The sequence below is a fragment of the Variovorax endophyticus genome (assembly GCF_025376855.1).
Lineage (GTDB): Bacteria > Pseudomonadota > Gammaproteobacteria > Burkholderiales > Burkholderiaceae_C > Variovorax.
In genome coordinates this window covers 1-55,195 of record NZ_JAHUTH010000002.1, presented here as the reverse complement: position 1 = coordinate 55,195, position 55,195 = coordinate 1, and the positions used below count along the sequence as shown (strand labels likewise).

The following is a 55,195-nucleotide window of genomic DNA, read 5'->3' as shown; positions in this document are numbered from 1 at the left end:
GCACGGCTACACGCGACGCGTGATGTGCGTGAGCGGCGGCCGCTTCGAAGGCGAGCGGCTGCGCGGCCGGGTGCTGCCCGGCGGCGCCGACGTGGTGCTCGAGCGGCCCGATGGCGGCCTGCACCTCGACGTGCGGCTGGTGCTCGAGGCCGAGGGCGGCGGGCTTGTCTACATGACCTACAGCGGACGCCGCAACGGGGCCGCGCCCGAGGTCATGCGCAAGATCGTGAATCGCGAGCCGATCGCGCGCGGCGAGGACTACTTCCGCGTCGCGGTGCAGTTCGAGACCGCGGCACCGGGCCTCGAATGGCTCAACGACCGCATCGCGGTCGGCACCGGCACGCGCGAGAGCGACGGGCCCGTGTACGACGTGTGGGAAGTCGCATGAAACGCTTCGAGGCCAGGGCCGCCATCGTGACCGCCGCGGCCTCGGGCATCGGCCGCGCCATCGCGCTGCGGCTGCATGCCGAGGGCGCGCGCGTGCTCGCGGTCGACATCAACGCCCAGGGGCTCGCGCAACTGCCGCGCGACGAGCACCTGCAGGTCTTCGCCGCCGACGTCACGGCCGACGGCGCGCCGCAGGCCATCGTCGACGAATGCATGGAGCGCTTCGGCGAGCTGCGCGTGCTGGTCAACAACGCGGGACTGGGCAACTGCCCGCCGTTCCACGAGACCACCGACGACGACTACCGCAAGTTCGCCGACATCAACCAGAAGGCCACCTTCATGGTCACGCGCGCGGCCTTTCCGGCGCTGATCGCGGCGCGCGGCGTGGTGCTCAACATCGCGTCCACGCTGGGGCTGGTGGGCTACCGTCGGCAGGCCGTGTACTCGATGGCCAAGGCCGGCGTGATCGGCCTCACGCGCAATCTCGCGGCCGACTATGCCGACCAGGGCATCCGCGTCAACGCGATCGCACCGGGCATCATCGCCACGCCGCAGACCGCGGGGCGGCTGAACACCGCGCGCTTCCAGGCCACCATCGTCGGCACCACGCCGATGGGCCGGCCCGGCCTGCCCGAGGAAGTGGCCGGCGCGGCCGCCTTCCTGTGCAGCGACGACGCGGGCTACGTCACGGGCCAGGTGCTGGCCGTCGACGGGGGCCAGACCACGAGCGCCTACATCAGCGAACCGCTGGTGCAGTGCTGGGCCGAGGCCCATCTGGACCGCTGAATTCCAGGAGTCTTTTCATGCGCATCGCACTCATCACCGGCGCCGCTGGCGGGCTGGGGCTGGCCAGCGCCCGGCGGTTGGCCGAGGACGGCCTGACCGTCGCCGTGGCCGACCTGCATGCGGGGGCCGCCGAGCGTGCCGCCGCCGCCTTGCCGGGCAAGGGCCATATCGGCCTGGGCTGCAACGTGGCCGACGAGGACAGCGTGCGCGCCGCCTTCGACACGGTGCAGGAGAAGCTCGGCAGCGTGGCCGTGCTGGCCTGCTTCGCGGGCATCCTCAGCGCGCAGCCCGCGCCGGGGCGCTTGCCCACGGTCGACATCACGCTGCATGAGTGGGACACCGTGCTGCGCGTGAATGCGCTCGGCACCTTCCTCTGCGTGCGCGAGATGCTGCGCCGCTGCGGCGGCCAGGCCGTCGAGCATGGCCGCATCGTCACCGTCGCCTCGCTCGCGGGGCAGATGGGCGGCATGCAGAGCGGCGCGGCCTACAGCGCCTCGAAGGGCGCGGTGCTCGCGCTGTCGAAGGTGGTGGCGCGCGAGGCCGCCGCGCTGGGCATCACCGTGAACACCGTGGCGCCGGGACCGATCGACACGCCGATGCTGCACCAGACCGTGCCCGAGGCGCAGCGAGGCCAGAAGTACCTCGGCACCGCGGCGGTGCCGCTGGGCCGCATCGGCACGCCCGAGGAGATCGCGGCCGCGGTGTCCTACCTCGTGTCGCCCGGTGCCGGCTTCGTGACGGGCGCCACGATCGACGTCAACGGCGGCATGTTGATGCGCTGACCGCTTCCGCTTCCAAGAACAAACACCCACGCCAGGAGACTTCCCGATGAATGCCATTGCCGGTTGCCCCTTTCATGCGGGGACTTCGTCGTCCGCCGACTTCAAGCCCTATTTCAGCCCCGAGCTGCATGCGGCCTTCGAGACCCAGCGGCGCGACGAGCCCGTGTTCTGGTGCGAGGAGATCGGCTACTGGGTGCTCACCAAACACGCCGACGTCTACAGCGTGCTGCACGACGGCGCGCGCTTCTCGTCGCAGAACACCACGCGGCCCGTGACGCCGATGCATCCGGATGCGCAGGCGATCCTCAAGGAGGGCGGCTATGCGCAGACCGGCAGCCATTCGAGCCTCGACGGCGCGGTGCACAAGCGCATCCGCGGCGTGACCGGCCAGGTGCTGAACCTGCGCGAGTTCGTCAAGCTCGACGGCCATATCCGCCGGCTCGTGAACGAGGCCATCGACCGCGTCGAGGGCAGGGATGCCGTCGACCTGCTGCGCGAGGTCAACTACGAGCTGCCGGCGCAGGTGGTGTTCAAGGTGCTGGGCATTCCCGACTCGGACATTCCGAACGTCAAGCATTGGGCCGGCGCGCGCAGCGTGATCGACTTCAGCCCCGCCACCCATGCCGAGCAGCTCGAGGGCGCGCGCAACATGGTGGCGTTCTGGCAGTACTGCACCGAGATGGTCCGCGAGCGCGAGAAGCATCCGCAGGACGACTTCACCAGCCGCATGCTCGAGATCCGCAATGGCGACGACGCCGTGATGACCATTCCCGAGATCATCACCCACACCTTCGGCGTTGCCTTCGCCGGCCACGAGACCACCACCAACCAGCTCACCAACACCTTCCGCAGCCTGCTCGAGAACCGCGAGCAGTGGGAAGCGCTGTGCGCCGATCCCTCGCTCGCGGCGAACACGGTGGAGGAGGGCATGCGCTATGCCGGCGCCGTGATCGGCTGGCGCCGCATCGCGCTCGAGGACGTGGAGTTTCGCGGCGTGACGATCCCCAAGGGCGCGCCCATCGTGCTGTCCTTCGCCTCGGCCAACCGCGACGAGGAGGTGTTCGAGAACCCGCAGCGCTTCGACATCCGCCGCGCCAATGCGCGCAAGCAGCTCACCTTCGGCAACGGCGTGCACTTCTGCCTGGGCGCGCCGCTCGCGCGGCTCGAGATGAAGATCGTGTTCGAGGAGTTCGCCAAGCGCTTCCCGCGCATGCGGCTGGTCGAGCCCGACCGCGCAACGCATCTGCATACCTTCGTGTTTCGCGCGCCGAGCGCGCTGGAGGTCACGCTGCGATGAGCGCGCCCGTGTTCGAAGGCCGGGTGGCGGTCGTCACCGGCGGTGCCAGCGGCGTGGGGTTGGCGCTCGCGCGGCAGCTGCTCGAGGCCGGCGCGCGCGTCGCCATCGTGGACCGCGACGAGGCCGCGCTGGACCGCGCGCTCGAGGGGCTCGATGCGCGCGATGCGATCGGTGTCGCGGCCGATGTCGCGCAGGAGGCCGACGTGCGGCGCTATGTCGATGCCGCACTGAGCAAGTTCGGCCGCATCGACCTGTTCCACAACAACGCCGCCATCGTCGGCCCGCAATCCTCGCTGCTCGAGTTCCGCATGCAGGACTTCGAGCGCATCTTCGCGGTCAACGTGCGCGGCGTGCTGCTCGGCATGCAGGCCGTGGCGCGCGCGATGCGCGACCAGGGCGGCGGCACCATGGTCAACACTGCCTCGGTGTCGGGCCAGCGCAGCAGCCGCGCCGAGGCCGGGCTCGGCGTCTACGGCGCTTCCAAGGCCGCGGTGATCCGCATGACGCAGCAGGCGGCGCTCGAGTTCGCGCCGCTCGGCATCCGCATCAACGCCATCTGCCCGGGACCGATCGACACGCCGCTGTTGCGCAGCACCTTCCTCGTCGACGGCCGCACCGAGGCGCAGGCCGAGGCCGCGCTGAAGCAGCACTTCCTAAACCAGCCGCTCAAGCGCGCGGCGAGCGCGCAGGAGGTGGCGAACCTGGTGTTCTGGCTGCTGGGGCCGCAGGCGAGCTTCGTGACGGGTGGGGTTTACAACGTGGATGGGGGGATGACGGCTTGAGCAGGGGGTGAACCTCTACGCAACGGCGAAGCGAACGGATACATTCGGCGCCTCGGCCCCGGCACCCGCCGCGAGACCGCGCGGAGGATCGCCATGCTTCCCATCGTCGTTGCGCTCGCTGCCACCGTCGTCCTGCTGGTCTGGATGGGCTTCTTCATGATGGGCTCGCTGCCTTTGCTCGTGCTCAAGCACGACACGCCGCTGGACGGACGCTTCATCCGGGGCCTGTTCAACGTCTATTACGTGGCGGTGATCCTGACGGCGAGCGCCGCGGCGCTCAGCTATGTCTGGTCGGGCAAGCTCGTCTTCGCGCTCGGTGCCGCGGTCATCGGAGGGCTCGCCTTCGCCTTGCGGGGCTGGATCATCATCCCGCGCATGGATGAGCTGCGCGGCACGATCCCGGGCGTCGACGCCTCGATCGTCGCGTTCCGCAAGCTGCACATCGCGGGGATGCTGGTGAACGTCGCACAGCTGGCGATGGTGGCCTGGGCACTGACGCAATTGAAGATGTGACGGAGCCCTGACTCGGCGCCGTGAGTTGCACGATTTCAACAAGTCTTGCACAATGGACGTTGTTTGACTGCAAGGAGGCGCCATGCAGAGCATGACCCTGGAGCAACTCCGCACGGCCTCCGAAGCCGGCGGTGTTTCGAGCGTGACGCTCAAAGGGCAGGGGGGCACGTTTCTCGTTCAGATCGCGACGCGCAACGGTGCCGGCGCCGTTTTGGCGAAGGCCCGCAGCACCGAGCCGCGTCGTTTCGGAAATCCGGCCACTGCACTGAGCGTGCTGCGCGACCTGGGCATCACCGTCGGGCAGTTCGATGCCAGCGAGTGGAATCCGGCCGAGCGGGAGCCCGTGGAGCGTTCCACCGACAACCGTGCGCAGGCCCTGCGCAAGGCGCACGAAGCCGCTGCCTACAACGAGTGGCTGGCTGCGGAAATCCAGGAGGCGGTCGACGACCCCCGGCCGAATCTTTCGCACGATGAAGTGCTGGCCCTCATGGAGGCCGACATCGCGGCCCCGACGGCCGGACGAAAGCCCGCCGCGAAGAAACGCGTATGACGCCCTGCCGCATCGAGTGGCGGCCGAAGGCGGTCGACGATCTGCGTGCCATCGTTCGCTACATCGGCAAGGACAACCCTGCGCGGGCGCGCAGCTTCGGCCAGGAGTTGCGCGACAAGACCCTGCCCCTTGCGCAGCACCCTGAACTCGGCCGCAGCGGAAGACCCGGTCTGCCGAGCCACGTGCGCGAGCTGGTCGTGCATCGCAACTACATCGTGTTCTATCGCGTGCTGCACGAAGCGCGCATCGTCGAGATCCTGCGCGTCAAGCACGCGGCGCAGCAGACCCCCTGACTGCCGCTTCGAGTCGAATGTCCTTCGGATCGTGACGAGATCGGGGCCGCCCGAACGCGCTTGATAGAATGAGAACGACTATCAATTGCCTCGGACGGCCGCGCATGCGGGCCCACTGAAACGAGGCTGGCATCGGCAAGGCGTCACGCCTGCCGCCGTCGTCCACCCCGTCGAAGAAACCATGGCCCAGAACGCTGTCCCCGCCCTGCAGATCGTCTCCCGCATCGGCGCCGCCGTGCTCGGCGGCTATGCGTTCTCCTGGGGTTTCGTCGCGCTCGGCATCGGGTTGCTGTTCGCCGCGGGCATGCCGTTCCACGACGCCGAGTCGCTCGCCAGCATGCTGGCCTTCCTGGTGTTCCTGGTCGCGTTCCTCTGGGCGTTCTCGGCCGCCAGCATCAAGCGCGTGTGGCTGGTGCTGGCCGGCGGCGGCCTGTCGATGACGGCGGCGGCATCGCTCGTGCAGCGCGCGCTGCTCTGACCCGAATCGAACCATTCCCGCGAGGAGAGACTTCCGTGTTCCAGAACTTCCGCCTCTCGATGGCCTGGCTTCACACCTGGTTCGGGCTGGTGCTCGGCTTCGTGCTGATGGTCGTGTTCTTCTTCGGCTCGCTGTCGGTGTTCGACCGCGAGATCGACCGCTGGGCGATCCCCGAGACGCGCTTCGAGCCGCAGCGCATGCCCTCGTTCGACCAGGTGCTGCTGCCGCTGTTCAAGGAGGCGAAGCCCACCCCTGCCAACGTCGAGGAAGCGCGCTCGCGCGTGAACGGCCCGATGGCGACGAGCTTCGAGCCCAAGCAGTGGCTGGCCTACACCACGCACCGCGACCCGGTGCTGAGCATCTATTCGGGCTTCATCCTGCCCAACGCCAAGGACCCTGAAGACGGGGTCTGGGGCAACGCCACCATCGACCCGCGCACCGGCAAGACGTTATCGGAAGACCGCCTGAAGATCGGCAGCGACTTCTTCTACCCGCTGCACTACAGCCTGCACCTCAACTGGCTGAACCTCGGCACCTGGATCGTCGGCTTCGCGGCGCTGGTGATGCTGATCGCGCTGGTGAGCGGCGTGGTGATGCACCGCAAGATCTTCCGCGAGCTGTTCACCTTCCGTCCGGCCAAGCACGTGCAGCGCAGCGCGCTCGACCTGCACAACCTCACGGGCGTGGTCGCGCTGCCCTTCCATTTCATCTTCGCGCTGTCGGGGCTGGTGGTGTTCGCGGGCGTCTATTTCCCCGTGAGCCACACCCAGCTCGAGCCGCTGCATGAGTTGCACGAGAAGCTCGAGGCCCAGGAGACCGGCCTGCCGCACGACCGCGCGGGCACGCCGGGCACGCTGGCTTCGGTCGACGCGATGGTGGCCGAGGCCCAGCGCCGCTGGGCCAGCCGCGGCATGGCGGGCGAAGTGGGCATGCTCAACGTGCAGCACGTGAACGATGCCAATGCCTACGTCAGCGTCTACCGCGCGGGCACCGACCGGGTCACGCTCACGGGCGAGGGCATCCACTTCAACGGCGCCACCGGCGAGGTGATCCGCGAAGACCCGGCGCCCACGGTGGTCGCGGGCATCAAGGACTTCCTCACCGGCCTGCACCTGCAGCACTTCAGGCACTGGCTGCTGCGCTGGCTCTACGTGCTGGGCGGGCTGGCCGGCTGCGCCTGCATCGCCACCGGCTTCATCTTCTTCGTCGAGAAGCGCAAGCGCCAGCATGCGAAGCAGGGCCTGCAGGGCGCGCGCTGGGTCGATGCCTTCGCGGTCGCGACGGTGCCGGGCCTGCTGGTCGCGACCTTCTCCATGCTGATCGCCAACCGCCTGCTGCCGGCCGAGCTGCCGCTGCGCGGCAACTGGGAGATCGGCGTCTTCGCAGGCGCCTGGCTGCTCTCGCTGCTCCATGGCCTGTGGCGCACCGCGCCCACGGCGCAGGGCCGTCTCGCACCGGCCTGGGCCGAACAGTGCTGGGCCGTGGCGCTGCTGGGCGTGGCCGCCGTGCTGCTGAACTGGATCACCACCGGCGACCATCTGCTGCGCACCATCGGCAGCGGCTACTGGCCCGTGGCGGGCGTCGACCTGTCGGTGCTCGCGGCGGTCTCGCTGGCCGTGATCGCGGCGCGCATGCTGCGGCGCCGAGCCGCTGAGACGGCCGCGGCCGCCGTCTCCACCGTGTCGGCGTCGAACGGATCGGCGGTGGCCCGTGTCTGAGGCCCTGATGCTCGCGGCCGCGCTGACCGCCAACCTCGTGGGCGCGGGCCTGTTCGCGCTGTCGATGGACGTGCACTGGGAGCAGGCGCGCCCCGGCACAGCCTACCCGGTGCGCATGGCGCGCGTGCTGCGCGTGCTGGGCGCGGCCTGCCTGCTCGTGTCGCTGGGGCTGTGCCTGCGCGTCGACCATGTCTCGATGGCCTCGCTGGTCTGGTTCATGGCGCTCGCGGGGGCCGCGCTCGCCGTGACCTTCACGCTGAGCTGGCGACCGCGCTGGCTGGCGCCGTTGGTGGCGTGGATTCCCGCGCGGCCGGCGACGACGTCTCGCTGAGCGGCCCGGCGCCGTCCTCGAAGTACACCACCATGCGCAGGTGGCGGTACTCGTCCACCGTCAGCGCCTCGTGCTCGAAGGCCACGCGCCGGCCCTCGTCCAGCAGGGCCGAGATGCCGCGCGAGGGCTGCGGATCGCGCGGCGTGTCCCACCAGCGCCGGAAGTCGGGCGACAGCCGCCGCAGCTGATCGACCAGCTCCAGCATCGCGGGATCGTCGGGCGCGACCGCGAGCTCGCGGCGAAACGCGGCCAGCAGGCGCGGCGCATCCTCCTTCCAGTCCGGCAAGCGCCGACGCAGCTCGGGATCGGCGAAGGCCAGGCGCAGGAAGTTGCGCTGCGCGGGCTCGCGGCCCGAGAAGCCGAACAACCGGTCGGCGGCGGCATTCCACGCGACCACGTCCCAGCGCAGGTTGGTGACGTAGGCCGGGCGCGCGACCAGCTCGTCCATCATGCGCTGCACCAGCGGCGGGATGCTCGGCCAGTGATAGGCCTCGGCCGAGGGCGGCCGCTGCTGCGCGAGCAGGAACAGGTGGCAGCACTCGGCATCGTCGAGCCGCAGGATCTTGCCGATGCGCAGCAGGAAGGCTTCCGAGACACCGATCTCGCGGCCCTGCTCGAACCACGTGTACCAGGTGATGCCCACGCCCGCGAGCGCGGCCACCTCTTCGCGGCGCAGACCCGGCGTGCGGCGCCGCCCGCCGCTGGGCAGGCCCACGTCCGCGGGCGCGAGCCGCTCGCGATGGGCGCGCAGGAAGGCCGAGAGTTCGGTGCGCGTGCGGTCGAGCGATCTAGACGCCATGGCACGCCGCCCTTCGTATTGCTGCCAGTAATAGCATGAGAGGAAATATTGTCCTGTTGCCGATCCGTTCCCAGAATGATCGCTCCTTCATCATTCAGGAGTGGTTCGCATGGCTTTAGCTCTCAAACAGCACAACGGCAACAGCGTTGCGACAACGCCGCCGGCACGCGCGGGCTTCGCCCAATGGGCCGGCCTCGCCATGCTCGCGCTGCCCACGATGCTGCTGGGGCTCGACGTGACGCTGCTCTACCTCGCGCTGCCGAAGCTGGCCGAGGACCTGCAGCCCAGCGCCACGCAGGCGCTGTGGATCATGGACGCCTACGGCTTCATGATCGCGGGCTTCCTGGTCACGATGGGCGCGCTGGGCGATGCGATCGGGCGCCGCCGCCTGCTGCTGATCGGCGCCGCGGCCTTCGCCGTGACCTCGGTGCTGGCCGCCTTCGCGCCCAGCGCCAACCTGCTGATCGCCGCGCGGGCCCTGCTCGGCATCGCGGGCGCGGCGCTGATGCCCTCCACGCTGGCGCTGATCCGCAACATGTTCCTCGATGCACGCCAGCGCGCGCTGGCGATCGGCGTCTGGGCCACCATGTTCGCCTTCGGCATGGCCGCGGGGCCGCTGGTCGGCGGCCTGCTGCTCGCGCACTTCTGGTGGGGCTCGGCCTTCCTGGTGGCGATCCCGGTGGTGCTGCTGCTGTGGATAGGCGCGCCGCTGCTGCTGCCCGAATACCGTGCGCCGGAACGCGCGCGCCTCGACCTCGCGAGCGTCGCGCTGTCGCTGGCGGCGATCCTGCCGCTGGTCTACGTGGTCAAGCAGAGCGCGAAGAGCGGCTGGGGCATTGCCACCACGCTGGCGCTGGTGCTCGGCATCGCCTGCGCGATCGCGTTCGTGCGGCGCCAGCGCGCGCTCGCGAATCCGCTGCTCGACATCGGGCTGTTCGCCGACCGCAGCTTCAGCGTCGCGCTCGGCGTGCTGCTGGTCGGGCTGACCGGCGTGGGCGGTGCGCTGCTGCTGGTGACGCAGTACCTGCAGCTCGTGATCGGCCTGCCGCCGGTGACGGCCGGCCTGTGGATGGCGCCGCCCGCGCTCGCGATGCTGGTGGCCGGCATCGGCGCGCCGCTGGTCGCGCGGCGCGTGCGCCCGGGTTTCGTGATGGCCGCGTCGCTCGCGCTGTCGGCGCTGGGCCACGGCCTGCTCGCGCTGCTGCCCGTGCTGCCCGTGCTGCCCGTGCTGCCCGCGACGCAGGGCCTGGGCTGGGCGGTGGCCGGCTATGCGCTGATCTACCTGGGACTGGGAACGCTGGCCGCGTTGGGCACCGACCTCGTGATCGGCGCGGCGCCGGCCGCCCATGCGGGCTCGGCCTCGGCGCTGTCGGAAACGGTGCAGGAACTCGGGGTCGCGCTCGGCGTGGCGATCTTCGGCAGCCTGACGACCGTGGTTTACCGCGCGGGCATCGCCGAGCATCTGCCGCGCGGGCTGCCCGAACAGGCGGCCCGCGCGGTGGAAGAGGGCCTCTGGAGCGCGACCTCGCTTGCGCAAAGCCTGCCCGCGGGCCTGCTCGACGAGGCCCGGCACGCCTTCGTGGCCGGGCTCGGCGTGTCGTCCGCCGTGGCGGCCACGGGGATCGCGGCGCTGGCCGTGGTGTCGGCCGTGGCGCTGCGGCGCATCGCGATCCCCGCGCCGCGCGCGCTCAAGCCTTCGCGGAAGGCAGCGCCAGCGGCTTCGGCAGCCGGATGCGGATGAACTCGTTGCCGTCCACCTTGTTCGGCAGGCGCGAGGGCGAGCCGCCGGGGTAGTTGTTGTCGTTCACCAGCATCAGCGTCTGCGCGTCGGCGATCGTGACCACCTCCACGCACTCCATCGGGAAGGCGAAGATGCCGTCGATGGTGGCATCGCCGCCCAGGCCCTTCGGGTCCTTCAGCGCCATCAGGTCGACGATCTCTTCCTTCTTGAGGTAGCCGCTGCTGTCGACCTGCGCGAGGTCGATCCTGTAGACGCGCTTGAAGCGCGCCGCGTTGCGCCAGGTGCCCGAGGCCGGGAACTTGCCGCTGCGCACGTCGCCCGCGCCGCTGTCCTTCTCGACCACGAGGAACTCGGTGTCGTTGATCGCGACCATGTCGTTGACGCTGTAGACCTCGGTCTCGAGGTTGCCGTCGCCGTTGATGCGCTGGCCGGTGCTGACCTTGTAGGCGTAGACGCGCGGCTCGAAGTTCTGCGAGGCCAGGTCGAACACGCTGATGATGCGGCGCTGCGCGTTGTCGCCGTTCATCTCCTTCTCGTACATCGCATAGAGCTTGGTGCGGCTGGCGTTGATCGCCATGCTTTCCAGGCCGCCCGAACCGCCGAGGTTGGCCACCGAGGTGTTCGACTGGATGTACGGGTTGTTCGGCGTCTGCACCAGTGGATTGCCGCCGATCTTCGCGAGGTTGGGCATCTGCACCTCGCGCGCGACGAGGCGGCCCTGGCGGTCGAACTTCAGCAGGAAGGGACCGAACTCGTCGCCGATCCAGAAGTTGCCCTGCGCATCGATCTGCAGCGACTCGGGGTCGATGTCGTAGCCGGTCAGCAGGCGGCCCGAGACGATCGCCGGGTCAACGGCCAGCGTCTGGCCGGCCGGCGACACCGAGCTGCCCGGGTAGTTGACCATGTCGGCCACGGCCGGATAGCCGAGGTTGCGGTAGGGATCGCTCAGGCGGATATAGCTCTGCGCACTGAAGGACGAAAGCGTCTCGCCGGTCTGGAAGTTGGCCGGGATCACCTGGCCCTTGGCCCAGTCGAACTTCACCGCGTAGATGTGCAGCAGGGCATCGGGCGAGGCGGCGCGGCCGCCGAAGCCGTTGTCCTGCATCGCGTAGAAGACGCCCGGCATGCCGCTGGGCACCATCGCCGAGAAGCCCTGCATCGGCTGCTTGCCCTGGAAGGGCAGGGTGTAGCCATAGGTGTCCTTGGCGCGCGTGTAGTCGCCGCCCGAGATGAACTGGCCCGAGGTCGGGCCGGCCACGTAGCTGTCGGCCGGCAGCACGGCGCGGCCGGTCAGCATGGGGGCCGTGACCTCGGGTTCGGCCACCGGCGCGGGCGCCGGTGCGGGAGCAGGGGCCGGCGCGGGTGCCGGCACGAAGGGGAAGCCGCCGCTGCTTCCGCCGCCACCGCAACCGGCCAGCAGCGCGCCGCCCGCGCCGAGCAGCAGGCCGCGGCGCTGGATGTTGTTCTTCGATGTCATGTCTGGGTCTTCGCTGCGATTCAGAAGGGCGCCGGTGCCGACGTCATGTCGGTCAGCTTGTTGGTCTGCAGGTCGATCGTGAAGTGCTGCGTGGGCGCGCCCTTGGCGAGCTTCAGCAGGATCTGCATCAGCGGCTTGAAGCGCGCCTGGAACACGGCATGGGCCGGGTTGTCGTTCATCACCTGCTGGCTGCCGTTGAGCGCCAGCGTGGCGCTGGTGCCTTCGAGGGCCTGGGCGATCAGCTTGTACTGGCGCGCGCGGTCGGCCGGGATGTCGGCGAACGCGAGGTCGCCGGCATTGGCCAGGCGCACGAAGTCGCCCGCGAGGTCGATCGCCTTCCACTGGTTGAAGTCCTCCAGCCGCATGCCGCTGGCGCCCGCGAGCGCGCGCGCTTTGGCTTCGGCATCGGCGTAGTCCTTGGCATAGGCCGCCTGCTGCGCGCTGCCGTCGCCGCCGGCGTCGCCCAGGCACGAGAAGAAGGCGCTGCTCAGCAGGCCGCGGTTGCCGGTGTTGCCCAGCTGCTTGAGCGTGACCTTGGTCTGCAGCTGCGACAGCACCAGCAGGTCGGAACCGTAGATCGGGCTCTTCACCAGCTCGCGCATCTCGCAGCGCCAGTCGTCGTTGAGCAGCCGCAGGCGCACCAGCTCCGACATGTAGCGCGTGTTGAACTCGCCGTAGTTCTTCGCGTCGAGCACCGTCTTGTCCCACAGCACGCCGTTGCTGCCGCCCGGCAGTCGGCCCGGGAAGTCGGTGAAGAAGCGGTGTTCCTCGCGGTAGAGGTCGAACAGCTCGTCGAAGCGCGCCACGTTGTCCAGGCGCACGGTCTGCACGTCGATGTGCGTCGCGTCCTTGAAGGTCAGGAGCTTGTAGGCCGGCACGTAGGCCGCCATCGACGGTGCCTGGATGTTCACCAGGCCATGGCCGTCCTCGTAGTTGCGCACGGCCGTGTCGTTGAAGTGCATGTGGCCGCCCACGTGCACCTGCAGGCCGGTGTCGGCCAGCGCCTTGGTCACGTCCTCGGTGGGGCGGCGCACCATCTGCATCTTGCCCGCGCCGAGCAGCGCGATGATGTCGTCGGAGGCGCCGTTGAAGAACTCGCTCATCGGGAAATGGCTGAAGGCCACGACCTGCTTGCCCTGCTTCTTGCCGCGTGCCACCACGTCCTTGAGCCACGCGATCACGTGCGGCTTGTGCGTCAGCATCTTGTTGTAGCCGGCGTCGCCTGAGCCGTTGAAGTCGTTGAGGCCGGTGCCGGTGGGCACGTAGACGTTGGCGTCGATGCCCACGAGCCACAGGCCTTCGACCGGCTCGACCAGGTAGCTGGTGTCGGGCACGTCATGGCAGAAGGTGTAGCCGTCCTTCTTGTAGGTGCCGCCCGCGCCCTGCGCGCAGATCTCGAAGCTGCGCCTGCTCCAGGCCGCCTGTTCCTTCGCCTTCGCGAAGTCGTAGTTCTGGTAGCTGTAGCTGCTGTAGGGCGTCTCGAAATAGCGGTAGCCGGCCTTGGGCATCAGGCCGTGCTGGTCGAGCGCCTCGGTGATGCCCGCGTAGCCCTGCTCCTTGACTTCCTCGGTGCAGTAGCTGCTGTTGACCTTGGCCCATTCGCCGCTGTAGTTGGACGCCGCGCAATCGCCGTTGCCGCCGCGGCTGTAGATCGGCTGGGGCGCGCCGACACGGTTGGTCGTGGGGTCGATGCCCAGGTAGTCGGCCTTGCCGCCCGCGCGCTCGAGCGGCTTGTTCGGGTCGTGGTTGCCGGGGGCCGCGAAGAACTGGATGCCGTGCTTGTTCGCATAGTCGTCCAGCACCTTCTTCAGGCCGCGCATGTGCACCGGTTGTCCGTCGTCCGAGAAGTCGCCGGGCAGCGCGATCAGCTTCACGCCGCGCGCCACCGCGTCGTCGAGCGCGGTGATGAAGGCGAAGTAGTTCTCGTTGAACAGGCGCGTTGAGGTCATCTGCGCGTGCATCAGGCGGATCGTCGCGTTGCGGCCCGACTTCGGATTGAACACGCCGGGGAACGAACCGTCCTTGAAGTTGGCATAGACGTCGTGGAAGTGGATGTCGGGCATGAACGCGACCTGCACCGGCGGCGCGGACTCGGCCGGCGGCGGCGTGGTCTGGCCGGGGTTGGAGCCAGAGGGCGGCAGCGGGAGGAAGCCGGCGTTCTGGTTGTCGCTGCCGCCGCAGGCGGACAGCAGCAGCACGGCCGCGGCGACGGCGAGCGTCGAGGTCGCGCGCGCGGTGCGAGGGAAGGAAAAAATCATGAAAAAAGATCCGCGAAAGAAGTGACGAAACGCCCGCCGCCCCAGTGAAGGGGCCGGCGGGCGCGGGGCGGATCATGCGGGGGTCGTATGACCTCCCGGTGGCAGATGCATGACATAGGACGACTGACCGCACACTGACGCCGAAGTGAAAAGTTCGCATCGAACACGCGGCGTCGAAGACGCTCGCGCGCACCGTGCGAGGGCGGGATCGCTCGTGCCGCGCCATGGCACCATCGCCCCCATGCACGAGCCCTCCCGCCGCATCCCCTACCGCACCTGGCCGGGCGCCCTCGCGGTCTTCCTCGCCATCGCCGCCTATGTCGGCGGCCTGATCTTCTGGGACCGCCATACGCCGGGCGCGCGTCCGCTGCCGGCCGGCGAGACCGTGTCGGTCGGCCACGCGCGCTTCGAGCCCGCGCGCGGCTGGCAGATGGACGTGGCGCGCTCGAAGGCCGGCCGTTCGCTGATGCTGTTCAAGGGCAACCACAAGTTCCTCGTGACCACGCTGCCCTGGGCCGGCGGGCCCGACGGTCCGCTGGTGCGGCAGCAGCGGCTGATGGAGCGCGGCCAGGGCCTGAGCATCGAGGGCGACGTGTCCGACTTCGTCACCATGTGGGGCCTGCAGGGCAAGACCTTCGCCTACTACGGCAGCAAGATCGCCGGCCGCTTCTGGCAGGTGGTGGACCAGCGCCGCAAGTCGCTGGTGCAGATCGACGTCTACGGCGGCAGCGACGGCCTCGACGAAGCCATGGCCGATGCGCGCAGCATGCTCGAGTCGATGGACCTGGAGGCGCCGCTGTGAGCCACGACACCACCATCACCACCACCGCCTTCGACAGCGACGAGTCGCCGTGGCCGGTCGGCACCGACTCCTTCTTCCAGCCGCGCCGCGCCGCCTTCTGGCTGCTGAGCGCGCTGATAGTCAACGGCCTGTTCTACACCGCGCAGATGTTCTCGATGGGCTTTCGCGTGGTGCCCATCACGGCCTTCCTCGGGCTCGTGGTGTGGGGTCTCTACACGCTGGCCTTCCTGCTGGTGTTCCGCACGCTCGACCTGCTCGAGCAGCATCCGCCCGAGGCCTTCGTGCTGGCCTTCGCCTGGGGCGGCATGGGCGCCGTGTACTTCGCCGCGCCGGCCAACATCGCGATCCAGAGCCTGTGCGCCAAGCTGATCTCGCCCGAATTCGTGGCGGCCTGGGGGCCCGCGGTCGCGGGACCGATCACCGAGGAATTCCTCAAGCTAGCGGGCGTGGTGCTGCTGGTGCTGGTGGCGCGCAACCAGTTCCAGACCTACCTGTCGGTGCTCATCGTCGGCGCCATGGCGGGGCTCGGTTTCCAGGTGGTCGAGAACCTGACCTACACCGTCAACGCCTCGATGCGCTTCCCGCTCGAGAACCAGGTCTACCCGGTGCTGCTGAACCTGCTCACGCGCGGACTCATGAGCGGGCTGTGGAGCCACGCGGCCTACACCGCCATCGCGTCCTTCGGCGTCGCGTGGTTCCTGCTGCATCCCGAGCGGCGGCTGGTCACGCGCATCGGCGCCGCCGTGCTGTGCTTCGTGCTGGCCTGGGCCATGCACTTCGTCTGGAACTCGCCGCTGCTCGAGGACTACTTCGACGGCGGCTATGGCGAGATGGCGTTGCTGCTGCTGGTCAAGGGCATTCCGGTGCTGATCGCGGCCTGGCTGTTCTGGCGCGAGGCCGCGCGCGAGAACGGCGCCTACCTGCACGCGCTCGCGGCCTACTTCGTGCCCGAGCGCGAACTGATCCGCGACGACGAATGGGTGCGCCTGGGCCAGCCGCTGGCACGCTGGCGCGTGCGCCGCGAGATGGGCCGGGCCTTCGGCGCCAGGGCGCGGCGGCTCAAGACGCGGCTGCAGCGCGAGCAGCTGCGGCTGATCCGGCTCGCGGGCACCTACGGGCGCGGGCCGCAGACGCTGGCGAGCGAACTGGCGGTGCGGCGGATCCGGGCGGCGCTCGATCCGTTGATACAGGCGCCGCGCTGAGACCGGGGCTCGCCCCGGAACCGCTCAAAGCCCCATCAACGCCTGCAACAGCATCCGGCTCGCCGGCGCCGGCTCGGCCAGCGCGGGCACCGCCAGGTAGCTGACCCGGTGCGCCCAGGGCTCGTCGAGCGGCACGAAGGCCAGGTTCGGAAACTTCGCCTGCTGCTCGAGGCTGGCCTGGGGCAGCAGCCCGATGCCGAGGCCGCACTGCACCATGCGGCTGGCCGAATCCATGCCCTTGACCTGGATGCGCGTGCGCAGCCGCACGCCGTGCGCGAGCGCCTCCCTGGCCACGCGGCTCGCGAGCGCGGTGCCGGGGGGCAGCTCCACCCACTCCTCCTTCAGCAGTTGCTCGAAGCGCAGGCGCTTGCGCTTCGCGAGCCGGTGGTGCACGGGCAGGATCACGACCAGCCGCTCGGTGCGGTAGGGCTGCAGCTTGAGGCCCGGGATGTCGCCCTCGGCGACGAACACGCCGACGTCGGCCTTGCGCTGCAGCAGCAGTTCGACGATCTCCGCGCTCGTGTGTTCGGCCAGCTCGATCTTGATGCCCGGGTGCTGCTGCAGGAACAGCGCGAGGTCCTGCGGCAGGTGCTGCACGATGGCCGAGATCGAGGCGACGAGCTGGATGCGGCCCGACACGCCGGCCTGCAGGTTCTGCAACTCGGCATCGAGGGTGTCGACGTCCTCCATCATCGCGCGCGCATAGCGTGCGATCGACAGGCCCGCCGCGGTCAGGCCGGCGCCGCGCGCCGTGCGAAGCAGCAACTCGACGCCCATCGCGTTCTCGAGTTGCGTGATGCGGCGGCTCGCGGCCGAGGGCACGATGTGCAGGGTGGCGGCCGCGCGCGACAGGCTGCCTTCGTGCTCGATCGCCGCAACGAGCTTCAGGGTGGCGAGGTTCAGGTGGTCGAGCAGGGGGCGTCGGGGTTTCATGGTGCGCGGGGCAGCGTTGCCGCAATGGCAACGCTGCCGTGAATTAATGTCGCTGGGCTTGTGGCGGGGACTGCGTCAGCATGCGGGCCATTCCAACAAGGAGACGCATCCTTCCATGCAGCAGATTCTGAACCTGCGCGATCTCACGATGATCGAGCGCACCCATGCCCGCGGCGGCAAGTTCCGCTACCACCCGCTGCTGTCCGGCCGCGATGGCAGCGTGGGCAACTTCTTCCTCCAGCTCTCGAACACCTTCAACGACTTCGACTCGCCGCGCCACCGCCACAACTTCGACCAGGTGCGCGTGCAGCTCGAGGGCGACGCCGACTTCGCGCGCGATGGCGTCATGAAGCCCGGCATGATCGGCTACTTTCCCGAGGGCGTGTTCTACGGCCCGCAGAGCATCGCGGGCGAATCGCTCACGCTGGTGCTGCAGTTCGGTGGCGCGAGCCGCAGCGGCTACCTGTCGGAGGCGGCGTTCCAGCGCGGCATCGTCGAACTCAAGAAGAACGGGCGCTTCGAGGCCGGCGTCTACAAGGTCGACAAGCCCGAGGGCGGCACGCGCAACCAGGATGCCTACGAAGCCGTCTGGGAGCACATGAACGGCCGCGAGCTGCGCTACCCCGAGAGTCGCTACGACAAGCCGATCTTCATCCGCCCCTCTGCCGCGCAATGGCTGGGCGATGCGCAGCGGCCCGGCGTGGCGCGCAAGCACCTGGGCAGCTTCTCCGAGGCGCGGACCGTGCTGTCGCTGATCGCGCTCGAGGCGGGCCGGAGCATCGAGGTGCCGCCGAACAGCATCGTGTTCGTGCTGGCCGGCAAGGGCCACGCGGGTGACGGCCGGCGCGATTGGGAAGCGCGGTCTTCGCTCTACAGCGGGGAGACAGCCAGCGCGATGACAGCCGATGCCGCGAGCGAGCTGCTGCAGATCGAGCTGCCGAGGCTGTGACCATGCGCGACCCTCAGTCCGACGGCCGGCGCCGTCGCATCGTGCTGGGACTCGGCGCCGCCCTGGCGGCCTCGCCGCTGCCACGCGCCTGGGCCGCGGAGGAATTTCCCTCGCGCCCGATCTCGATGGTGGTCCCGTTTCCGCCGGGCGGCGGTTTCGACACCATCGCGCGGCCGTTTGCGGAGCGGCTCGGCCAGCTGCTCGGACGCGCGGTCGTCGTGGACAACCGCCCGGGCAGCGGCGGCAACATGGGCACCGACTTCGTCGCGCGCGCGCCGGCCGACGGCCATACGCTGCTGTTCGCCAACGACTACCTCGCGACCAATCCGAGCGTGAACCGCAACACGCGCTTCGACCCGCTCAAGGACTTCGCGCCCGTGAGCATGGTCGGCAGCACGCAGGTGGTGATGGCCGTGCGTCCCGACTTCCCCGCGCGCAATTTCGAGGAGCTGGTCGCGCTGTCGAAAAAGCGCTCGCTGAGCTACGGCACGCCGGGCGCGGGCACCTCGCCGCACCTGGTGGGCGAGTACCTCTCGACCATCTCGCCGCTGCAATCGCTGCACGTGCCCTACAAGGGCACGGCGCCGGCGGTCAACGATGCGATGGGCGGGCAGATCGACATGGTCTACGCCACCTCGCCCTCGGTCGCGAGCCAGATCGCGGCCGGGCGGCTGCGCGGCATCGCGGTGTTCGGCGCGCAGCGCAGCACGCAGCTGCCCGAGGTGCCCACGCTCAAGGAGATCGGCGGGCCCTCGGTCGACTACGAGGTCTGGTACTGCCTGTTGGCGCCGGCCGGCGTGCCGCCCTCCGTGCTCGCGACGATCCGCGCCGCCACGCGCAAGGCCCTCGATGCCGACCTCGCCGCGAGGCTGGCGCGCCTGGGCTATGCGGTGAGATCGAGCGAGCCCGAGGCGGTCACGCAGGCGATCCGGCAGGGGCTGGAGCGCTGGAAGGACGTGGTGGCGCGCGCCAAGATCGCGATCGACTAGCCGCGACCTTCTCTCGACGCCCGCGGGCGGATCAGGACACGGACGACTTGTCGCCCTCGTACTCGGCGGCGACGGCCTCGAAGGCCTGCGTCATGGTCCGTGCCAGGGCTTCCACCGACACTTCGACGACCCGGATCCCGGGCTGCTGCGGCGTCTCCGGCGAGGGCGTTTCGCAGCTCAGGTACACGCCGTGCGCGGTGGGGATCAGGAAGCTCAGAACGCGCAACGTGACGTCTCCGAACTGGAGGAAGGCCCAGAGGTCCGGCAAGTCGCCGGGATCGGGCGATGGATCCGGCGCGTCGGCGAGTATCCGGTGGATGTCCACGGGTCCGCGGTCGCCGAAGATGTCCGCCCTGGGCTGGAAGCGGGCCGGGTTGCGGAAGCTCTTCAGGGTCCTGTGCAGCGTGAAGAGGAAGCTGGGCACGTAGACGCCGTTATCGGTCGCGGTCACGTGCGTGCCGGCCGCGTGGATGTCCACCTGCCGCATCGCGAAGCTCTCGGGGTCCTTGGGCGCGATGTCGAACTGCAGGGTCTCCCGGGTGCCGAAGATATGTGCGGGCATGATGGGGCGATTGTCCTTGAAGCCGTCGGTTCGAGGCGCGCCGCTAGGCGCGGCACGCGGGCACGGTCGACGCGAAGCGGCGCCGCGCGGCATTGATGCGCAGGTGGTCGACCGTGCCGCGCAGCGAGACGCCGTTGTCCGAACCGGCCCAGTGGAAGATCCGCGCGCCCGAGTCCTGGAACTGGTGCACGTTGCCGTGGCTGTCGCGGGCATAGCGCACGCTTCGATCGCCGGGGTAGGAGCGGCTGCTCTCGAACAACTCGCGATGGTTCTCGGGCAGCACGCTCTTGCCGGTGTTGTAGGGATCGGTCCCGCGGCCGGGGGAGCGCATGTTGGGATCGTGATGGCCGGGGTTCTCGTAGTGGTCGAACTTGCCGTCGTCGCCGGTGACGCGCGCGAGGATGGGGCGCCCGTGCTGGCCCGTTTCGCCGATCTCCCAATAGGGGATTCTTTCGCCGGCCACCAGCCCCAGCGGATCGATGCCCAGCAGCGGGTTCTCGGCATAGCGCACGAGGTTCTCGCCCGCGCCCAGGCGCAGCGGATCGAGCGAGACGAACTGGCCGCTGCGGGGATCGAAGTAGCGGTGGCGGTTGTAGTGAAGCCCGGTCTCCTCGTCGAAGTACTGGCCCTGGAAGCGCAGCGGATTGCCGACCTCCTCGCACTGCAGCGCGCGGATCGCGCCCCAGGCCGCATGGCTCGCCGACCAGACCGTGCGGCCTTGCCCGTCCGTGAGGCGGGTCGGGCAGCCGTTCGGATCGACGTGGTAGTGGAGGACCGCGCTCCGGTCGCCATCGCGCTCGACGAGCGCGAGCGGCACGAAGGTGGACGGATAGTGCACGTACTCGCGCGCCTTCAGGTAGCGCGCGTCGTTCGTTCCGGGGGCGGCCGAGGAACGGCGCGCGCCCGCCAGTTGCAACACGGGGTTCGACGGCAGGGCCGGCGGCGGCCGCGGCACGTCGTTGTCCTCGGTCAGTTCGCCCAGCAGGGTGTTCCCGTCCCAGAAGAACCACGTGGTGCGCTGCGGACCGCGCTTGAAGACGCGCCGGCCGACCGGGTCGTAGCCATAGCGGGTGACGGCCGTTCCCCTGCGGCTCTCGACCAGCCGGTGGTTGGCATCCCAGACGAGCTGCAGCGCGTCCCCGGCCGGCATGGCATCGTGCATCTGCACGAGGTCGCCCGCGCGGTCGAACACGTAGTGGGTGCCGTCGAGGCTGCCCTCGCGCGTCCAGTGCACGGCCTCGGCATCGTTCTCGCCGCCGGCCACGCGGGCCCGCGGCGTCTGCCGCACGCGTGTGTGCAGCCGGTCGCCGGCCGGATCGTGCAGGAAGCGCTGAATCCGGCCCTGCGGGTCCGCATGCTCGAGCAGCTGGCCGAGCGCGTCGTAGCGGTAGAGATCGATCCCCTGCCGGCTGTCGGCGCGGCACTCGAGGTTGCCGGCGCCGTCGTAGTCGTAGCGCGTCTCGAACACCGGGCCCGCATCCTCGAGCAGGCGCTGCGCGGTCAGCAGGTCGCGCTCGTCGTAGGCGAAGCGGCGCTCCAGCCCCGTTCCCAGCCGCTCGCTCAGCGTGCGGCCCAGCGCGTCGCGCGTCATGGCGATCAGCGGGTCGTCGTCGATCGCCATGCCCTGCAACTGGTTGCCCAGGTCGAACGCGTAGCGCAGGCGATGGCCCGCGCTCGTCTCGCGCAGGATCCGATGGCCGACCTCGTCGTAGCGGTAGTTCGCGCGGAAGCCGCCCTGGCGCTCCTCGAGCAGGTTGCCAACGGCATCGAAGCGCCGCCGCACGTGCATCGCGTCGTTGCGCATCTCCACCAGCTGGCCGAGGCGGTCGTAGACGAAGTGCTCGTGGCGCTGGCGCCCCGCCTGCAGCGGATCGTCGAAGGTCTTGCGCGTGATGCGGCCCATCGCGTCGCACGCGAAGGCCACGCGCTGTCCCAGCGCGTCGACGGTGGCGCTCAGGCGGCCCGCACCGTCGTAGATATAGCGGCGCGACTGGTTCCAGTAGTCCACCTCCTCGACGATCCGGCCGAGCGCGTCGCGCCGCAGCGCATAGCGCTCGCCGCGCTGGTTGGTCAGCCCGACCAGCCGTTCCTCGGTGTCGTAGTGGTAGCGCACCGCCTGGCCGTCGGGCTGCACGCGAGCGGCGAAGCTGCCGGTCCCGAAGTACTGCATCCGCGTGCGCGCGCCTGCTTCGTCGACGTAGAGCAGCAACTGATCCTCGGCGTCGTAGGCGCAGGCGGCATGGCCGCCCCCGGGGCGCTCGATGCGCAGCGTGCGCCCCTTGGCATCGTGGTGGTAGCGCGTCGTTCGCCCGAGCGCGTCCTGCCGCGCCTTCAGCCGGCCCAGCACGTCGTGCTCGAAGCGGGTGCGCGCGCCCAGTGGATGGGTCAGCACGAGAAGCCGTCCATGCCGGTCGTACTGGAGCTGCGTGACGGCGCCGCGCGCATCGACATGGCGCACGAGCTGTCCGTGCGCGTCGTGCTCGAAGCGCGTGACCGCGCCGCGGGGATCGCGCTGGTTCGCCAGCAGGCCGCGTTCGTCGTAGCCCTGCGACCAGCGCTGCCCGTTCGGGTCGACGACCGCGAGCACGCGGTCCTCGTCGTCGAATTCGTTGCGGATCGTGCTGCCGTCGGGCCAGCGCGTGCTTTGCAGGTTGCCGTGCGCGTCGTAGACGAACGCGGTGCGCAGCCCCTCGGGCCGTGTCACCGCCACGGTGCGGCCCGCGTCGTCGTATTCGAAGGTGGTCACGCCGTCGAGCGGGTCGATCTCCGCGAGCGGCAACCCGGATTCGTCGAACTTGACCACCGTGAGATGACCGAGCGAGTCGGTCGCCTGCGTCTGCCGCAATGCCTCGTCGTAGGCGAAGCGGCAGTCCTGCAGGCCGCCGTCGCCCCAGGCATGCGCCACCCGCCACCGGTCGTCGTAGGCGTAGTGAAAGCTCAGGCCCAGGCGATCCGTGTGGCGGACCATGCGGTGCTGCAGGTAGGCGAACTCCCGTGCCGCGCCGAGTGCATCGACGGCCGCCACGAGATCGCCGCCGGCATGGCGATAGCTCACCAGCGGATGTTCCAGGCCGGTGAGCGGGTCGCGCAGCGCCATCGCCTCGATGCGGCCGCCGCTGGAGCGCACTTCGATGCTGCGTCCCGGCTGCCCGTGCGCGCCGCTCTCGACGATGCGTACCAGCGCGCCGTCCTCGTCGCGCACGAAGCGCCAGCCGTTGCCGCAGGCATCCTCGATGCATGCGATCGGTAGCGCCGCCGCCCGCAGTTCGCCCGCCGGCGAGAGGGCATCGTCGAAGTGAAGGCGCAGTCCGTCCTTGAACCGCACCGTCAGGCGCACGCCCCGCCGCTCGAGGCGTGCGCCGTCCACCAGGTCGCGCACCGGTTCGCGCTCGGACCGGGGCAGGGCGGGGAAGAGCGCGCAGCTGTCCGGCCCGTGCAGGCTCAGCAGGCCGTCGGGTTCGGCCACGAGGCGCAGGTCGGCCGGCGTCTGCCAGCCCTGGCCGCAGTGGCCCGCGAAGTCGTGGTCGCGCGATGCGTAGGCGCGGCTCCAGGTCAGCGGCAGGCGCCCGGGAACGTGGAAGTCCTCGTGCGTCACCGAGACGCTGCCGTCGCGGATGTCCACGGGCTCGGCGCGCAGCACCCGGCACTTGAGGAAGCCCGGCGGCATGTTCTTGAACACGCGCCGCGCGATGCGCGTGTAGGCGCGGCCCAGCGCCTTGAACAGGCCGCGCTGGATCATCGCGCCCCAGGAGATGGTGGGCGGCCCGCCGACGAACACCTGCGGCGGGATCGCCACGTTGAAGGTGGTCGGCAGCATCAGGCTCAGGCGCACGGGCTTGACCAGCTTGCGCGGGCGAAACGGCGGCACCAGGCCGACGATGTTGCAGCCGAGCACCGGCATCGTGATGCGCGAGAACGGATCGCCGTCGGCCAGCACGGTGCGGCTGCCCATGAACAGCTCGTCGTCGAACTGCGGGCCGCCCGGTCCCTTGACGATCGGCATCGGCGCGCCGACCAGGATGTGAAAGTCCACGCCGCCGGTGCCGGCATTGGCGCGCCGCACGCCGGCCACCTCGACCGTGGCGCCAAGCGGCAGCGGGATGCTCTCGGGCATCGCACCATCGTCCGGCGGCGCGCCGGGCGGCGCCGGTATCCGAGGCGACGCCGTGCCTTCGCCGATGGCGTTCTTGGCGGCCTCGGTCGCGGTGCCGAGCGCGCCCAGTCCCTTGACGATCGGGTTGTCGGGCGAGACCTCGATGGTCGGCAGGTAGTCGAACGGGTCCATCACGATGCCGATGTGCACCGTGGGCCACACGCCGGGCGGCGCCAGGTAGGTGTGGGCGTCGATGCCCAGCTGCGGATCGAAATGCTTGGCCGCGAAGAACAAGTGCTTTCCTTGGGGCGTGAAGGAGCCGGCGCGCCTCAGGCGGCCTCGACGAAGGGTTGCGGATCGGGCAGGCGCGCGAACGCTGGCGGCTCGCGCCATTCGCCGGGCGAAAGGTCCAGCGGATGCTTCACGTGCGGCAGTCCGCTCCAGGCCGGGTCGAGCCACTCGCGGCCCATGGCGACGACGGTGCGAAACACCTCCTCGCCACCCTGCACCAGTTGCTCGCGCTCGCGCAGCTGGCCCTGGAACAGCAGCTCGTAGCGCTGCACCAGTTGCGCTTCGATCGCCGCGATCGCGGCCGGCGGCGGGTGAGGGCCGAGCCGGTGGCCCGCGAGATCGGCCTCGACCAGGGCCGCGCGCGCCTCGCGCTCGTAGGCCGAGGCGCACTGCGCGATGCGCTCGCAGCGTCGGGGATCCTGCATCGCGAGCATGTCCTGCAGCAGCTGCGGCACCGTGCTGTTCGGCCGGTCGGCCCCGGCCATGGCGCGTGCCTCGCGCACGCCGGCCAGCGCCGAGGCCCAGGCCCGGTCGCGCTCGCCGGCGCCGAGCCAGGCCTGGGCCGCGGCGCGCCGGCCCTCGACCGCGAACAGGCTGTTGGGGATGCGGCGGGCCGTTTCGCCCGCCTGCTCGAAGGCCTGGGCCGACTGTTTCATGTCGCCGGCCGCGGCCCATGCGCCGCCCTCGGCCATCCAGCCCTGCATCAGCAGCATCGGGCCCATCGGGTTGCCGGCCTGCGTGGCCTCCGCCGCCGCGGCACGGGCCTGGCGGTAGCGCGCCACCGAGCGCGCGAAGTCGCGCGCCTGCAGCCAGGCGCCGCCCACCATCACGTCGAGCACGGCCCGCTGGTCGGACCAGCCGTTGCGCGTGGCCAGCCGCGCGGCGCGCTCGGCGGTCGCTTCCACGGCGGCCGCGTCGCCGCGACGCAGCAGCATCAGCATGTCGGCATGGAGCTGCCGGAACAGCGCGGCCCCCCCGGCGCCGCCGCCGGCTTGCGCGGCGATCTCGCGCGCGGCTTCCAGGATGTCGAGCGGCGCATCGACCACGCGCACGATCCCCGCGTGCCGCTCCACCAGCGGCTGCCAGGCGCGCGAGTCGCTGTCGTCCACCAGCACCAGCCGCAGCAGCCCGGCATCCTGCGGCGGCACGGGCGCCTGCATGGCCGCGTCGAGCCAGCGCTCGAAGCAGGCGACGTCGCTCACGCCACCCGGTTGCAGCACGACCGACAGCCGCTGGCGGCGCAGGTGGCGCGCCAGCGACAGGCCGGTGTCGACGAAGCCGGCGGCACTGTCGCGGGCGCTCGCGTGTTCCTCTTCCCAGGGGCCGGCCACGCCCTGCTTCGCGAGCTGCGGCCGGTTGTGCGCGACGGTCTCGATCATGGCCTGCCGCAGCTCGCGGCTGTAGCGGTAACCGGTCTCGTAGGCCGTGTCCAGCCGCAGGAACAGGTCGGGCGTGGCGTAGTCGCTGTCCACCATCTGCAGCGCGAAGAAGGCGTCGAGCATGCGCTGCGAGTCGGGCGGCAGCCGCAGCACGACCGCGCGCAGCGAGGCATCGTCGGTGCGCTCCCACCACAGGTCGTGGAGCCGGGCCATGCGTTTTTCGACCGGGTTGCGCACCGGTGCCGCGGAGGACATCGATGCGGCCCTCAGCAGTTCAGGAAGATCTTGGTGCCGTTCACCGTGACACCCGATTCGTCGAGCATCAGCGTGGCGCTGCCCGCGCGCAGCACGATGCGCCCCGGCGTCACCTCCACCGCCGTGCCGTCGACGTTGAGCACCACGCTGGTCGGGCTCGCATGCGTCATGGCGCCCGAGGCGAAGGTGTCGAGCGTGCCGCCCTCGGCGCTCACGCCCACGCTGCCCGAGGCCACGGCCGAGAAGTCGCCGCCCTGCGCCAGCAGGCCCATGTTGAGGGCGGCCGTTCCGAACAGGTTGGCGGCCGAGCTGGTCAGCGAGACGTCGCCCTGCGCGGTGGCCGAGGCCGGGCCGGCCGGCACGTTGAGCGTCATCGCGTCGTTGTAGGTCGCGGTGTGCGAGCGGGCCGAGACCTGGTAGGCCTGCCCGATGGTGGTGGTCTGGGCCAGCGTGACGTTCCACAGGTCGTTGTCCTGCGCCGTGACGGTGCGGGCCTTGGTGACCGTCAGCGAATCCGTGCCCGTGACCGAGGTGGTCTGGTTGCCCGTGACGCTGGCGGTGCGGTGGGCCTTGGCGATGTGCGTCTGGTCGCCCGTGACCGTCAGGGTCTCGGTGCCGGTGACGGCATGGCTGCGGTTCGACTTGACGCTGACCGCCTCGTCGCCGTCCACGGTCTCGGCGCGCTGGCCGTGGATCGTGACCGTCTCGTTGCGGTCGACGGTTCGGGTGCGGTCGTTCTTGACGTGGTGGGTCTCGTCGCGCTCGACGGTCTTGCTGCGGTCGCGGCCCACGGTGTGGACCTCGTCGTTCTCGACCTCGAGCAACTGGTCGCGCTCCGCGTGCAGCCACAGCTGCTCCTCGCCGAGCTTGTCCTCGAAGCGCAGCGCGTTCGCGTTCGCGGCGTTGCCGCCCTCGGAGCTGCGCGAGAGCAGGCCGCTCTGCGTGGCGTTGGCGGGCAGGTCCCAGGGCGGCATGTTGTCCGCGTTGTAGACCCGGCCCGTGATCAGCGGGCGGTCGGGGTCGCCGTACTCGAAGTCGACCACCACCTCCTGGCCCACGCGCGGGATCTGCATGCCGCCGAAGTTGCTGCCGGCCCAGGGCGAGGACACGCGCACCCAGCACGAGCTGCTCTCGTCCTTGCTGCAGTAGCGGTTCCAGTGGAAGCTGAGCTTCACGCGCCCGTACTGGTCGGTCCAGATCTCGCGTCCCGCGGGGCCGGTGACCACCGCCGTCTGCGGGCCCGTGGTGCGCGGCTTGATCGCGTCGGGCGTGGGGCGGAAGATGTTGTTCGCCGGCAGCACCTCGAACTCGACCCGGCAGCGGAACTCCTCCTGCCCCGTCGCGTCGCCCGCTTCCTGCAGCGACAGCCGCGTGGCGGTCACGAGATAGTCGGCATTCGCGCTGTCCTGCGGGTGGTCGGTCAGCGTGAAGCGGTAGCCGGCCGCCAGGCCGCGCAGGTTGCCCGCGCCGCTGGCGACCTGGCCGGGCGCGCCGGTCTCCTCCATCCGTGCGCGCGCGATCTGCTCGCCATCGGCCTCGGCCGCGTAGTTGCCAGGCCAGGCGAACACCTCGCGCGCCGCATGCCGGGTGCGGCGCGGCATCGCCTTGGTGCGCAGCAGGTCGGCCTTGGGCCGCGTGAAGTCGAAGTCGCCCGTGACCCACTGGCCGCTCTGCAAGGCTTCGGCGAGCTGGAAGTGGTGGCAGTGTTCCTCGTTGGACGACGCCTCGGCGGCGCTGAAGGGAATGCGCTCGTAGCCGCCGGCGGGAAAGGGGCCGTGCGCCTGCATGTCGTCGACGATCACCAGCGTGTGGCTGTTGGCCGCGTGCTCGAAGTAGTAGTAGAGGCCCCACTCGTGCAGCAGGCGGCTCGCGAAGTCGTAGTCGGTCTCGCCGTACTGCACCACGAACTCGCGCGGCGGGTAGCTGCCCGTGGCCCGGATCGAGAGCGCGAAGCCGTAGGCGCCGAGCACCTCGCCGACGATGTCGAGCACGTTCCTGTTCTGGAAGATGCGGAAGTCCTGCGTGCGCTGGGCCAGGCTCAGCCACGATTCGATGACCACTTCATGGAGCGCGCGCCGGCCCTCCAGGCGCAGGAAGCGCGCCCGCGTCACGAGCCCCGAGAGATGGCGCTGCTGCTGCCCGCCGCCGGGGCGGCCGTCGAGCAGGATGTGGACGCCGAACTCCTCGCCGATCAGCGGCTTGAGCTTGATGTTCGCGGCCGAGCGCGCATCGATGGTGGACGACTCCGGCGTGGTCAGCGTGAGCGTGTAGCGATAGGGGCGGCTCAGTGCTTCCTCGCCCTCGATCAGGACGGGTTCGAGCGCGGCCATCCCGTCGAGCACGGGCATGGCGTCGGAGGTCGCGGTGATCTTGCGGCCCCGACTGGAGGCGGGCGTGGGCATGAAACTCCCTGCAACGAAGCGTGAAGGCGAAAAACCGAGCACTGTAGAGAAGCTCGTGACGATCGGCGGTAATAAGCTGCAACCAAATTGCAATGGCGATACATCCATTCCACTACCTTCGACAACGAATATCAGTCGAAGGTATGAAGCTTGGCGTTCGTCGGTGTAGCAACGTCGAGCCGATGGGGCAAACGTTTTCTTTTCGGGAAGACTCTACTGCCGTTTTTGCCGCGGGAGCACGCGACTACAAGGATTCGTAGTCGCGCGGCGCCGCGGAGTTCAGGCCCTCGACCTCGCGCCGAAGCTGCGGCGGTATGCGCTCGGACTCACGCCCGCCACGCGCTGGAACTGCGCCCTGAAGTTCGCCGCCGATCCCAGCCCGACCTTGGCGACGATCTGCTCGACGCCCAGGCGCGTGCGTTCCAGCAGCTCCTGCGCGCGGCGCACGCGCGCGCGGATCAGCCATTGCGCGGGCGAGACGCCGAACTGGTCCTGGAAGCGCCGGTTCAAGGTTCGCTGGCTGCTGCAGGCCTGGCGCGCGAGATCGTCGAGCGACAGCGGCCGGTGCAGGTTGCGCTCCACCCATGCGAGCAGCGGCTGCAGGTCGCGGTCGGCGGGCAGGTCGAGCGGCTGGATGAACTGGGCCTGGCCGCCCTCGCGGTGCAGCGGCACCACCGACAGCCGCGCCACCCGCGCCGCGACGGCCGCGCCGAAGTCCTTGCGCACCATGTGCAGGCACAGGTCCAGCCCCGCCGCCGCGCCCGCGGAGGTCAGGATCCGGCCGTGGTCGATGTAGAGCACCTTGGCATCGACCTCCACCCGCGGATGGAGCTCGGCGAGCAGCGGCGCCGCGACCCAGTGCGTGGTGGCGCTCAGTCCGTCGAGCAGGCCGGCCTGCGCCAGCACGAAGGCGCCCGAGCAGATGGAGGCGATGCGCGCGCCGCGTGCCGAGGCCGCGCGCAGTGCCTGCAGCACGGCGCGGCCGATCGGTGCCGCGGGATCGGCGATGCCGGGCACGACGATGGTCTGCGCCGCTTCGAGCACCGAGAGCCCGTGCCGGACCGTGAGCGTGAAGCTGCCGTTGTCGAAGGACTTCCGTTCGCCGCAGACCGCGATGCGGTAGCAGGGCTGGCCGGGCCCGAGCTCCGCATGACCGAAGACCTCGCAGGCGCTCGCGAGATCGAAGGCGATGAGGCCGGGCAGGGCGAGCACCGCGAGCCGGTGCGGCGTGGTCTTCGGGGCGCTGGGTGTCATGGCGGCGGATTCTTCCATGGATGGCGGAAAACAGTCGAAGCTTGTCAATCCGGCCACTTTCGCTTCGGGCCATGCACCGGGAGACTATGGAGGTTTCCGCCATGGAGTTGCTCTTGCCGTCCCGAGCCCTGCGCCTTTCCCGTCTCCGGCTTTTCTGCCTGCTCGAAGCCGCCACGCTGCTGGTCCTGCTGCTGGTCGCGGTGCCGATGAAACACCTCGCCGGCCTGCCATGGGCCGTGAGCCTCATGGGGCCGCTGCATGGCCTCGTCTTCCTGGGCTTCTGCTGGAAGGTCGTGAACGCGGCAACGCTCGAGGACGTCTCCGCGCGCATGGGCTTCAAGCTCGTGCTCTTCGCCTGCCTGCCGGGCGGTGGCTTCCACAGCTGGAAGCTGCTCGACCGCGGGCCGGCCGTATGACCTACCTGTGGCTCAAGGCCCTGCATCTGGCCGCGGTGCTCGCCTGGACCGGCGGCCTGCTGCTGCTCGGCGTCGCGGTCGCCGCGCTCGGCCGTTCGGGCGGCGTGCTGCTGCCGCACGAGAAGCGCATGGGGCAGGCCTTCCTGCGCTGGGACCGCCGCGTCACCGTGCCGGCGATGGTGGCGGTGTGGGGCCTGGGGATCGCGCTCGCGAGCCTGGGCGGCTGGTTCGGCGCGGGCTGGCTCTACGCGAAGCTGGTGCTGGTGTTCGCGCTGTCGGGGCTGCACGGCGTGCTGTCGGCCTGCCTCAGAAGGCAGGTCGAGGGCACGAACACCCGCGAGCGTGCATGGGTCCGGATCGCTCCGGGGCTGTGCGTCGCGGCGCTCGGCGGCATCGCGCTGCTCGTCGTGCTCAAGCCCTGAGATCCAGTCCGGCTCGGTCCGTCGCGCCTGCTCAGCGATCGATCCGCGCGACGAACTCCTCGCTCGTCATCACATGCGCGGTCGAGAAGGCCAGGATGGTCAGCGTGGCCTCGTGCACTGCCTCGGCCGGCATCGCGCCCTGGCCCACGTCGGGATAGTCGAAGGTGCCGGTCGCATCCGACAGGAAGGCCACCTTGTAGTTGCGGAACATCGCGTCGCGCGCCGTCGCATGGCAGCAGTTCTCGGTGGTGGTGCCGGTGATCGCCACGGTGTCGATGCCCCATTCGCGCAGGATCAGGTCGAGGTCGGTCGCGAAGAAGCCGCTGTAGCGGTGCTTCTTGACCACGTGCTCGCCCGCGGCCGGCGCGAGCGCCGCGAAGATCTCGCTGCCGGGTGTCTCGTCGACCAGCGCGCTGCGGTCGGCGATCGGGCCGTAGAGGTCGTCGTACAGGCCCATGTCGCAGCCGTCGCGCCGGTGCACGTGCGCGGTGTAGATCACGCGGATGCCGCGCTCGCGGCAGGTGGCCAGGGTGCGCGCCAAGGTCGGCACCATGGCCGCGGCCTGGGCCGAGCGCAGCTGGGCGCCCTCGGCGACGAAGTCGTTCTGCATGTCGACGACGATGACGGCGGTGGTCGCCGGATTGATGCGATCGATCTGATAAGGCATATTGGCCCCTCGGTGGTTGAGTCGGATGGTGGCGGGTGCGGCGATCTTGGGTCGCGCCGGCCGTCCGCGCTGGCCCCGGCTTGCCAAGCTTTGTTCTCCACCTGCCATCCGTTCCATGAAAACCCTGGTCGAACCCGGCGACAGCTTCGAGAAGTGGCACCAGGTCACGTGCCGCAGCTACTCGGTCACGCAGTGCGCGAACGCGCCGGGCGGCGCGGCGTTCCGCGCCAGGGTGTCGCAGCGCGGGCTGGGCGCGCTCGCGCTCAACGAGATCGAGTCGAAGCTGCCCGGCGCGGCGACGATCCGCGTCACGCGCGGCGCCACCGACATCCGGCGCGATCCGCGCGACGACTTCTTTCTCTGGTTCGCGCTCGGCGGCAACACGCGCTTCAGCCAGGACGAGCGGCGCGTGAGCATGCGCCCCGGCGACATGGTGCTGCACGACCAGTCGCGCCCCTTCAGTCTCGAGTTCGGCGAGTGGTCGCATGCGGTCATGGTCGCGATCCCGCGCGCGCTGCTGACCAGCCGCATCGGCGCGGCCGACGAATTCGTGGCCCGGCCGGTCGGCCGCGACGCGAAGCTGGCCGCGCTCGCGGGATCGGTGCTGCAGCAATTGATGGCGCTGCACGACGATGCGCCGCCGGCGCTCGCGCAGGCGGCGATGGACATCTGGTCGACGGCGCTCGAGGCGGAGCTCGCGCCCTCGCAGGTCGACGCCGGCGCGCGCGACGGGCGCCTGGCGGCCGTGAAGCGCTACCTCCGCGCCCGGCTCGGCGACCCCACGCTCGACGGCGAGACCATCGCGCGCGACTGCCACCTGTCGCTGCGCACGCTGATGCGGCTGTTCGCCGCCGAGGGCACCACGCCCGGCCGTTGGCTCTGGCAGCAGCGGCTCGAGGCCAGCTACCGGGCCCTCACCGAAGGGCGCGTGCGGCAGGTGTCGCAGGCCGCGCTCGAGTTCGGCTTCACCGACCTCAGCCATTTCAGCCGCGCCTTCAAGGCGAGGTTCGGCCGCACGCCGAAGGACGTGCAGCGCCAGGGCGGATGAACACGAAGGGGATGAACGAGATGGCCGGCAAGGCGCCCACCACGATCGACGACTACATCGCCGCCGCCCCGCCCGAGGCCCATGCGCACCTGCGGCGCCTGCGCGCGCTGCTGCGGCGCGTGGCACCCGAGGCCCGGGAGGCCATCAAGTGGGGCACGCCCTTCTTCGTCGAGCCGCGCTTCCTGTTCGCCTTCTCCGCGCACAAGGCGCACCTGGGCTTCGCGCCTTCGGCCGAGGCGCTCGAGGCGTTCCGCAAGGAACTGGCCGGGCACCAGACCACGAAGGAGCTGCTCAAGGTGCGCTACGACGAGCCGCTGCCCGAGGACCTGATCCGCCGCATCGCCGAGCACCGGCTGCGGGTGGTGCAGGCGCGCGAGGACGATTCGTTCTGGTGAAGCGCCGGCCGGCCGGCGGCGAGAATGAAGCGCAGAGCCCCAGCCAGGACACGAGATTGCACGACATCGATCGCCCGGACCCTTCGCCTCGCTTCGCCAACCTTGCCACCGCCGCATCGGCCCTCGCGGAGGCCGAGGCGCTCGTCGCGCGGCTGCTGCCGCTGAGCACGCCCGCCGACAGTGCCTCGCCCGACCTGCAGGAGCACCTGGCCTCGGCCTGGTTCCGGCAGATCGAGGCGCTGGACGCGCTCGGGCGCACGGCCGAGGTGGTGGCGGCGGCCGATGCGCTGTGCGCGCATTTCGAGCCCGGTGCGCGCGATGTGCTGGCGCCGGTGTTCGCGCCGGTCGCGGCCTGGCCGTGGATCGCGCGTGCGCAGTGCGAGAAGGCTCGCGCGCTGGCTGCGACCGGCCACGCCGAGGCCGCGCTGGACCTGCTGCGGGAGGTACAGCGCCGCTTCGAGCAGGCGCAGTCGCCGGCGCTGCGCGAATGGATCGTCGCTGCGGGGCTCGAGGAGGCGAGGCTGCGCGCCGCCGGTGGCGCGACCTTCGCGCGGGTCGACATGGTGCGGCATTGCGAGGACCTGGCGCGGCGCTTCGGCGGCGACGACTGGCTCGCGACGCGCGTGCTCGTGGCCCGCGTGAGCGCCGTGCAGGCCCGGATGCTGGCGGAGCTCGACTACCACGACGAGGCGCTGAAGAAATACGCGGCCCTGCATGAGGACCTGCAAGCCGCCACCGAACCCGCGCTGAAGGCACGAGCCGCCGACGCGCAGCATGCCCATGTACGCCTGCTCGAGATGCTGGGCCGCGACGAGGAAGCCCGTGCGCTGCTGCACACCCTGATCGCCGCGCACGCCGATGCCGCCGAGCCCGAGCGGCGCCAGACCCTCGCACTGGCGCGCACCGACCTCGCGCTCGCCTTGCAGCGCGACCTGCTGCGCGGCGCGCAGGACGAGGACCTCGAGGAGCGCCTGCTCGCGGCCTGCGATGCCGTGCTGGACCCGCATGCGGACAGCGACGATGCCACCGTGTTGCGCTGCGTGAACCGCATCCTGCGCGTCAAGGCACAGCTGCTGCGCGACCGCGATGCCGAGCCCGACGACGAGGACCGCGCCGACGAACTGGCCGAATGGCAATGGTCGCGCTATGCCGGGCATCCCGATGCGCAGGTCCGCAAGGAGCTGCTGCTCGCGATGCTCGACCAATTGGTGCCGCTCGACGACCCGCCGCGCGAGCTGGCCGGCTACCGCCGCCTGCTCGATCGCTTCGGCGACGACCGCAGCGCGCTGCTGCAGCCGCAGCTGGCGCGCACGCGGCTGCTCGAGGCCTGGGCCCTGCGCGCGCTCGACCGCGGCGACGAGGCGCTTTCGGCGCTCTCGGAACTCGATGCGCTGCACGCCGAGTCCGCCGATGCCTACACGCGCCTGCAATGCGTGCACGGCCGCATCGAGCGCGCGAGGATTCTCTGGGCCCGCGGCGATGTCGAGGCCGCCCTGCGCGCGCTCGAAGGCTGGACCGAGGCCCGTGGCGCGGAGGACACGGCGCTGCGCCGCGCCATCGCGCGCGCCATGGACCTGCGCTGCGACATCCTGCAGGCCCAGGCGCCCGCCGCGCATCCGCGCCCGGACGGCAAGGACGAGGAGGGCCGCGCGATCGAGGTCGCCGTGGTCGAGGTCGAAGAGCGCTATGCCGCGGCGGTCGCCGCGCTCGTCGCGCGCTTCGCGAAGGATCCGGCCGAGGACCTGCGCACGATCGCGGTGAAGGCGCAGTACGCGCTCGCGGCCCACTGGCGCGGCCGCCTGCAGTTCCAGCGCGCGGTCGACGCCTATGCGGCGCTGCTGCAGGCCTTCGTGGCCGACACCGGTTCCGAGGTCGAGGGCGTGGTCGCCAGCGCCTACCTCAACCAGGCCTACGCATTGATGATGCTGCTGGGCCGCGAGGCCGATGCCCTGCCGGTCTACGACGCGCTGCTCGCGCGCTTCCCGAATGCCACCGGCGCATCGATGCGCGACACGCTGGCCAAGGCCGCGGCCAGTCGGCTGACCTGCCTCAACCGGCTGCAGCGCCAGGGCGCGGCGGTGAGCTATGGCGACCAGTACGAGGACCTGACGCTGGCGCAGCGCGACGAGATCGACGCCACCATCGAGCGCGGGCGCGTGCTGGCCGTGGAGGGCAAGCACCGCGAGGCCATCGCCTGCTACGACGAGGTGCTGCAGGCCCATGTCGAATCGCTGCATCCGGAGCTGCGACGCCATTGCCTCGACGCGATGGTGCGCAAGGGCTACAGCCTGGGCTGCCTGTCGCAGCGCGAGGCCGCGCTGGCGGTCAACGACGAGGTCATCGCGCGCTATGGCAACGAACTCTCGACCTCGGCCGAGAAGGACGTCGCGCTCGCGATGTCGAACCGAGCGGTGCAGCTCGACAAGCTCGGCCGCCGCGCCGAGGAGCTGCAGACCTACGACGCGATCATCGTGCGCTGGGCCCGCTCCGACGTCGCCTACCTGCGCGAGCGCGTGGCCAATGCGCGCTTCTGCAAGGCGATCACCATCGCCGACACCGACCTGGATGCCGCGCTGGCGCTCTATGGCCATGTGATCGACACCTGCCTGCAGGCGCCCGAGGTCGCGCTGCGCACCTATGCCGCGAAGTCCAGCGTCAACCGTGGCGTGCGCCTGCGCAAGGCCGGCCGCTACGAGGAGGCCGTGGCCTGCTGCGAGGCGCTGGTGGAGGCCTGCGGCGAAGAGGCCGACAAGGGCATCGCGGCCCAGGTCGTGAAGGCGCGCATCGGGCTCGCGCGCAGCTATGGCCACGTGGGGCAGGTGGAGCGGCAGGTCGAGACGCTGGAACTGCTGCTGGCCTTGCCCGCCGGAAAGATCGACGAGGGCTTGCGCGCCGAGCTGCGCGCGGAGTACCAGCAGCTGCGGCCGTCGCCGCTGGTCAAGGCGGCACGGGCGCTGGGCGCGTTGTTCGGCCCGAAGAAATGAATCCCGGCGCTACTGCCGGATCTTGCCCGCGTTGCTGAGGATCGTGAGCTCCACGAAGCGCGTGCCGTTGCCGCCGGCATTGGGGCCGAGGTCGACCACGTAGCCGCCGAAGTCGAAGTTCACCAGCGAGGCCAGCGCCGCCGCCATGCCTTCGCGCGTGGGCGTGCGTCCCTGCCGGCGCACGGCCTCGGCGATCACGCGGCCCGTGATGTAGCCCTCGAACATCGAGTAGCTGACCGGCACCTCCAGCGTCTGCCCGGCCGTGGCCTCGATGAACTCGCGCGTCAGCTTGCTCGAGATGCGGAACGGGCTCGGCGTGACCTGCGCGATCACGATGCCCTGCATGTGCTGCTCCGACAGCCGCTGCGAGAGCTGCTCCACGTCGACGCCCGAATGCGCGACCAATTGCGCCGTGCCCTTGGGCGCCATGCGGTAGCGTTCGATGAAGGCCGCGGCGGCGCCGGTGCTGGTCAGCATCACGATGGCCTGCGGCGGCTCCTTGAGGAAGGCCTCGGCGGCGTCGCCCACCTTGGTGGTGCCCGCCGGGTACGAGGCCCGCACCACGATGCGCGACGACGAGGCCGCGGCCAGCTCGTCCATCAGCTTGAGCAGTTCGCCGGACGCGGGCACGTCCTCGTAGAAGACGCCGAGCCGGTTGATGCCGATGGTGGCGAGGTGGCGCGTGATCTTGGTCAGCTCCTCGCGCAGGTCGGCATGCATGTTGAACAGCAGTGGCGGCGGCGCGCGCAGCTCCGACGAGCGATAGCCCACCAGCGCGAGCTTCTCCTTCTCGAGCGTGCCCGAGGCCACGAGCGCCGCGATGTTGCGCGTGCCGAAGTAGCCCGCGAGCACCATCGGCCGGCTCTCCGCGACCAGGGCCCTGGTCAGCGCCACGGTCTGCTCGGGCTGGCCCAGGTCGTCCTTGCGCACCAGGCCCAGCGTGTGGCCGTTGATGCCGCCGGCCTTGTTGATCGCGTCGAAGCTCAGCTTGAGGCCGACCCCGAAGGCCCGTCCCTGCCGCGCCTCGAGCCCCGACATCGGGGCCACCTGCCCGACCACCACCTGCACCGCCGCAGCCGGCAGCACCGCAGCCGCCATCGTGGCGGCCGCGAGCAGCGGACGCCAGAACGCCATCGATTTCATCTGTCTCTCTCCGTCTCCGGGCGGTGAACGCCCCTTCTTGCAAGGGCCGGATCTTGGTGTCCGGGCGGGGCGGAGGATAACGGAAAACGGTGAATCTGCGCGCGGGCCGTGGTGCGCCATCCCGGCGATATGATCTCGCGCGCTCGCAAGCGCATCGATGCAACTGTGTTGCTCGATCCATTCAATCACCAGGAGGGAGACAGGATGATGAAGACGCTCGTGTTGGCGGCCACGGCCGCATTGCTCGCCGCTTGTGGCACGACCTCCGGCAGGCTCGGCCCGTTGCCCGAGGTCCCGGATGCTTCGGTCGCCGCCAAGGTGGTGGTGGTCCGCATCAGCAGCATCGTCGGCGCGGCCAATGGCTACACGGTGGCGATGGATGGCAAGGACATCTTCGGCATCGGCTCCGGAGAGCACGCCGAATTCCAGGTGTCGCCCGGCGAGCACTACCTGGGGGTGAAATGCTTCGGCGGCTTCACGCCGACCTGGAAGGAGGACTCGCTGAAGTTCGACGCCGCGAAGGCATCGTCGAACTACTTCGTCGTCAGCCCCAGCATGACTTGCGCGGCGGTCAGGGGAGCCGACGAGGCGGAAGCGAAGAAGCTGCTGTCCGGCAGCAAGGCCGTCAATCTCGCGAATCCCGCCGGCCGATAGAGCGCCCGGGGGCGCGGCGAATCAATCGCTGTCGTCCTCGCGCGCCGCCATCCGCCCCGCTTCGCGGTCGAGGGCCTCGTACTGCCCGTCGCAGAACAGCTCGCAGAGCCGATCGAGCTCGCCGCGGTCACGGGTCTCGAACACCGCGACGTCCTGCTCGAGCTTGCCCTTGCCGAAGAAGCCCTTGCGCGGGCGCATCGCCACCGACTGCAGCTGGTACTCGCCGCGCCGGTCGGTGCCCTCGCCCAGCAGCGTGACCCACAGCTCGCGCTGGTCGGCCTCATTGCGCAGCACGAGCGCGGGCAGCGGCCCGTCCTGCTGCTCGTTCCATTCGCGGTGCTGTTGCAGCCACGGATGGGCATCGATCGCGGCCATGAAGCCGAGGAGGGTGGTCTCGCCCTGCGGGTGGGTCTGCTGGAAGTCGTCGCCGACCTTCTGGATTGCGTAGCTCAGCATGCGGTGGGAGCGCGCGGTGCGCCCGGGTGATGTCGATGACCGAGTGTGCCCAGCCGCGCGGCAAGGGCGTGTCGGTCGCCGCCCCGTCTTCCTCAGCCCGCGGCGGGGCGAGAGAGTGGCCGCGGCACGCGCGCGGCGCGGTGTTCCTGCAGCAGGGTCAGCATCACGGTCAGCCCCATGAAGACCACCGCGGCCCAGAAGATGCCGCTGAAATGCCCGCGGTCGAGCAGCCAGCCGAACAGCATCGGGCCGACCGCGCCGCCGATGTTGAAGCCGGTGGAGACGATGCCGAAGGCGCGGCCCTCGGCGCCGGGCGGGGCGGCGGCGCGCACCAGCATGTCGCGCGAAGGCGTGATCACGCCGGTCAGGAAACCGGTGGCACCCAGGCACAGCACGAGCGCGAGATCGGGCAGCCGGCCCCAGGCGGCGAGCGCCGCGAGCACGGCGGCGCCCGCGAACGCGACGGCCGCCACCAGGCCATGGCGGCGCGTGCGGTCGGCCAGCGCGCCGCCGGCCAGCACGCCGAAGGCGCTGGCGAAGAGGAAGGCCGTGACCGCCGCATTGGCCCAGGTGAGGTTCACGCCATAGCCGCCGACCAGCGCCGACACCGAGAAGCTGCCGATCGAATTCGTGCTGAGGCTCAATAGCACGTAGAGCAGCGTGAGCGTGAGGATCGCGGGCGTGAGGATGCGCACGCCAGCCCCGTTGCCGCCAGCGGTCTTCGGCTTGCTCGCGGGTCGCGCGGCGAGCGCCGGCTTCTCGCCCGCGAACAGGAAGGCCCAGGCCAGCAGCCCCGCGAGGCCGGTGGCGGCGAAGGCCCAGCGCACGCCCAACGTGCTGGCGATGCCCATCAACAGGGCCGGCGCGATGGCGCCGCCGACGAAGCCCGCGAAGGTGTGGACCGAGAAGGCCTTGCCCATGCGCGCGCCGTCGATGCCGGCCGAGAGCATCGCGTAGTCGGCCGGGTGGTAGACGCCGTTGGCGATGCCCGCCAGCGCCATCGCGACGAGCAGCCAGGCGTAGTGGCCCGAGAACGCGAGCGAGCCGAAGGCCGCGCTGCCCAGCAGCAGGCCGGCCATCAGCAGGCGCCGCGCGCCGAAGCGGTCGACCGCGAAGCCCAGCGGCGCCTGTACCAGCGCCGAGACCACGTTGAACACGCTGAGCGCAAGGCCGAGCTCGACGAAGCTCAGACCCCACGCGCCGGGCAACACCGGCAACAGCGCGGGCAGCGCCATGATGTGCAGGTGGCTGACGAGGTGAGCGGCGGAGACCTGCGCGAGCAGGCCGGTCTTGGGAAGGGGCATGGCCGGGGGCGTCGAAAGGACGGCGCATTGTGCGGCAAGCCCGGCGTCCGCGCTTGCCGTCCCCCGCTCAGGCGATCACTGCACCGCCACGAACTCCCCGCCCTTCACCTGCAGCAGCACGCCGCCGTAGCTCGGGTTGCGCCCCGCGTCCACGCTCCAGGTGCCGTTGCCCAGCACCATCGGCACCTTGTTGAGCTTCGCGAGCTCGTCGCGGATCTTGGTGCGGTCGGGGTTCGGGCCGGCGTTCTTCACCGCCTGCACCGCGACCTGGCCCAGCGCGTAGCCCATGCCGGCCCAGTTGTCGGGCGCGGCCTTGTACTTGGCCTGGTAGGCCTTCACGAAGGCCTGGTTCATCGGCGAGGGATTGCTGGGCGAATAGTCCGACACGAAGTAGGTGCCCTCGACCGCCTTGCCGCCGGCCTTGATGAAGCCGGCCGAGCCCAGCGTCGACGGGCCGATGAACTTGACCTTCGACTCGAGCCCGGCCTGGCGGATCTGCAGGATCAGGTTGGCCGAGACCTCGGCCGGCGCGGCGATGAAGATGGCGTCGGTGGGCGTGGTCGCGACCTTGGTCGCGAGCGCGAGGAAGTTGGAGTCGGAGGAGATGAACTTCTCGTCGGCCGCGATGGTGACGCCGGCCTTGGTGAAGTAGTCGGCCAGCGCGTTCTTCTGGCCGATGTAGCCGTCGCTGCTCTGGTCGTGCAGCAGCACCACGCGCTTCACGCCGAGCTTCTCCGAGGCCAGCTTGCCGAGGAAGCCCATGATGTCGGTCGGCGTGGCCTGGATCTTGAAGGCCCAGGGGCCGGTGGCGAGGATGCCGGGCGAGCTGCCGATGGCGAGGATCGGCAGCTTGAGGTCGTTGGCCACCGGCGCGCCGGCCAGGGCCTCGGCGCTGACCGTGGGGCCGAGGATCAGCATCACGTTGTCGCGCTTGCCGAACTGGTTGACGAGGTTGATGACTTGGCCCTTGTCGCCCGCGGTGTCGCCCTCGACGATCCTGAACTTGTTGCCGCCGGGCAGCCCCTGCGCGTTGGCTTCCTCCAGCGCGAGCTTCATGGCGTTCTGGATCGGCACGCCACCGAAGGCGTAGGTGCCGGTCATGGCGTTGAACACGCCGACGGGGATCTCCTTGCCCTGCCCGAAGGCGAGGCCGCTGAAGGCGAGAAGCAGCGCGCCGGCGACGGCGGCTCTGCGATGCATGGTCATGGTGTGTCTCCAAGGGCGCGCGAAGGTGCGCGGTTTTTCTCAGGGGGCCATGGCAGTGTCTTCATGCATCCGGGTTGCGTCAGTCCCCATCGCAGGGGACGGACCGACCCGAAGCGGCGCCGAAGCTATTCGGCTATCAGTTGCAGCGGCAGCACGTCGAGCGTGCGCAGCGTGTTGACCGGACGCCAGCGCGATGCGCCCGCGGGCTCGATGCGCTTCACGCGCCGCACCAGCGCGCCGAGGATGCTCTCGGCCTCGAGCCGCGAGATCATCTGGCCGATGCACACGTGCGCGCCCACGCCGAAGGCGCGGTGCACGCCCGCGGTCTGGCGCGTGACGTCGAAGCGCGCGGGGTCGGGCCACTGGCGCGGGTCGCGGTTGGCGGCGCCCATGTGGTAGCCGACCTTGGTGTCGGCGCGCAGCCGCACGCCGCCGAGCTCGACCTCGTCCGTGGTGGTGCGGAACATCACCTGCGCGGGCGACTCCAGGCGCAGCGCCTCCTCGAACGCGCCCTTGATGAGCGCCGGGTTGGCCTTCACGAGCGCGAACTGGTCGGGGTGCTCGGCCAGTAGCTTGAGCGTCGATCCGATGCCGGCGATGGTGGTGTCGACGCCGGCGCGGAAGAAGGAGCGCACGTGCAGCGGCGCCGTGCCCTTGTCGAAATGGCCCGCGTCCTCGGCCTCGTAGATCTTCTCGGCGAAGCCGCCGGGCAGCGTGTGCTCGCGCTGCAGCACCTGCTGGTACCAGTCCATGATCGGCGCGGCGCGCTCGAGCGCCTGCGCCACGCGCTCGTTGTTCGGCCCGAGCTGGTTGAAGTTGAGCTCGCCCGTGAGCTTGATGCGCTCGGGCGGCACCGCGATGCCGAGCACGGCCGGGAACACCTCGAGCACGTAGGCCTCGGTGATGTCGGCCACGCCGTCGACGCGGCCGCGCGCCACCGCGGCCTCGGCGATCTCCTCGGCGCGCTGCGCGAACTTCTCCTTCCAGCTCTTGACCACCAGCGGCGACAGGATGCGCTGCAGCGCGGCGCGCACGCGCGTGTGCTCGGGCGGGTCGATCTCCGAGATCGGGCTGCGCGTGCGCCAGGCGCCGGGCTTGCGGATGTCGCTCATGCCCACGCCGCCCTCGACCGTGAAGCGCTCGAAGTCGCTCGCGACGATGCCGGCCTCGGCATGGCGCGTGACGGCGTAGTAGCCGTGCGGCGCGACGTAGACCGCGGGCGCCATCTCGCGCATGCGGTCGAACAGCGGATAGGGATCGGCGATGTTCGCGTCGGAGAACGGATCCTCGTCGAGGACCGGTGCGTCGGGAACGGACAGGGTGGCGGTGGCGTTCATGGGTCGGTCCTTTTCAATCCGCGCTCGGCAGCACGCGCACGGTCATGTCGGCGATGCGCCAGCCCTCGCCGGTGCGCCGGAAGCGCAGGTCGTACTTGCCGAACATCGCGATCTTGCCGGGGCCGTCGCGCCAGTCGGTGATGAGCGCGCGCGCATGGCCGTGGGCCTCGTCGGCGCCTTCGCCGGGCACGGCGTAGAAGTCGGTCATCTGGTGGTGCATGCGCTGCCTGAACTTCTTCTTCATCACCTCTTCCATCAGCGCGAGCAGATGGTCGCGGCCGCGGATGGTTTCGGGTGGCAGCCCGCTGCCGCCCTGCGAGGCGGGTGGCGAGTTGGCGCGGGTCCAGCTCGCGTCCTCGGTGAACAGCTGGGCGAAGTCGGGGTCGCCGGCGTCGGCCAGGTGGCCGTAGCGGGCGAACAGGGAACGGATCTCGAGCTCGTCCTCGACGGGCAGTTGCGGAAAGCGCATGGGGTCTCCAGGGTCGGCACAGTGCTTCGCCCAGTGTCCGCAGGCGCGCCGCGCGCGTCTGTCCCCATGCGGGGGACGGCGGCCCCGGGCGCACCCGTACCACCGCAAGGGGACATACAACCAAGGGCCGCATTCCGATGATCGCCGCCATGCTGATGCAACAACTACTCAATGGCGTGGTCGTGGGCAGCGTCTACGCGCTGTTCGCGCTCGGGTTTACCCTTCTGTTCGGGGTCAACCACATCATGAACATGGCCCACGGCTCGGTGTTCATGTGGGGCGCGTTCGCGGGCCTGTACGCGGTCACGGTGCTCGACGCGCCGATCTACGTCGCCTTGCTGATCGGCATGCTCGCGGGCGGGCTGGTGTCGGTGGCGCTCGACCTGTTCGCGTTCCGGCCGCTGCGCCGCCGTGGCGCGCCGGAGTTCTCGGCCATCGTCTCGTCGATCGGCGCCGACCTGGTGCTGCTGGCGCTGGCGCAGAAGCTGTCGAACACGGCCGTGATGCGCTTTCCCTTCGATGCCTTCCCGGTGGTCATCTACACCATCGGCGGCGTGCGCGTGCAGCTGCTGCAGCTGGTGATCGTGGCGCTGGTGGTGGCGATGGTGTTCGGCCTGGTCTGGTACCTCTACCGCACCGGATTCGGCCAGCGCATCCGCTGCGTGGCCTATTCGGAGCAGACCTCGCGGTTGCTGGGCATCAACCCCGGGCCGGTGAACATGCAGGTGTTCCTGATCTCGGGCGCGCTCGCGGGCATGGCCGGCGTGCTGATCGGGCTGGTCTTCAACTCGGTGCACTTCGCGATGGGCGAGCCGCTGCTGCTGCGCGCCTTCGTGATCATCATCCTCGGCGGGCTCGGCAGCATTCCGGGCGCGCTGATCGCGGGGCTCGCGATCGGCATCGTGCAGACGCTCGCGGTGGCCTACGTCTCCTCGGGCGTGGCGGAGGCGATCGTCTTCACCGCGCTGTTCGTCGTCATCCTGGTCCGGCCCACCGGGCTGTTCGGTCAATCGTCCGCCGCCATGCGGGTGCAACGCGCATGATGAACTTCTTCTACACCTACCAGTCGCTGTTCGACCACATCCTGGTCTACGCGATGCTCGCGATGAGCCAGTACGTGGTGCTGCGCGCGGGCGTGTTCTCGCTCGGCAGCGCGGGTTTCGCCGCCATCGGCGCCTATGGCTGCGCGCTGCTGGTGGTCAAGGCCGGCTGGCCGCCGCTGGCGGCGATCGCCGCGGGCACCGCGCTCGGCGGCGCGGCGAGCGCCGTGCTGGCCTTTCCGCTGTCGCGGCTGCGCGGCGTGTTCCAGGCGGTCGCCACCCTGGCCATGGTGCAGATCGTGCTGTCGGCCACGCAGAACTGGACCAGCGTGACCAACGGCGCGATCGGCATCAGCGGCATTCCGAAGGTGGCCGGCACCGGCGAGCTGCTCGTGATCGTGGTTGCGGTGGTGGTGCTGCTGGCCGCGATGGGCCGCCACAGCATCGGCCGCGCGATGGACGTGATCCGCGAGGACGAGACCGTGGCCGTGTCGCTCGGCATCTCGGTGCCCTACCACCAGCGCATCGCCTTCATCCTCTCGGGCCTGCTCGCGGGTCTGGGCGGCGCGCTGCAGGCCTCGAGCAGCTACGCCATCACGCCCGGCGAGTTCGGCTTCGGCATGCTGGTGGCGGTGCTCGCGATGGTGGTGCTCGGCGGGCGCACCTCGGTGTGGGGCGCGCTCGTGGGCGCGGCCATCCTCACCACGCTGCCCGAGATGTTCCGCGTGTTCGCCGACTACCGCAACGTGGTGCAGGGCATCCTGCTGATGCTGGTGATCGTCTACCTGCCGCGCGGCGTGGCCGACACCGCGATCGCGCTGCTGCACGACCGCCGGCTGCGGCGCCAGGCGGGGCATGCGGCGCGCGCGCCCGCGGCACCGGCGGTGCCCAAGGCACCCATCGTCAAGACATCGATCGAAGGAGGCGTGCGCCCATGACCGCGACCCTGGTTCTCGAAGGCGTGGCCCGCCATTTCGGCGGCGTGCCGGCGGTCGACGGCCTGAGCCTGCAGGTGCCGGCCGGCCAGATCACCGGCCTGATCGGCCCCAACGGCGCGGGCAAGACCACGGTGGTCAACCTGATCACCGGGCTGCTGCACCTGACGGCGGGCCGGGTGCTGCTCGAGGGCCGCGACGTATCGCGCGACGAGGCGCCCGCGCTCGCGCGCGCCGGCGTGGCGCGCACCTTCCAGAACATCCGGCTGGTGCCCGATGCGAGCGTGCGCGAGAACGTGGTGGCGGGCTTCCACCGGCACGAGAAGTCCGGCCTGTGGGCCAACCTGCTGGGCCTGCCGTCGGCGCGCGCCGAGGCGCGCGAGCTCGATGCGCGCGCGATGGAACTGCTCGAGCGCTTCGGCATGGCCGCGCTGGCCGAGCACCGCGCGGGCAGCCTCTCGTACGGCCACCAGCGGCGCATCGAGATGATGCGCGCGCTGGCCACGAGCCCGAAGCTGCTGCTGCTCGACGAGCCCGTGGCCGGCATGAACGACGCCGAGGCCGAGAGCCTCGCGGGCATCTTCCGCAACGTCGCCGCCAGCGGCGTGGCGGTGCTGCTGATCGAGCACAACATGCGCTTCGTCATGTCGCTGTGCTCGCACCTTTACGTGCTGGCCTCGGGCCGGCTGATCGCCGACGGCCTGCCCGAGGCGGTGGGTCGCGACCCGAAGGTCGTCGAAGCCTATCTGGGGGCCTGAACCATGCTCGAGATCCGGAACCTCGACGTCCACTACCGCGGCATCCAGGCGCTGCGCGGTGTGAACCTCCATGTGAAGCAGGGCGAGATCTTCGCGCTGATCGGCCCCAATGGCGCCGGCAAGTCGAGCCTGGTGAACGCGCTCTCGGGCCTCGTGCCCGCGGGCGGCGAGATCCGCTTCGAGGGCCAGCCGCTGGGCCGCATGCCCGCGCACCTGCGTTCGCGCGCCGGCATCATCCAGGTGCCCGAGGGCCGGCGCGTGATTGCGCCCCTGTCGGTGGCCGAGAACCTCGAGCTCGGCCGCCAGGCCGCCGGCGTGCGCGGCAGCGACGCGAAGGACCTGGAGCGCGTGCATGCGCTGTTCCCGGTGCTCAAGGACCGGCGCCACCAGCTCTCGGGATCGCTGTCGGGCGGCCAGCAGCAGATGCTCGCGATCGGCCGCGCGCTGATGGCGCGCCCGCGCGTGCTGATGCTCGACGAGCCCAGCCTCGGGCTCGCGCCCGTGATCATCAAGGAGGTGTTCCGCGCGCTGGTGCAGCTCAACCGCGAGGGCATGACCATCCTGCTGGTGGAGCAGAACGCGCGCCTCGCGCTGCAGACCGCGCACCGCGCCGCGGTGCTCGAGCAGGGGCGCATCGTGCACGAGGGCATGGCGAGCGACCTGGCGAACGATCCGGTGATTGCGGACCACTACTTCGGGCGGGCCGGCCTGATCGCCTGATCGGCACGGGCAGGCTCAGGCGGTGGTGATCGTCTTCGGCTCGAGGAAGGCTTCGAGCCCGAAGACCCCGAACTCCCTACCGACGCCCGACTGCTTGACCCCGCCGAAGGGCGCGAGCAGGTCGGGCGCGATGCGATTGACGAGCACCGTGCCGGCCTCGAGGCGCGTGGCGACGCGGCCGGCGCGTTGCGCATCGGACGAGAACACGTAGGCCTGCAGTCCGTAGGGCGAGTCGTTCGCGATCGCGACGGCTTCGTCCTCGCCTTCGTAGCCGAGCACCGACAGCACCGGCCCGAAGATCTCCTCGCGTGCGATGTCCATGTCGTTGCGCACGTCGGCGAACACCGTGGGCCTGACGTACCAGCCGTGCGACAGCCCCTCGGGCCGGCCCTCGCCGCCGGCCACGAGCGTCGCGCCCTGTTCCTTGCCGCGCCGGATGAAGCGCTGGATGCGCTCGAACTGGGCCGCGTTCAGCAACGGCCCGATGGCCGTGGCCGGATCGCGCGGATCGCCCACGCGCAGCGCTGTCGCGATGGCGGCGATGCGCTCGATCGCTTCCGGCATGCGCGCACGCGGGATCAGGAGCCGCGTGCCCGCGACGCAGGCCTGGCCGTTGTTCATGAAGGCCGCGTTGAGCGCCAGCGGCAGCGCGCTCGCGAAGTCGGCGTCGTCGAGCACGATCGAGGCCGACTTGCCGGTGAGCGCGAGGCTCACGCGCTTCATGGTGTCGAGCGCGGCGCGCGCGATCAGCTTGCCCGTGGGCGTCGAGCCCGTGAACGACAGCTTCGCGATGCCGGGATGGGTGGCGATCTCGTCGCCCACGTCGGCGCCGCGGCCGAGCAGCACATTGAATGCGCCCGCGGGCAGGCCCGCGTCGTGCAGCGCCTCGGTCACCACCCGGGCCTGGATCGGCCCCAGCTCGCTGGGCTTGATGACCGACGCGCAGCCGGCCGCGATCGCCGAGGCGAGCTTGCTGCAGACCGAGCCGGCGACGCTGTTCCAGGGCGCGATCAGCCCGGCCACGCCGACTGGCGCCAGCGTCACCGTGGAATCGCCCACGCGGCGCGTGAATTCGAAGGCCTCGAGCGTGTGTGCCGCGTTGGCGAAGCATTGCGAGGCGTAGTCGCTGACCCACTGGGCGCGCGCGAGCGGGCCGCCGTATTCCTCGATGGTCGCGTCGCGGATCGCGTCGGTGCGCGCGAGCACCGCGGTGCGCAGGCGATCCAGCATCTCGATGCGTTCGGCCTTGCCGGTGGCGGCCAGCGCGGGCTGGGCGCGCTGCGCGGCCGCGATCGCGCGCTTCGCATCGTCGCGGTTGGCGAGCGTTGCGCTGCCGATGCGCTGTTCGGTCGCGGGGTTGGCGATCTCGACGACCTCGGTGCCCTGCACGGGCACGAAGGCGCCGTCGATGTAGGCCTTGTCGATGTTCCACATGGTGCTGACTCCTGGCTTGTTGCCGGCGGTTGGCGGGGTTGAAGGCAGTCTAGGAATCCGCCATCGTTTTGAGAATCCGATCAAAATGAGATGACTCATCCAGAAAATCGGAACAATGCACAAGAGCGGCCTGATCGAACTCGAGGTGGTGCTGGCCGTCGCGCGGCGGCAGGGCTTTCGCGCCGCGGCGGTGGAACTGGAGATGTCGACCACCGCCGTCAGCAATGCCGTGTCCAGCCTCGAGGCCCGGCTCGGCGCGCGGCTGTTCCATCGCACCACGCGCAGCGTCTCGCTGACCGAGGCCGGCCGTCAGTTCGTCGAGCAGATCGGCCCGGCCGTCACCAACATCCGCGATGCGATGGACAGCGTGGGCGAGCGCCGCGCCACGCTGGGCGGCACCCTGCGCATCAACAGCGCGCTGGGCGCGGCGCTCATGGTGTTCCGCCCGCTGGTGGCGGAGTTCCTGCGCCGTCATCCCGGCGTGACCGTCGACATCGTCACCGAGGGCCGCATGGTTGACATCGTCGCCGAGGGCTTCGACGCCGGCCTGCGCCTCGCGCCGCTGGTGCCGCGCGACATGGTGCGCGTGCCGCTCGGCGGCAGCCTGCGCATGGCCGTGGTGGCGTCGGCCGACTACTTCGCGAACCGCCCCCGGCCCGAGGTGCCGGCCGACCTGATGCAACACGCCTGCATCCGCGCGCGACTGCCGAGCGGCGTGCCCTCACCGTGGGAGTTCGCGCAGGGCGGCGAGCCTTTCACTGTGGATGTGCCGGGGCCGCTGGTGCTCGATGCGCCGATGCTTATGCTGGAGGCGGTGCGGCAAGGCGTCGGCGTTGCGCAACTGGCCGAGTGGTACGTGGCCGAAGACCTCGCCAGCGGTCGGCTGGTGCGCGTGCTCGACGAGTGGACGGTGCCGGTGCCGGGGTTGTGCCTTTATTACGCGGGGCATCGGCATCTGCCTGCGGCGTTGCGGGCGTTGGTGGATTTGGTGCATGAGCTGCGGGCGGGCGAGGAGAAACGAAGCGTCGGGGCAGGGAGGGCGAAAGCAAAGCGCGCAGGTGGCGCGGCAAGGTCGAGCGGACGTTGATTCGGATCAGCGTGTCGGGGTAGATTTCGGGTGGTCAGCGCAGGCGTGAAGCGAAGGGAGTGGAAAAAAATGGCAACCACTGGCAGTGGAGAGCGGATGCCGAAAGGCAAGCCGCATGACGACGCAATGGCCGAGCTGTACCGCAGCGATCCGGCCCTTGCGATGGACGTCATCAATGGCGTCCTGGCCGATGGCGACCAGGCCGAGCTGCTGATCGTGCTGCGCCAGATGACGCAGGCATTCGGCGGGGTGCGGGCCGTGGCCGAGCAGGCGCAGCTGGATCCGACCCAGCTCTAGCGCACGTTGTCGGCGAAGGGCAACCCTGCCTCCTTCGATGCCAACGCCCGCTCGACAGCTTGCTTGGCATGCGCCACGAACGCCGCCACCTCACCCTGCCGCGACGCCAGGTCGTCCGCCGCCTGCCCCAGATAAGCCTCTCTCGCCCGCGCCATCAACGGGCGCAGTTCATCAGGAAGCCGTTCGATCACCCAAGCCGCAGCCGCATCCTTCGAAGCAATGCCACCGGTCGCGGCACTGAACCAGATGCGCGCCAGCGCGAGCACCACGTTGCGCTCGTCGCCATCCCAGTCCGCGGGTTCGTTCCAGATGCCGATGGTGTCGTGCAGCGCCTGTGCGAAGTCGCTCGCGGGCACCGGATCGAACAAGGTCTTAGCGGCGTGGCCGATCAGCGCGACGCTGTGCTGCCTGGCCTTGGTCAGCAGGATCGCGAGGTCGCGGTCGATCTCGGGCGCATCGAAGATGCCGGCCTTCAACGCGTCGCGCAGCCATTCGCCGAACTGCAGCTCGCGCCGCGCCGGGTAGCGCCAGGGCAGCACCTCGTCGTGCACGACGATCGTCACCTCGAGCGGGCGCAGCGCCGCGTCGGTACCGGGCGGGGCCGACACCGAAAGCAGGTCGGTCATCAGCGCCTGCCGGGTCGCGGCCGTCAGCGGTGCGGCCACGCAGACCAGCAGGTCGATGTCGCTCTCGGGCTGGAGGCCGCCGTCGACGGCCGAGCCGAACAGGTGCAGGGATTCGATGCGGCCGGGCAGGTGGCGTTCGAGCACGACGCGTGAGAGCGAGAGTTGCGGTGCGATGTCGATGGGGAGCAATGCGGTCATCGGGGCAGGGCTGGGTGGAGCGGCAAAGCGCCTATTCGAGCGTCCTCCACCCCTGCGTGCAATCGTGCACCTGCCCGTACCAGGGGCATTCCTCTGTCCGAAGCTGCGCAGGCTCCTAGAGATCCAGAACCAAGGCCGGGCTGCAGGCGCGCGAGCAGCACACCATCATGGTCTTGTGGCTGGCCCGCTCGGCATCGGTCAGGATCTCGTCGCGGTGGTCCGGCACGCCTTCGAGCACGCGGACCTCGCAGGCGCCGCAGATGCCTTGCCGGCATGAGTAATCCACGTCCACGCCGGCCTCGAGCAATGCGTCGAGGGTGCTCATGTCCGGTTTCACGAGCACGCGTCGATTGCTCTTCGCGAGCCGGACCTCGAAGCTGCCCGCATCCGCGGGCGGTGCGGCGGCGCCGAAGCGTTCCATATGCACGCGCGCCGGATCGAGATCCCGCGTCGCCTCGGCGAAGGCATCCAGCATGCCCGCGGGACCGCAGCAATAGAAATGCGCTCCGGGCTCCGCCTTCGCCACGAGCGCGGCCAGGTCGAGCCGTCCGGCGGTCTCGCTGTCGTGCAGGCGGACCCGGTCGCCCAGCTGTCGAAGCTCGCGCACGAAAGGGGCTGCCGCGGTGCCGCGCGCGGCATAGTGCAGGCGCCAGGGACGGCCCGCGCGCTCGAGCGCACGCGCCATCGGAAGCAGCGGCGTGATGCCGATGCCCCCCGCGATCAGCACGGCGGGACCCGTGCCGTCGGCCAGCGCGAAATGATTGCGCGGCGCCGAGACCCGGATCACGTCGCCGACACGAAGACGCTCGTGTACATGGGCGGAGCCGCCCTGGCCCGACGGCTCGCGCTTCACGGCCAGCACGTAGATGCCTTCGTCGCCACTGACGACGGAGTACGGGCGGGTCAGTCCATCGCGCAGGCGCACGTCGACGTGGGAGCCGGGTGACGCCGGAGGGAGTTCCAGGCCATCGACGCCGCTCAGCTCCATGCTGAGCACGTCGGGCGACTCCAGGCGCATGGCACTCACCCGAACCCGCAGGAGTTCATCGGTCTGCGAGGGGGTGTCGGTGGTCGTTTGCTGCATGTCCATTCGAGGCCGCATCGGATGCGGCCTCGTCATCCTTCCTCGTTACTGCTGCACGGCCAGGCCGGCTGCCTTGATCACCTTGCTGAACTTGGTGACATCCTTCTCGAGCCACTTGCGCGCCTCGGCCGAGCCCACGAAGGTGGGTTGCACGTCGAGGTCGTTGAGCTTCTTCACGATCTCGGGGTCTTTCATCGTGGTCTGCAGCGCGGATTCGAGCCTGGCGATCACCGGGGCCGGCGTACCCGCGGGCGCCGACAGGGTCACGAGCTGTTCGTTGTCGTCCATCTCCGCGTAGCCCTGTTCTCCGGTCGTGCCGACCTGGGGCATGGCCTTCAGCCGTTCATGGCGCTGCACCGCGATGTTGTGGATGCCGTTGCCCTCGAAGTTGCGCACGATGGTGCTGTAGGGCAGCGCGCAGGCCTGCACCTCGCCGGCCTTCAGCGCGGTGAGGGCCGGTGCCACGCCGTTGTAGGGCACGTGGATCACGTTGAGCGCGGTCCCGGTCTTCGTCTTGACCAGGCCCTTGAACATCTCGAGCTGGAGGTGGTTCAGCCCGCTCACGCCCGTCGTGCAGAAGCTCAGGCCGCCGGGCCTTTCGTGCGAGAGCTTCACCAGTTCGGGCAGGGTCTTGGCCTGCACCGACGCGTTGGTCGCGAACAGCGAGGTGTAGACGGCCACGCCACCCAGCGGGGCATAGTCCTTCAGCTGGTATTCGAAGTTCGGAACGATCAGGTTCAGGAAGCCGAAGGCCGAGCCGGAGGCGATGAACAGCGTGTATCCGTCCGGCTTGGCCTGGGCGACGTAGCGCGCTCCCACGGCACTGCCGGCGCCGGGGCGGTTCACCACCAGCACGGGCTGGCCGAGCAAGTCGCGCAGTTTCTCGGCGATGACGCGCGCCGTCGCATCGAGGCTGCCGCCGGGTGCGAAGGGCACGATGATGCTCACCGGTTGCTTTGGGTAATCGGTCTCGGCCGCCTGGCTCTGCGCGAGGCCGAGGCTGAAGAGGCCGGCCAGAACAATGGAACGGATCAGCGCTCGCGCGCCGGACCGGGCATGGGGGGATTTCATCGTGGGTCTCCTGGTGTTTGGCATGTAGGGGCGGGGCAGCGGGGCGTGGACGCCTCTTGTGCTGCCGTTGTTTGCAACCGGCTCAGGCCGCGGCGGCTGGCAGATCCTTGGGACGCGCGGTGCCCATGAGCTCGTCGGACTCGGTGGGATCGAGACTTTCGGGCAGAACCGTCTGGGTGGCGCGAACGCCGTAGAGGTACGGGTGGTCGGGTCCGACGGGCCGCTGGCCGTCCACGCAGGCGCGCGCCGCCTCCATGAGCGAGCGGCGCATCGCGACCACGGCACGGTCGCTGCTCCCCAGGTGCTCGCGGGTGCGGTCCACGATGGGACCTGCCGACTCCGACACCATCGCGTCCTGCGCACGGATACCCGCGATGCCCGTGAAGGAGACGGTCTTCTGCTGCTGCCGATCGATCAGGTAGTCGTTGTCCAGCCGCTCGGTGGGACGCGTGGTGCCGGGAATCACCCGGCGGTGCGCATAGTCGCCGTTGCGCCAGGCCGTGAGCTCCTTCTCCTCCAGCGGACGGTCTGGCCGGAAGGTGGCGCACAGCACCCAGCAGCGCTCGTCGTTCATCGGCACCCACATGCGCACCAGCCGGGCCTCGGCGGGGTGCGGCGGAATCATCGTGTAGAACGGCAGCAGGAACTGGTTCACGCGCCAGTAGCGCTGGCTTTCGTCGACGCGACGGCCATTGCAGGCCAGAAAGCCGGAAGGCGTCGGCACGATCTTCCACAGCGGCGCCTTGTCGTTCTTGAAGAAGCGCCCCGTCAGCGCGCGGTCGTCGTCGTGGGTCTTGTCGACGAGGCTGTGCAGGAAGCCCACGTGCGCGCTGTCGAGCTCTCCTTCCATGGCTTGCGCATAGTTGCAATCCTGTTCCCAGCGCGAAACGTAGACGTGCGAGGAAGGCAGTCCGAGCCACTCGAAGTCGGGCAGTGGCGGCATCTTGTCGGGCTCGCCCATGTAGACCCAGAGCACGCCGCCGGCGATGCGCGCCGGGTAGGCGCGCGCGCGCACCTTGCATCGCATGGGGCTGTCGGATGCCTCGGTCGGCATGTCGAGGCATTCGCCATCGACGCCGAACTTCCAGCCGTGGTAGACGCAGCGAACACCGCCTTCCTCGTTGCGTCCGAAGAAGAGGCTGGCGCCGCGGTGCGGGCAGTGCTGGTCGAGCACGCCGACCCGGCCTTCGGTGTCGCGGAACACCACGAGTGCTTCGCCGAGCAGTTGCAGGCGCACCGGCGCCTCGTCGGCGGCCGGCACTTCGGCCTCGGTCATGGCCGGTGTCCAGAAGCAGCGCATCAGTTGGCCCATGGGGGTGTCGGGGCCGGTGCGGGTCAGGAGGTCGTTGTTTTCTTTGCTGAGCATGGTTCGCGTGGGGTTGTCTTGGAGTGGAGGAAGTCAGTCCGCGGGATCGGCGTCGAGGCTGTCGTCACCCATCCGCGGCAGGTTCTCGATCAGCTGGTGCAGGTCCGCGCGCAATCGCTTGACCTGCGCCGCGCTCATGCCGTGGGTTAGGCGCGTTTCGCGCTGCAGCGAGGTGCTGTAGAGCTCCTGCGAGAGCGAGCGCCCGGTTTCGGTCAGGCTGATCGTCATCTCCCGCCCATGCCGGGCGAGAACGACCAGGCCCTGCTGGCTCAGGACCTGGAGGCTTCGGCTGGCCGCAGCCTTGTCGACATCGGCGGCGGCGGCCACGAACGCGGCGCTGCATTCGTGCTCGACGCCCAGCGCCAGCAGCAGCCGGTATTCGGTGGTCCCGATGTCCCAGCGCTGCATGTAGTAGCTCGAAGCGCTGCGGCTCAATCGCACGGACAGGCTCGTGACCAGCCAGCCGATGAAGTCGGTGGCGAGCCCGGGCACCGGCCGTCCCACGACGGGGTCATGGCCGTCGTGTCTGCGCTCCTGCGTCCTGGCGGGAGGGCTGGCGCGCTGGGCGCGCCGAGGTGCGGAAGGCGTTTTCTTGGCCGGCATGGTGAGTTCGGAAGCTTGCGAAACGCTAATTGTTGATCTATCAACGTTGATGTGTCAACAATGAATTCGGCAGACCCCCGATGCACGTGTTGGCGCTGCTCAGTCGGCCGTGGCCCCGGTCGCCTTGATCACGGGCGCCCACTTGAGGATGTCGCCGCGGATCCGCTGGTCGTACTCCTGCGGCGAGGAGCCCACGGGGTCGAGGCCCATCGTCAGCAGGCGGTCGGCGAAGGCCTTTGTCCGCACCGATCGCGCGATGTCGGAACTGATCCTGGCGATGACGGCGGAGGGCGTGCCCGCGGGCGCGACCAGGCCGACGCTGCTGGTGGCCGAGACATCGGGAACCGTCTCCGCGACCACGGGGATGTCGGGCACGCTGGCTGGCCGCTTCGGGCTGAACAGGGCGATCGGCTTGAGCTTGCCGGCCTTGATGAGCGCCTCGCTGGCGTAGTACGTGTCCATCAACAGGGGCACCTGCCCGCCCATTACGTCCTGCTGCGCGGGAGCGCCTCCGCGGTAGGGGACATGCACGATGTTCACGCCGGTCTTGGACTTGAGAAGCTCCATGACGAGGTGATGGGCCGTGCCGCTGCCGGGACTGGCGTAGCTGAGCTTGCCGGGGTCCTTGCGCGCGAGTTCGAGCACCTCCTGCAGGTTGGCGGCCGGCAGCGATGGGTTGGCCACGAGGATGATGTGCTGCACGCCGATCTCCGAGATCGGCAGCAGATCCTTGAGGGTGTCGTAGGGAAGGTTCGGGCGCAGCGTGGGATTGATGGCATGCGAGGACACCACGATCCCGAGGGTGTAGCCGTCGGGCTGTGCCTTCGCCACCGTGTTGGTTGCCAGCACGGTCCCGGCCCCCGGCCTGTTGTCCGCGATGACCGGCTGTCTCCAGAGTTCGCCGAGGTGCTGGCCGACCAGCCGGCCCTGCGAGTCGGTGGATCCTCCCGGCGGAAAGGGAATGATCAGCCGGACCGGATGGTTGGGCCATGGGTCCTGCGCGCGGGCTGCCCAGGGGCCGAACGCCAGCGGCAGCAGGAAGAGCGCGGAGCGGCTTCTGTATTTCATTGGGTCTGTCTCCTGTGAATGTTCTGTCTCTTGCTCGGCAAGGCGCCATCCATCCAAGCATCCGGTCCCGGTCCGTCTCGGCCCGAAACCGCGCCTTGATACTTGCATTATGAAAATAAAAAACCGAGCCTGCAATCGGTGTTTGGCATCCCAGGACGGACTGGCGAGGCGGTCCAGGGCGACCGCGCTCGACCGGATCGCTGCGCTATCCTCGGAAACCCTTGCTCAAGCAGCTCGCGCTGGCAGTCATGGCCTCAAAGAAGAAGCTTCCCCTGGAGAACTGGATCTCCTACCGTTTCGGCCTGGTGGCCTCTCGCGTCGGCGCGGTGATGGCCGCCAAGTACGTCGAACAGCACCAGCTCACGATGCCGGCCTGGCGCTCGTTGGCCGTGATCGCTCGATATGGGCCTCTTTCGGCGGGCGAGCTGGGCGCCAAGACCTCCTCGGATCCCTATCGGGTGGTGCGTTCCATCGATCTGCTGGTGAAGCGGGGCCTGATCACGCGCGAAGCGGACCCCGCCGACCGCCGGCGCGCCAGCCTTCAGCTGACACCGCATGGCCGCTCGACCTACGACGAGATCGAGCAGGGCGCGATGACCAACGAATTCTTTCTGCGCGCGGGTCTCACCATGCAGGAAGTGCGCAGCCTCGAGAGCATCCTGGAACGCATCGATGCGCAGGTGGCGGCGCTCGCGCAAGGCGTGCTGGCCACGAAGCAAGGCGAAGACGATTGAAGGTCCGCGCCCGCGCCATGCGGGCACGATGCATCGTTTCTCGCGGGCATGAGCCGACTTGCGAGGCGACATAATCATTTGCATAATGCAATCAATTGATCCCGATCACGGGGTCGAGGCAATGTCGCCAGCGTCCATTTCGCAAGCCCTCATCCATGAACGACACCGCGTCTCCTCGTCAGCAACCGATCGTGTTTCTCGGCAAGCGCCAGCAGGGCGGTGGCTATGGCAAGCAGCCCGGGCGTTCCGACGACTTCCTGACCTTGGTGGAGCCGGGAACGCCGTGCGGGGAGCTGATGCGCCGCTATTGGCATCCGGTCGGCATCTCGGCCAAGGTCACGAGCGATCCGGCGAAGGTGCGGATCCTCGG

General features: G+C 70.0%; 51 protein-coding genes and 2 pseudogenes (1 of these 53 cut by a window edge). 30 read left to right on the top strand and 23 right to left on the bottom strand.

Features of this window, described 5'->3' with window-relative positions; genetic code table 11:
• The 11 genes from KV106_RS02990 to KV106_RS02940 all read left to right on the top strand — a co-directional run.
• Positions 1 to 388 carry the 3' portion of a DUF3237 domain-containing protein gene (locus KV106_RS02990; RefSeq protein WP_261206024.1) on the top strand. It extends 80 nt beyond the left edge of the window, so only the last 388 of its 468 coding nucleotides appear in the window; its start codon lies beyond the left edge, outside the window; its stop codon occupies positions 386 to 388.
• Positions 385 to 1,173 (top strand): SDR family NAD(P)-dependent oxidoreductase, encoded by a 789-nt coding sequence (locus KV106_RS02985; RefSeq protein ID WP_261206023.1) that lies wholly within the window; start codon positions 385 to 387, stop codon positions 1,171 to 1,173. The genes KV106_RS02990 and KV106_RS02985 overlap by 4 nt, the downstream gene beginning before the upstream one ends.
• 17 nt (positions 1,174 to 1,190) lie before the next feature.
• Positions 1,191 to 1,955, top strand: a complete 765-nt coding sequence (locus KV106_RS02980; RefSeq protein ID WP_261206022.1) for an SDR family NAD(P)-dependent oxidoreductase — start codon at positions 1,191 to 1,193, stop codon at positions 1,953 to 1,955.
• Between the two features lie 46 nt (positions 1,956 to 2,001).
• Positions 2,002 to 3,252, top strand: a complete 1,251-nt coding sequence (locus KV106_RS02975) for a cytochrome P450 (RefSeq protein ID WP_261206021.1) — start codon at positions 2,002 to 2,004, stop codon at positions 3,250 to 3,252.
• The gene (locus KV106_RS02970; RefSeq protein ID WP_261206020.1) at positions 3,249 to 4,034 is read left to right on the top strand and encodes an SDR family NAD(P)-dependent oxidoreductase; all 786 of its coding nucleotides are present in this window, start codon (positions 3,249 to 3,251) and stop codon (positions 4,032 to 4,034) included. Before KV106_RS02975 ends, KV106_RS02970 begins: the two co-directional genes overlap by 4 nt.
• 93 nt (positions 4,035 to 4,127) lie before the next feature.
• A complete protein-coding gene (locus tag KV106_RS02965) occupies positions 4,128 to 4,547 on the top strand; it encodes a hypothetical protein (protein WP_261206018.1) in 420 nt (139 codons plus the stop codon).
• Between the two features lie 82 nt (positions 4,548 to 4,629).
• The gene (locus tag KV106_RS02960) at positions 4,630 to 5,097 is read left to right on the top strand and encodes an antitoxin PaaA2 family protein (protein ID WP_261206016.1); all 468 of its coding nucleotides are present in this window, start codon (positions 4,630 to 4,632) and stop codon (positions 5,095 to 5,097) included.
• Complete coding sequence (locus tag KV106_RS02955; RefSeq protein WP_261206015.1) at positions 5,094 to 5,390, top strand: type II toxin-antitoxin system RelE/ParE family toxin; 297 nt, start codon at positions 5,094 to 5,096, stop codon at positions 5,388 to 5,390. Before KV106_RS02960 ends, KV106_RS02955 begins: the two co-directional genes overlap by 4 nt.
• 181 nt (positions 5,391 to 5,571) lie before the next feature.
• Positions 5,572 to 5,868 (top strand): iron uptake protein, encoded by a 297-nt coding sequence (locus KV106_RS02950; protein ID WP_261206014.1) that lies wholly within the window; start codon positions 5,572 to 5,574, stop codon positions 5,866 to 5,868.
• Positions 5,869 to 5,903: 35 nt separating this feature from the next.
• On the top strand, positions 5,904 to 7,586 hold the full coding sequence (locus KV106_RS02945) for a PepSY-associated TM helix domain-containing protein (protein ID WP_261206013.1): 1,683 nt from the start codon (positions 5,904 to 5,906) through the stop codon (positions 7,584 to 7,586).
• On the top strand, positions 7,579 to 7,917 hold the full coding sequence (locus KV106_RS02940; protein ID WP_261206012.1) for a DUF3325 domain-containing protein: 339 nt from the start codon (positions 7,579 to 7,581) through the stop codon (positions 7,915 to 7,917). Before KV106_RS02945 ends, KV106_RS02940 begins: the two co-directional genes overlap by 8 nt.
• On the opposite strand, the gene KV106_RS02935 is transcribed toward KV106_RS02940, so the two are convergent.
• On the bottom strand, positions 7,838 to 8,716 hold the full coding sequence (locus KV106_RS02935) for a helix-turn-helix transcriptional regulator (RefSeq protein ID WP_261206011.1): 879 nt from the start codon (positions 8,714 to 8,716) through the stop codon (positions 7,838 to 7,840). The two genes, KV106_RS02940 and KV106_RS02935, sit on opposite strands and share 80 nt — an antisense overlap.
• Positions 8,717 to 8,825: 109 nt before the next feature.
• Here KV106_RS02935 and KV106_RS02930 point away from each other — a divergent pair, with 109 nt between their 5' ends.
• Positions 8,826 to 10,457 carry an MFS transporter gene (locus tag KV106_RS02930; protein ID WP_261206010.1) on the top strand — a complete coding sequence of 544 codons (1,632 nt, stop codon included), beginning with the start codon at positions 8,826 to 8,828 and terminating at the stop codon, positions 10,455 to 10,457.
• Here the strand turns inward: KV106_RS02930 and KV106_RS02925 are convergent.
• Positions 10,405 to 11,934 carry an esterase-like activity of phytase family protein gene (locus tag KV106_RS02925; protein WP_261206009.1) on the bottom strand — a complete coding sequence of 510 codons (1,530 nt, stop codon included), beginning with the start codon at positions 11,932 to 11,934 and terminating at the stop codon, positions 10,405 to 10,407. The genes KV106_RS02930 and KV106_RS02925 overlap by 53 nt on opposite strands.
• 20 nt (positions 11,935 to 11,954) lie before the next feature.
• Entirely contained in the window at positions 11,955 to 14,192 is a 2,238-nt protein-coding gene (locus KV106_RS02920; protein WP_261206008.1) for a metallophosphoesterase, read from the bottom strand.
• Between the two features lie 241 nt (positions 14,193 to 14,433).
• Here KV106_RS02920 and KV106_RS02915 point away from each other — a divergent pair, with 241 nt between their 5' ends.
• Complete coding sequence (locus tag KV106_RS02915; RefSeq protein WP_057594117.1) at positions 14,434 to 14,994, top strand: hypothetical protein; 561 nt, start codon at positions 14,434 to 14,436, stop codon at positions 14,992 to 14,994.
• Entirely contained in the window at positions 14,991 to 16,196 is a 1,206-nt protein-coding gene (locus tag KV106_RS02910) for a PrsW family intramembrane metalloprotease (protein ID WP_261206007.1), read from the top strand. Before KV106_RS02915 ends, KV106_RS02910 begins: the two co-directional genes overlap by 4 nt.
• Positions 16,197 to 16,220: 24 nt before the next feature.
• Here KV106_RS02910 and KV106_RS02905 read toward each other — a convergent pair whose 3' ends face one another.
• Positions 16,221 to 17,129 carry a LysR family transcriptional regulator gene (locus tag KV106_RS02905; protein ID WP_057594118.1) on the bottom strand — a complete coding sequence of 303 codons (909 nt, stop codon included), beginning with the start codon at positions 17,127 to 17,129 and terminating at the stop codon, positions 16,221 to 16,223.
• Between the two features lie 115 nt (positions 17,130 to 17,244).
• Between KV106_RS02905 and KV106_RS02900 the strand changes: the two genes are divergently transcribed.
• Positions 17,245 to 18,078 (top strand): hypothetical protein, encoded by an 834-nt coding sequence (locus KV106_RS02900; RefSeq protein ID WP_057594119.1) that lies wholly within the window; start codon positions 17,245 to 17,247, stop codon positions 18,076 to 18,078.
• Positions 18,079 to 18,080: 2 nt separating this feature from the next.
• Positions 18,081 to 19,067 (top strand): Bug family tripartite tricarboxylate transporter substrate binding protein, encoded by a 987-nt coding sequence (locus KV106_RS02895; protein WP_057594120.1) that lies wholly within the window; start codon positions 18,081 to 18,083, stop codon positions 19,065 to 19,067.
• Positions 19,068 to 19,098: 31 nt separating this feature from the next.
• Here the strand turns inward: KV106_RS02895 and KV106_RS02890 are convergent, their stop codons facing one another.
• The 5 genes from KV106_RS02890 to KV106_RS02870 form a co-directional block, all read right to left on the bottom strand.
• A complete protein-coding gene (locus KV106_RS02890; protein WP_057594121.1) occupies positions 19,099 to 19,629 on the bottom strand; it encodes a hypothetical protein in 531 nt (176 codons plus the stop codon).
• A 43-nt stretch (positions 19,630 to 19,672) separates the two neighbouring features.
• Complete coding sequence (locus tag KV106_RS02885) at positions 19,673 to 24,016, bottom strand: RHS repeat-associated core domain-containing protein (protein WP_261206005.1); 4,344 nt, start codon at positions 24,014 to 24,016, stop codon at positions 19,673 to 19,675.
• Positions 24,017 to 24,051: 35 nt separating this feature from the next.
• Complete coding sequence (locus KV106_RS02880; protein ID WP_261206004.1) at positions 24,052 to 25,647, bottom strand: hypothetical protein; 1,596 nt, start codon at positions 25,645 to 25,647, stop codon at positions 24,052 to 24,054.
• Between the two features lie 11 nt (positions 25,648 to 25,658).
• Complete coding sequence (locus tag KV106_RS02875) at positions 25,659 to 28,049, bottom strand: type VI secretion system Vgr family protein (RefSeq protein WP_261206003.1); 2,391 nt, start codon at positions 28,047 to 28,049, stop codon at positions 25,659 to 25,661.
• A 279-nt stretch (positions 28,050 to 28,328) separates the two neighbouring features.
• Entirely contained in the window at positions 28,329 to 29,303 is a 975-nt protein-coding gene (locus KV106_RS02870; protein ID WP_261206002.1) for a GlxA family transcriptional regulator, read from the bottom strand.
• A gap of 101 nt (positions 29,304 to 29,404) precedes the next feature.
• Here KV106_RS02870 and KV106_RS02865 point away from each other — a divergent pair, with 101 nt between their 5' ends.
• Positions 29,405 to 29,719 carry a DUF3817 domain-containing protein gene (locus tag KV106_RS02865; protein ID WP_261206001.1) on the top strand — a complete coding sequence of 105 codons (315 nt, stop codon included), beginning with the start codon at positions 29,405 to 29,407 and terminating at the stop codon, positions 29,717 to 29,719.
• Positions 29,716 to 30,141 carry a CopD family protein gene (locus tag KV106_RS02860; RefSeq protein WP_261206000.1) on the top strand — a complete coding sequence of 142 codons (426 nt, stop codon included), beginning with the start codon at positions 29,716 to 29,718 and terminating at the stop codon, positions 30,139 to 30,141. The genes KV106_RS02865 and KV106_RS02860 overlap by 4 nt, the downstream gene beginning before the upstream one ends.
• Positions 30,142 to 30,172: 31 nt before the next feature.
• Here KV106_RS02860 and KV106_RS02855 read toward each other — a convergent pair whose 3' ends face one another.
• Positions 30,173 to 30,808 carry a cysteine hydrolase family protein gene (locus KV106_RS02855; protein ID WP_057594126.1) on the bottom strand — a complete coding sequence of 212 codons (636 nt, stop codon included), beginning with the start codon at positions 30,806 to 30,808 and terminating at the stop codon, positions 30,173 to 30,175.
• Positions 30,809 to 30,923: 115 nt separating this feature from the next.
• On the opposite strand from KV106_RS02855, the gene KV106_RS02850 reads away from it, so the two are divergent.
• From KV106_RS02850 to KV106_RS02840, 3 genes are read left to right on the top strand one after another with little or no spacing between them, the layout of a single operon-like run.
• Entirely contained in the window at positions 30,924 to 31,856 is a 933-nt protein-coding gene (locus KV106_RS02850; RefSeq protein ID WP_261205999.1) for a helix-turn-helix domain-containing protein, read from the top strand.
• Positions 31,853 to 32,251 carry an iron chaperone gene (locus KV106_RS02845; protein ID WP_261205998.1) on the top strand — a complete coding sequence of 133 codons (399 nt, stop codon included), beginning with the start codon at positions 31,853 to 31,855 and terminating at the stop codon, positions 32,249 to 32,251. The genes KV106_RS02850 and KV106_RS02845 overlap by 4 nt, the downstream gene beginning before the upstream one ends.
• A gap of 56 nt (positions 32,252 to 32,307) precedes the next feature.
• Complete coding sequence (locus tag KV106_RS02840; protein WP_261205997.1) at positions 32,308 to 35,235, top strand: hypothetical protein; 2,928 nt, start codon at positions 32,308 to 32,310, stop codon at positions 35,233 to 35,235.
• A gap of 9 nt (positions 35,236 to 35,244) precedes the next feature.
• Here the strand turns inward: KV106_RS02840 and KV106_RS02835 are convergent, their stop codons facing one another.
• Complete coding sequence (locus tag KV106_RS02835; RefSeq protein WP_261205996.1) at positions 35,245 to 36,378, bottom strand: ABC transporter substrate-binding protein; 1,134 nt, start codon at positions 36,376 to 36,378, stop codon at positions 35,245 to 35,247.
• 204 nt (positions 36,379 to 36,582) lie between these two features.
• Between KV106_RS02835 and KV106_RS02830 the strand changes: the two genes are divergently transcribed.
• Complete coding sequence (locus KV106_RS02830; RefSeq protein ID WP_057594129.1) at positions 36,583 to 37,032, top strand: hypothetical protein; 450 nt, start codon at positions 36,583 to 36,585, stop codon at positions 37,030 to 37,032.
• Positions 37,033 to 37,053: 21 nt separating this feature from the next.
• On the opposite strand, the gene KV106_RS02825 is transcribed toward KV106_RS02830, so the two are convergent.
• The 5 genes from KV106_RS02825 to KV106_RS02805 form a co-directional block, all read right to left on the bottom strand.
• On the bottom strand, positions 37,054 to 37,488 hold the full coding sequence (locus KV106_RS02825) for a hypothetical protein (protein ID WP_261205995.1): 435 nt from the start codon (positions 37,486 to 37,488) through the stop codon (positions 37,054 to 37,056).
• 92 nt (positions 37,489 to 37,580) lie between these two features.
• Entirely contained in the window at positions 37,581 to 38,792 is a 1,212-nt protein-coding gene (locus tag KV106_RS02820; protein WP_261205994.1) for an MFS transporter, read from the bottom strand.
• A gap of 75 nt (positions 38,793 to 38,867) precedes the next feature.
• Entirely contained in the window at positions 38,868 to 39,992 is a 1,125-nt protein-coding gene (locus KV106_RS02815) for an ABC transporter substrate-binding protein (protein WP_261205993.1), read from the bottom strand.
• A gap of 131 nt (positions 39,993 to 40,123) precedes the next feature.
• Entirely contained in the window at positions 40,124 to 41,335 is a 1,212-nt protein-coding gene (locus KV106_RS02810; RefSeq protein ID WP_261205991.1) for a cytochrome P450, read from the bottom strand.
• A gap of 13 nt (positions 41,336 to 41,348) precedes the next feature.
• A complete protein-coding gene (locus KV106_RS02805) occupies positions 41,349 to 41,804 on the bottom strand; it encodes a nuclear transport factor 2 family protein (protein ID WP_261205990.1) in 456 nt (151 codons plus the stop codon).
• Positions 41,805 to 41,941: 137 nt separating this feature from the next.
• On the opposite strand from KV106_RS02805, the gene KV106_RS02800 reads away from it, so the two are divergent.
• Genes KV106_RS02800 through KV106_RS02785 form a run of 4 tightly spaced genes read left to right on the top strand, consistent with a single transcriptional unit; the run spans position 41,942 to position 45,257 of the window.
• Positions 41,942 to 42,847, top strand: a complete 906-nt coding sequence (locus tag KV106_RS02800) for a branched-chain amino acid ABC transporter permease (RefSeq protein WP_256222704.1) — start codon at positions 41,942 to 41,944, stop codon at positions 42,845 to 42,847.
• Complete coding sequence (locus KV106_RS02795; RefSeq protein ID WP_261205989.1) at positions 42,847 to 43,782, top strand: branched-chain amino acid ABC transporter permease; 936 nt, start codon at positions 42,847 to 42,849, stop codon at positions 43,780 to 43,782. The genes KV106_RS02800 and KV106_RS02795 overlap by 1 nt, the downstream gene beginning before the upstream one ends.
• Positions 43,779 to 44,537 carry an ABC transporter ATP-binding protein gene (locus KV106_RS02790; protein WP_057594135.1) on the top strand — a complete coding sequence of 253 codons (759 nt, stop codon included), beginning with the start codon at positions 43,779 to 43,781 and terminating at the stop codon, positions 44,535 to 44,537. The genes KV106_RS02795 and KV106_RS02790 overlap by 4 nt, the downstream gene beginning before the upstream one ends.
• Positions 44,538 to 44,540: 3 nt before the next feature.
• Positions 44,541 to 45,257: an ABC transporter ATP-binding protein gene (locus KV106_RS02785; protein WP_057594136.1), complete on the top strand. Its 717-nt coding sequence runs from the start codon at positions 44,541 to 44,543 to the stop codon at positions 45,255 to 45,257.
• Positions 45,258 to 45,272: 15 nt separating this feature from the next.
• On the opposite strand, the gene KV106_RS02780 is transcribed toward KV106_RS02785, so the two are convergent.
• Positions 45,273 to 46,691 carry an aldehyde dehydrogenase family protein gene (locus tag KV106_RS02780; RefSeq protein WP_261205988.1) on the bottom strand — a complete coding sequence of 473 codons (1,419 nt, stop codon included), beginning with the start codon at positions 46,689 to 46,691 and terminating at the stop codon, positions 45,273 to 45,275.
• A 115-nt stretch (positions 46,692 to 46,806) separates the two neighbouring features.
• On the opposite strand from KV106_RS02780, the gene KV106_RS02775 reads away from it, so the two are divergent.
• The gene (locus tag KV106_RS02775; RefSeq protein ID WP_261205987.1) at positions 46,807 to 47,778 is read left to right on the top strand and encodes a LysR family transcriptional regulator; all 972 of its coding nucleotides are present in this window, start codon (positions 46,807 to 46,809) and stop codon (positions 47,776 to 47,778) included.
• Positions 47,779 to 47,874: 96 nt separating this feature from the next.
• Positions 47,875 to 48,072, top strand: a pseudogene (locus tag KV106_RS02770) (helix-turn-helix domain-containing transcriptional regulator); the annotation flags it as partial.
• Here KV106_RS02770 and KV106_RS02765 read toward each other — a convergent pair.
• The 6 genes from KV106_RS02765 to KV106_RS02740 all read right to left on the bottom strand — a co-directional run bounded on the left by KV106_RS02765 (position 48,072) and on the right by KV106_RS02740 (position 54,091).
• On the bottom strand, positions 48,072 to 48,899 hold the full coding sequence (locus KV106_RS02765) for an AadA family aminoglycoside 3''-O-nucleotidyltransferase (protein WP_261205986.1): 828 nt from the start codon (positions 48,897 to 48,899) through the stop codon (positions 48,072 to 48,074). The pseudogene KV106_RS02770 and the gene KV106_RS02765 overlap by 1 nt on opposite strands.
• Before the next feature lie 115 nt (positions 48,900 to 49,014).
• Positions 49,015 to 49,983, bottom strand: coding sequence for a PDR/VanB family oxidoreductase (locus KV106_RS02760; RefSeq protein ID WP_261205985.1), 969 nt, complete (start codon positions 49,981 to 49,983; stop codon positions 49,015 to 49,017).
• Positions 49,984 to 50,028: 45 nt separating this feature from the next.
• Positions 50,029 to 51,054: a Bug family tripartite tricarboxylate transporter substrate binding protein gene (locus KV106_RS02755; protein WP_261205984.1), complete on the bottom strand. Its 1,026-nt coding sequence runs from the start codon at positions 51,052 to 51,054 to the stop codon at positions 50,029 to 50,031.
• An 82-nt stretch (positions 51,055 to 51,136) separates the two neighbouring features.
• Positions 51,137 to 52,420: a Rieske 2Fe-2S domain-containing protein gene (locus KV106_RS02750; RefSeq protein WP_261205983.1), complete on the bottom strand. Its 1,284-nt coding sequence runs from the start codon at positions 52,418 to 52,420 to the stop codon at positions 51,137 to 51,139.
• A gap of 33 nt (positions 52,421 to 52,453) precedes the next feature.
• Positions 52,454 to 53,023: a MarR family winged helix-turn-helix transcriptional regulator gene (locus KV106_RS02745; RefSeq protein WP_172705342.1), complete on the bottom strand. Its 570-nt coding sequence runs from the start codon at positions 53,021 to 53,023 to the stop codon at positions 52,454 to 52,456.
• A 99-nt stretch (positions 53,024 to 53,122) separates the two neighbouring features.
• Positions 53,123 to 54,091 (bottom strand): Bug family tripartite tricarboxylate transporter substrate binding protein, encoded by a 969-nt coding sequence (locus KV106_RS02740; protein WP_261205981.1) that lies wholly within the window; start codon positions 54,089 to 54,091, stop codon positions 53,123 to 53,125.
• 221 nt (positions 54,092 to 54,312) lie between these two features.
• Between KV106_RS02740 and KV106_RS02735 the strand changes: the two genes are divergently transcribed.
• Entirely contained in the window at positions 54,313 to 54,825 is a 513-nt protein-coding gene (locus KV106_RS02735) for a MarR family winged helix-turn-helix transcriptional regulator (RefSeq protein ID WP_261205979.1), read from the top strand.
• Positions 54,826 to 54,980: 155 nt separating this feature from the next.
• A pseudogene (locus tag KV106_RS02730) lies at positions 54,981 to 55,195 on the top strand (hypothetical protein); the annotation flags it as partial.

Coding starts and splice junctions, on each gene's coding strand:
- KV106_RS02870 (WP_261206002.1), bottom strand. CDS start 29,303: ATGACACCCAGCGCCCCGAAGACCACGCCGCACCGGCTCGCGGTGCTC.
- KV106_RS02985 (WP_261206023.1), top strand. CDS start 385: ATGAAACGCTTCGAGGCCAGGGCCGCCATCGTGACCGCCGCGGCCTCG.
- KV106_RS02960 (WP_261206016.1), top strand. CDS start 4,630: ATGCAGAGCATGACCCTGGAGCAACTCCGCACGGCCTCCGAAGCCGGC.
- KV106_RS02830 (WP_057594129.1), top strand. CDS start 36,583: ATGATGAAGACGCTCGTGTTGGCGGCCACGGCCGCATTGCTCGCCGCT.
- KV106_RS02790 (WP_057594135.1), top strand. CDS start 43,779: ATGACCGCGACCCTGGTTCTCGAAGGCGTGGCCCGCCATTTCGGCGGC.
- KV106_RS02850 (WP_261205999.1), top strand. CDS start 30,924: ATGAAAACCCTGGTCGAACCCGGCGACAGCTTCGAGAAGTGGCACCAG.
- KV106_RS02835 (WP_261205996.1), bottom strand. CDS start 36,378: ATGAAATCGATGGCGTTCTGGCGTCCGCTGCTCGCGGCCGCCACGATG.
- KV106_RS02825 (WP_261205995.1), bottom strand. CDS start 37,488: ATGCTGAGCTACGCAATCCAGAAGGTCGGCGACGACTTCCAGCAGACC.
- KV106_RS02745 (WP_172705342.1), bottom strand. CDS start 53,023: ATGCCGGCCAAGAAAACGCCTTCCGCACCTCGGCGCGCCCAGCGCGCC.
- KV106_RS02785 (WP_057594136.1), top strand. CDS start 44,541: ATGCTCGAGATCCGGAACCTCGACGTCCACTACCGCGGCATCCAGGCG.
- KV106_RS02935 (WP_261206011.1), bottom strand. CDS start 8,716: ATGGCGTCTAGATCGCTCGACCGCACGCGCACCGAACTCTCGGCCTTC.
- KV106_RS02855 (WP_057594126.1), bottom strand. CDS start 30,808: ATGCCTTATCAGATCGATCGCATCAATCCGGCGACCACCGCCGTCATC.
- KV106_RS02900 (WP_057594119.1), top strand. CDS start 17,245: ATGCAGCAGATTCTGAACCTGCGCGATCTCACGATGATCGAGCGCACC.
- KV106_RS02740 (WP_261205981.1), bottom strand. CDS start 54,091: ATGAAATACAGAAGCCGCTCCGCGCTCTTCCTGCTGCCGCTGGCGTTC.
- KV106_RS02895 (WP_057594120.1), top strand. CDS start 18,081: ATGCGCGACCCTCAGTCCGACGGCCGGCGCCGTCGCATCGTGCTGGGA.
- KV106_RS02975 (WP_261206021.1), top strand. CDS start 2,002: ATGAATGCCATTGCCGGTTGCCCCTTTCATGCGGGGACTTCGTCGTCC.
- KV106_RS02750 (WP_261205983.1), bottom strand. CDS start 52,420: ATGCTCAGCAAAGAAAACAACGACCTCCTGACCCGCACCGGCCCCGAC.
- KV106_RS02915 (WP_057594117.1), top strand. CDS start 14,434: ATGCACGAGCCCTCCCGCCGCATCCCCTACCGCACCTGGCCGGGCGCC.
- KV106_RS02820 (WP_261205994.1), bottom strand. CDS start 38,792: ATGCCCCTTCCCAAGACCGGCCTGCTCGCGCAGGTCTCCGCCGCTCAC.
- KV106_RS02955 (WP_261206015.1), top strand. CDS start 5,094: ATGACGCCCTGCCGCATCGAGTGGCGGCCGAAGGCGGTCGACGATCTG.
- KV106_RS02810 (WP_261205991.1), bottom strand. CDS start 41,335: ATGAACGCCACCGCCACCCTGTCCGTTCCCGACGCACCGGTCCTCGAC.
- KV106_RS02765 (WP_261205986.1), bottom strand. CDS start 48,899: ATGACCGCATTGCTCCCCATCGACATCGCACCGCAACTCTCGCTCTCA.
- KV106_RS02800 (WP_256222704.1), top strand. CDS start 41,942: ATGATCGCCGCCATGCTGATGCAACAACTACTCAATGGCGTGGTCGTG.
- KV106_RS02780 (WP_261205988.1), bottom strand. CDS start 46,691: ATGTGGAACATCGACAAGGCCTACATCGACGGCGCCTTCGTGCCCGTG.
- KV106_RS02980 (WP_261206022.1), top strand. CDS start 1,191: ATGCGCATCGCACTCATCACCGGCGCCGCTGGCGGGCTGGGGCTGGCC.
- KV106_RS02920 (WP_261206008.1), bottom strand. CDS start 14,192: ATGATTTTTTCCTTCCCTCGCACCGCGCGCGCGACCTCGACGCTCGCC.
- KV106_RS02805 (WP_261205990.1), bottom strand. CDS start 41,804: ATGCGCTTTCCGCAACTGCCCGTCGAGGACGAGCTCGAGATCCGTTCC.
- KV106_RS02880 (WP_261206004.1), bottom strand. CDS start 25,647: ATGTCCTCCGCGGCACCGGTGCGCAACCCGGTCGAAAAACGCATGGCC.
- KV106_RS02925 (WP_261206009.1), bottom strand. CDS start 11,934: ATGACATCGAAGAACAACATCCAGCGCCGCGGCCTGCTGCTCGGCGCG.
- KV106_RS02890 (WP_057594121.1), bottom strand. CDS start 19,629: ATGCCCGCACATATCTTCGGCACCCGGGAGACCCTGCAGTTCGACATC.
- KV106_RS02950 (WP_261206014.1), top strand. CDS start 5,572: ATGGCCCAGAACGCTGTCCCCGCCCTGCAGATCGTCTCCCGCATCGGC.
- KV106_RS02970 (WP_261206020.1), top strand. CDS start 3,249: ATGAGCGCGCCCGTGTTCGAAGGCCGGGTGGCGGTCGTCACCGGCGGT.
- KV106_RS02795 (WP_261205989.1), top strand. CDS start 42,847: ATGAACTTCTTCTACACCTACCAGTCGCTGTTCGACCACATCCTGGTC.
- KV106_RS02930 (WP_261206010.1), top strand. CDS start 8,826: ATGGCTTTAGCTCTCAAACAGCACAACGGCAACAGCGTTGCGACAACG.
- KV106_RS02865 (WP_261206001.1), top strand. CDS start 29,405: ATGGAGTTGCTCTTGCCGTCCCGAGCCCTGCGCCTTTCCCGTCTCCGG.
- KV106_RS02760 (WP_261205985.1), bottom strand. CDS start 49,983: ATGCAGCAAACGACCACCGACACCCCCTCGCAGACCGATGAACTCCTG.
- KV106_RS02755 (WP_261205984.1), bottom strand. CDS start 51,054: ATGAAATCCCCCCATGCCCGGTCCGGCGCGCGAGCGCTGATCCGTTCC.
- KV106_RS02815 (WP_261205993.1), bottom strand. CDS start 39,992: ATGCATCGCAGAGCCGCCGTCGCCGGCGCGCTGCTTCTCGCCTTCAGC.
- KV106_RS02845 (WP_261205998.1), top strand. CDS start 31,853: ATGAACACGAAGGGGATGAACGAGATGGCCGGCAAGGCGCCCACCACG.
- KV106_RS02965 (WP_261206018.1), top strand. CDS start 4,128: ATGCTTCCCATCGTCGTTGCGCTCGCTGCCACCGTCGTCCTGCTGGTC.
- KV106_RS02860 (WP_261206000.1), top strand. CDS start 29,716: ATGACCTACCTGTGGCTCAAGGCCCTGCATCTGGCCGCGGTGCTCGCC.
- KV106_RS02775 (WP_261205987.1), top strand. CDS start 46,807: ATGCACAAGAGCGGCCTGATCGAACTCGAGGTGGTGCTGGCCGTCGCG.
- KV106_RS02905 (WP_057594118.1), bottom strand. CDS start 17,129: ATGAAACCCCGACGCCCCCTGCTCGACCACCTGAACCTCGCCACCCTG.
- KV106_RS02875 (WP_261206003.1), bottom strand. CDS start 28,049: ATGCCCACGCCCGCCTCCAGTCGGGGCCGCAAGATCACCGCGACCTCC.